At 64.7% G+C, this 57671-nt stretch carries 51 protein-coding genes and 2 pseudogenes (1 of these 53 running past the window's edge); 25 read left to right on the top strand and 28 right to left on the bottom strand.

What is annotated here, in order from left to right; genetic code table 11:
* Positions 1-398: 398 nt before the first annotated feature.
* The 4 genes from queC to J1C48_RS16490 form a co-directional block, all read right to left on the bottom strand.
* Positions 399-1112, bottom strand: a complete 714-nt coding sequence (gene queC, locus J1C48_RS16475; RefSeq protein WP_207259101.1) for a 7-cyano-7-deazaguanine synthase QueC — start codon at positions 1110-1112, stop codon at positions 399-401.
* 3 nt (positions 1113-1115) lie between these two features.
* Positions 1116-1469, bottom strand: coding sequence for a 6-carboxytetrahydropterin synthase QueD (gene queD / locus J1C48_RS16480; protein ID WP_207259102.1), 354 nt, complete (start codon positions 1467-1469; stop codon positions 1116-1118).
* Entirely contained in the window at positions 1466-2101 is a 636-nt protein-coding gene (gene queE, locus J1C48_RS16485) for a 7-carboxy-7-deazaguanine synthase (protein WP_207259103.1), read from the bottom strand. The genes queD and queE overlap by 4 nt, the downstream gene beginning before the upstream one ends.
* Positions 2102-2212: 111 nt before the next feature.
* Positions 2213-2590 carry a YigZ family protein gene (locus J1C48_RS16490; RefSeq protein ID WP_207259104.1) on the bottom strand — a complete coding sequence of 126 codons (378 nt, stop codon included), beginning with the start codon at positions 2588-2590 and terminating at the stop codon, positions 2213-2215.
* Positions 2591-3270: 680 nt separating this feature from the next.
* Here J1C48_RS16490 and polA point away from each other — a divergent pair.
* The 7 genes and pseudogenes from polA (at position 3271) to J1C48_RS19295 (ending at position 11948) form a co-directional block, all read left to right on the top strand.
* Positions 3271-6210 (top strand): DNA polymerase I, encoded by a 2940-nt coding sequence (gene polA, locus J1C48_RS16495; protein ID WP_207259105.1) that lies wholly within the window; start codon positions 3271-3273, stop codon positions 6208-6210.
* 306 nt (positions 6211-6516) lie between these two features.
* Positions 6517-7773, top strand: coding sequence for a PAS domain-containing protein (locus tag J1C48_RS16500; RefSeq protein WP_207259106.1), 1257 nt, complete (start codon positions 6517-6519; stop codon positions 7771-7773).
* Between the two features lie 49 nt (positions 7774-7822).
* Positions 7823-8527, top strand: coding sequence for an orotidine-5'-phosphate decarboxylase (pyrF, locus tag J1C48_RS16505; RefSeq protein ID WP_207259107.1), 705 nt, complete (start codon positions 7823-7825; stop codon positions 8525-8527).
* A 37-nt stretch (positions 8528-8564) separates the two neighbouring features.
* A complete protein-coding gene (locus J1C48_RS16510; protein ID WP_207259108.1) occupies positions 8565-8858 on the top strand; it encodes a DUF1330 domain-containing protein in 294 nt (97 codons plus the stop codon).
* A gap of 190 nt (positions 8859-9048) precedes the next feature.
* A complete protein-coding gene (locus tag J1C48_RS16515) occupies positions 9049-9429 on the top strand; it encodes a hypothetical protein (protein ID WP_207259109.1) in 381 nt (126 codons plus the stop codon).
* 308 nt (positions 9430-9737) lie between these two features.
* Positions 9738-11142 (top strand): annotated as a pseudogene (locus J1C48_RS19190) (polyhydroxyalkanoate depolymerase).
* Positions 11139-11948 carry a hypothetical protein gene (locus J1C48_RS19295; protein ID WP_425523517.1) on the top strand — a complete coding sequence of 270 codons (810 nt, stop codon included), beginning with the start codon at positions 11139-11141 and terminating at the stop codon, positions 11946-11948. The pseudogene J1C48_RS19190 and the gene J1C48_RS19295 overlap by 4 nt, the downstream one beginning before the upstream one ends.
* 98 nt (positions 11949-12046) lie before the next feature.
* Here J1C48_RS19295 and trmD read toward each other — a convergent pair whose 3' ends face one another.
* The 18 genes and pseudogenes from trmD to J1C48_RS16615 form a co-directional block, all read right to left on the bottom strand.
* Positions 12047-12751, bottom strand: a complete 705-nt coding sequence (gene trmD, locus J1C48_RS16525; protein WP_207259111.1) for a tRNA (guanosine(37)-N1)-methyltransferase TrmD — start codon at positions 12749-12751, stop codon at positions 12047-12049.
* A gap of 4 nt (positions 12752-12755) precedes the next feature.
* Positions 12756-13058: a putative quinol monooxygenase gene (locus tag J1C48_RS16530; RefSeq protein WP_207259112.1), complete on the bottom strand. Its 303-nt coding sequence runs from the start codon at positions 13056-13058 to the stop codon at positions 12756-12758.
* On the bottom strand, positions 13058-13657 hold the full coding sequence (rimM, locus tag J1C48_RS16535) for a ribosome maturation factor RimM (RefSeq protein ID WP_207259113.1): 600 nt from the start codon (positions 13655-13657) through the stop codon (positions 13058-13060). Before rimM ends, J1C48_RS16530 begins: the two co-directional genes overlap by 1 nt.
* A 142-nt stretch (positions 13658-13799) precedes the next feature.
* Positions 13800-15251 carry a sensor domain-containing diguanylate cyclase gene (locus J1C48_RS16540; protein ID WP_231081865.1) on the bottom strand — a complete coding sequence of 484 codons (1452 nt, stop codon included), beginning with the start codon at positions 15249-15251 and terminating at the stop codon, positions 13800-13802.
* Positions 15252-15523: 272 nt separating this feature from the next.
* Positions 15524-16834: an esterase-like activity of phytase family protein gene (locus tag J1C48_RS16545; protein WP_207259115.1), complete on the bottom strand. Its 1311-nt coding sequence runs from the start codon at positions 16832-16834 to the stop codon at positions 15524-15526.
* A gap of 181 nt (positions 16835-17015) precedes the next feature.
* Complete coding sequence (gene rpsP / locus J1C48_RS16550) at positions 17016-17429, bottom strand: 30S ribosomal protein S16 (protein WP_207259116.1); 414 nt, start codon at positions 17427-17429, stop codon at positions 17016-17018.
* 20 nt (positions 17430-17449) lie between these two features.
* Positions 17450-17737 carry a chorismate mutase gene (locus J1C48_RS16555; protein WP_207259167.1) on the bottom strand — a complete coding sequence of 96 codons (288 nt, stop codon included), beginning with the start codon at positions 17735-17737 and terminating at the stop codon, positions 17450-17452.
* Between the two features lie 41 nt (positions 17738-17778).
* The gene (ffh, locus tag J1C48_RS16560) at positions 17779-19320 is read right to left on the bottom strand and encodes a signal recognition particle protein (protein WP_207259117.1); all 1542 of its coding nucleotides are present in this window, start codon (positions 19318-19320) and stop codon (positions 17779-17781) included.
* A gap of 392 nt (positions 19321-19712) precedes the next feature.
* A complete protein-coding gene (gene pqqE, locus J1C48_RS16565) occupies positions 19713-20867 on the bottom strand; it encodes a pyrroloquinoline quinone biosynthesis protein PqqE (RefSeq protein ID WP_207259118.1) in 1155 nt (384 codons plus the stop codon).
* A pseudogene (gene pqqC, locus J1C48_RS16575) lies at positions 20864-21918 on the bottom strand (pyrroloquinoline-quinone synthase PqqC). Before pqqC ends, pqqE begins: the two are co-directional and overlap by 4 nt.
* On the bottom strand, positions 21915-22829 hold the full coding sequence (gene pqqB, locus J1C48_RS16580) for a pyrroloquinoline quinone biosynthesis protein PqqB (protein WP_207259168.1): 915 nt from the start codon (positions 22827-22829) through the stop codon (positions 21915-21917). The pseudogene pqqC and the gene pqqB overlap by 4 nt, the downstream one beginning before the upstream one ends.
* Positions 22830-22871: 42 nt before the next feature.
* On the bottom strand, positions 22872-23033 hold the full coding sequence (gene pqqA, locus J1C48_RS19300; RefSeq protein WP_425523518.1) for a pyrroloquinoline quinone precursor peptide PqqA: 162 nt from the start codon (positions 23031-23033) through the stop codon (positions 22872-22874).
* Between the two features lie 318 nt (positions 23034-23351).
* Positions 23352-23942, bottom strand: coding sequence for a MerR family transcriptional regulator (locus tag J1C48_RS16590; protein WP_207259122.1), 591 nt, complete (start codon positions 23940-23942; stop codon positions 23352-23354).
* Between the two features lie 34 nt (positions 23943-23976).
* Positions 23977-24318 (bottom strand): integration host factor subunit alpha, encoded by a 342-nt coding sequence (locus J1C48_RS16595; protein ID WP_207259123.1) that lies wholly within the window; start codon positions 24316-24318, stop codon positions 23977-23979.
* 104 nt (positions 24319-24422) lie between these two features.
* Positions 24423-25406 (bottom strand): beta-ketoacyl-ACP synthase III, encoded by a 984-nt coding sequence (locus J1C48_RS16600; RefSeq protein ID WP_207259124.1) that lies wholly within the window; start codon positions 25404-25406, stop codon positions 24423-24425.
* The gene (gene plsX, locus J1C48_RS16605; RefSeq protein WP_255679444.1) at positions 25403-26476 is read right to left on the bottom strand and encodes a phosphate acyltransferase PlsX; all 1074 of its coding nucleotides are present in this window, start codon (positions 26474-26476) and stop codon (positions 25403-25405) included. Before plsX ends, J1C48_RS16600 begins: the two co-directional genes overlap by 4 nt.
* Positions 26477-26569: 93 nt before the next feature.
* Positions 26570-27133 carry a YceD family protein gene (locus J1C48_RS16610; protein WP_207259126.1) on the bottom strand — a complete coding sequence of 188 codons (564 nt, stop codon included), beginning with the start codon at positions 27131-27133 and terminating at the stop codon, positions 26570-26572.
* Between the two features lie 2 nt (positions 27134-27135).
* Complete coding sequence (locus tag J1C48_RS16615) at positions 27136-27666, bottom strand: ubiquinol-cytochrome C chaperone family protein (protein WP_207259127.1); 531 nt, start codon at positions 27664-27666, stop codon at positions 27136-27138.
* A 161-nt stretch (positions 27667-27827) separates the two neighbouring features.
* Here J1C48_RS16615 and J1C48_RS16620 point away from each other — a divergent pair, with 161 nt between their 5' ends.
* On the top strand, positions 27828-28322 hold the full coding sequence (locus J1C48_RS16620) for an outer membrane protein assembly factor BamE (protein WP_207259128.1): 495 nt from the start codon (positions 27828-27830) through the stop codon (positions 28320-28322).
* A 278-nt stretch (positions 28323-28600) separates the two neighbouring features.
* On the opposite strand, the gene J1C48_RS16625 is transcribed toward J1C48_RS16620, so the two are convergent.
* The 5 genes from J1C48_RS16625 to J1C48_RS16645 are packed head-to-tail and all read right to left on the bottom strand — an operon-like array spanning position 28601 to position 33944.
* Positions 28601-29464 (bottom strand): endonuclease/exonuclease/phosphatase family protein, encoded by an 864-nt coding sequence (locus J1C48_RS16625; RefSeq protein ID WP_207259129.1) that lies wholly within the window; start codon positions 29462-29464, stop codon positions 28601-28603.
* 16 nt (positions 29465-29480) lie between these two features.
* Positions 29481-30548, bottom strand: coding sequence for an ABC transporter ATP-binding protein (locus J1C48_RS16630; RefSeq protein WP_207259130.1), 1068 nt, complete (start codon positions 30546-30548; stop codon positions 29481-29483).
* Position 30549: 1 nt separating this feature from the next.
* The gene (locus J1C48_RS16635; protein WP_207259131.1) at positions 30550-31605 is read right to left on the bottom strand and encodes a carbohydrate ABC transporter permease; all 1056 of its coding nucleotides are present in this window, start codon (positions 31603-31605) and stop codon (positions 30550-30552) included.
* Positions 31605-32522 carry a carbohydrate ABC transporter permease gene (locus tag J1C48_RS16640; protein ID WP_207259132.1) on the bottom strand — a complete coding sequence of 306 codons (918 nt, stop codon included), beginning with the start codon at positions 32520-32522 and terminating at the stop codon, positions 31605-31607. Before J1C48_RS16640 ends, J1C48_RS16635 begins: the two co-directional genes overlap by 1 nt.
* A 57-nt stretch (positions 32523-32579) precedes the next feature.
* A complete protein-coding gene (locus J1C48_RS16645) occupies positions 32580-33944 on the bottom strand; it encodes an ABC transporter substrate-binding protein (RefSeq protein WP_207259133.1) in 1365 nt (454 codons plus the stop codon).
* A gap of 107 nt (positions 33945-34051) precedes the next feature.
* On the opposite strand from J1C48_RS16645, the gene J1C48_RS16650 reads away from it, so the two are divergent.
* Positions 34052-35164: an ROK family transcriptional regulator gene (locus J1C48_RS16650; RefSeq protein ID WP_207259134.1), complete on the top strand. Its 1113-nt coding sequence runs from the start codon at positions 34052-34054 to the stop codon at positions 35162-35164.
* Between the two features lie 384 nt (positions 35165-35548).
* On the opposite strand, the gene J1C48_RS16655 is transcribed toward J1C48_RS16650, so the two are convergent.
* A complete protein-coding gene (locus J1C48_RS16655; RefSeq protein ID WP_207259135.1) occupies positions 35549-36211 on the bottom strand; it encodes a GntR family transcriptional regulator in 663 nt (220 codons plus the stop codon).
* 142 nt (positions 36212-36353) lie between these two features.
* Between J1C48_RS16655 and J1C48_RS16660 the strand changes: the two genes are divergently transcribed.
* The 16 genes from J1C48_RS16660 to J1C48_RS16735 all read left to right on the top strand — a co-directional run.
* Positions 36354-37478 carry a sugar ABC transporter substrate-binding protein gene (locus tag J1C48_RS16660; protein WP_207259136.1) on the top strand — a complete coding sequence of 375 codons (1125 nt, stop codon included), beginning with the start codon at positions 36354-36356 and terminating at the stop codon, positions 37476-37478.
* A 65-nt stretch (positions 37479-37543) separates the two neighbouring features.
* Positions 37544-39100 carry a sugar ABC transporter ATP-binding protein gene (locus J1C48_RS16665; protein ID WP_231081867.1) on the top strand — a complete coding sequence of 519 codons (1557 nt, stop codon included), beginning with the start codon at positions 37544-37546 and terminating at the stop codon, positions 39098-39100.
* The gene (locus J1C48_RS16670; protein WP_207259138.1) at positions 39097-41211 is read left to right on the top strand and encodes an ABC transporter permease; all 2115 of its coding nucleotides are present in this window, start codon (positions 39097-39099) and stop codon (positions 41209-41211) included. Before J1C48_RS16665 ends, J1C48_RS16670 begins: the two co-directional genes overlap by 4 nt.
* A 39-nt stretch (positions 41212-41250) precedes the next feature.
* Positions 41251-42021 (top strand): SDR family oxidoreductase, encoded by a 771-nt coding sequence (locus J1C48_RS16675; protein ID WP_207259169.1) that lies wholly within the window; start codon positions 41251-41253, stop codon positions 42019-42021.
* Entirely contained in the window at positions 42021-42980 is a 960-nt protein-coding gene (locus tag J1C48_RS16680; protein ID WP_207259139.1) for a 3-hydroxyacyl-CoA dehydrogenase, read from the top strand. Before J1C48_RS16675 ends, J1C48_RS16680 begins: the two co-directional genes overlap by 1 nt.
* 21 nt (positions 42981-43001) lie before the next feature.
* Positions 43002-43949 (top strand): 3,5-dioxohexanoate:acetyl-CoA acetone transferase, encoded by a 948-nt coding sequence (gene kce, locus J1C48_RS16685; protein WP_207259140.1) that lies wholly within the window; start codon positions 43002-43004, stop codon positions 43947-43949.
* Positions 43950-44082: 133 nt separating this feature from the next.
* Positions 44083-44961 (top strand): SMP-30/gluconolactonase/LRE family protein, encoded by an 879-nt coding sequence (locus J1C48_RS16690; protein ID WP_207259141.1) that lies wholly within the window; start codon positions 44083-44085, stop codon positions 44959-44961.
* Positions 44962-45453: 492 nt separating this feature from the next.
* Positions 45454-46707, top strand: a complete 1254-nt coding sequence (locus J1C48_RS16695; protein WP_207259142.1) for a sarcosine oxidase subunit beta family protein — start codon at positions 45454-45456, stop codon at positions 46705-46707.
* 34 nt (positions 46708-46741) lie between these two features.
* Entirely contained in the window at positions 46742-47038 is a 297-nt protein-coding gene (locus J1C48_RS16700) for a sarcosine oxidase subunit delta (protein WP_207259143.1), read from the top strand.
* Between the two features lie 11 nt (positions 47039-47049).
* Positions 47050-50055 carry a sarcosine oxidase subunit alpha family protein gene (locus tag J1C48_RS16705; protein WP_207259144.1) on the top strand — a complete coding sequence of 1002 codons (3006 nt, stop codon included), beginning with the start codon at positions 47050-47052 and terminating at the stop codon, positions 50053-50055.
* Positions 50048-50620: a sarcosine oxidase subunit gamma gene (locus tag J1C48_RS16710; protein ID WP_207259145.1), complete on the top strand. Its 573-nt coding sequence runs from the start codon at positions 50048-50050 to the stop codon at positions 50618-50620. The genes J1C48_RS16705 and J1C48_RS16710 overlap by 8 nt, the downstream gene beginning before the upstream one ends.
* Positions 50621-50718: 98 nt before the next feature.
* A complete protein-coding gene (locus J1C48_RS16715) occupies positions 50719-51978 on the top strand; it encodes an aromatic ring-hydroxylating oxygenase subunit alpha (protein WP_425523519.1) in 1260 nt (419 codons plus the stop codon).
* 15 nt (positions 51979-51993) lie between these two features.
* On the top strand, positions 51994-53124 hold the full coding sequence (locus J1C48_RS16720; protein ID WP_207259147.1) for an FAD-binding oxidoreductase: 1131 nt from the start codon (positions 51994-51996) through the stop codon (positions 53122-53124).
* 139 nt (positions 53125-53263) lie between these two features.
* On the top strand, positions 53264-55333 hold the full coding sequence (locus J1C48_RS16725) for an NADH:flavin oxidoreductase (RefSeq protein WP_207259148.1): 2070 nt from the start codon (positions 53264-53266) through the stop codon (positions 55331-55333).
* 55 nt (positions 55334-55388) lie between these two features.
* Complete coding sequence (locus J1C48_RS16730) at positions 55389-57323, top strand: DUF3483 domain-containing protein (RefSeq protein ID WP_207259149.1); 1935 nt, start codon at positions 55389-55391, stop codon at positions 57321-57323.
* Positions 57320-57671, top strand: partial view of an electron transfer flavoprotein subunit alpha/FixB family protein gene (locus J1C48_RS16735; protein ID WP_207259150.1) — the 5' portion only. It continues 773 nt past the right edge of the window; only the first 352 of its 1125 coding nucleotides appear in the window; the start codon lies at positions 57320-57322; its stop codon lies off the right edge, out of view. The genes J1C48_RS16730 and J1C48_RS16735 overlap by 4 nt, the downstream gene beginning before the upstream one ends.

Below are 57671 nucleotides of genomic sequence, written 5' to 3' on the forward strand. Positions count from 1 at the left end.
CCCCTGGATTCAGACTTCACGCCCGATGCTCTAGATCAATCCGGTGCCGTATCTGGTCGAGGCCGCGACGCCGACGCGGGATTATATGGCCAATCGGCGACGACTTCACGCTTTTGCCGCTCCCACCGCGCTTCTGTTTCGATCCTTCCGAGGCATCCCGGGCTGGAGAAGCCGACGTCGCAGGTTTTTGACCACAGCTCCCACAACTTAGCGCACATCACGCCATAACTCGGTGCGCGCCGGATCGTCCGACCGGAGAACGGCATTGAATCCAGCTCCTTAGAAACCGCCTCTCGCAGAACTTGGTGCGCGTCGACACAAGGCCGGCGCGCAATCAAGTGGATCCTCGGCTCTACGGCCGAGGATCCAGGCCAACGCCGGTCACCGGACGCCGTCTCTCAGCCTTCATCCCTTGCCGCAACATAACGATCCCAGCCGGTGGCGCGAAGCTCGCAGGCGGGGCAGCTGCCGCAGCCGTAGCCCCAAGAGTGGCGATGGGTGCGATCGCCGGCGTAGCAGGTGTGGGTGGCCTCGCGGATCAGATCGACCAGCGCGGAGCCGCCGAGGGTGTCGGCGAGCTGCCAGGTGGCGGCCTTGTCGATCCACATCAGCGGCGTGTCGATGACGAAGCGCGATTCCATGCCGAGATTGAGGGCGAGCTGCATCGCCTTGATCGTGTCGTCGCGACAATCGGGATAGCCGGAAAAGTCGGTCTCGCAAACGCCGGTGACGAGGTGCTTCAAGCCACGGCGATAGGCGAGCGCGCCGGCAAAGCCGAGGAACAGAAGATTGCGACCGGGCACGAAGGTGTTGGGCAGGCCATTGTCCTGCATCGCGATGGCGGTCTCGGCGGTCAGCGCCGTGTCGCTGATCTGGCCAAGGACGCGCATGTCGATCAGGTGGTCGGCGCCAAGACGGCCGGCCCATTGCGGAAAGTCGGCACGGATCGTGCCCAGAATCTGCGGCCGGACATCGAGCTCGACCCGATGGCGCTGACCATAGTCGAAGCCGATCGTCTCGACGGTCTCGAACCGCTCGAGCGCAAAGGCCAGGCAGGTGGTGGAATCCTGCCCGCCGGAAAACAGCACCAAGGCGCCCCCCGCTTCCCCCATCGCTCAGCCCTCGTATTCGGCCCAGGACATCGGCGTTTCGAACACCTTCACCGATGCCAGCTGCGGCAGCTTCGGCCGGGTCCGCTCGAAAATCCAGACCGCGATATGCTCCGCCGTCGGATTTTCGAGCCCTTCGATCTCGTTGAGGCAATGATGATCGAGCTGCGCCAGCAGCGGCCCGAAGGCCGCTTCAACGTCGAAGAAGTCGATCACGAAGCCGGTCGCCGAATCGACCTCGCCTTCGAGGGTCAATTCGATCCGATAGGAATGGCCGTGCATGCGAAAACAGCGGTGGGTTTCGGGCACATGCGGCAGACGATGGGCTGCCTCGAAGGTGAAGGCCTGAGTAATCTTCATCGTATTCCCAACATCTTGTGTGTCTGGAGGGTGAGCCGCCAGCGCGGATGGTCAAGACAATAAGCCACCGCCGCCGCGGTGTTCTCTAAGACTGCCGACCCATCCATCGGCTGCAGAAGGAAATGGCGAAAGGCAAGATCGATGAAGCGCTCGGGCTCGGCGCCGGCCTGCGGATAGACCAGCTTCAGCTCGTCGCCGCCGGTCACCGCCAGCGGCGCGCCCGCCTTGGGACTGACACAGAGCCAGTCGATGCCGGCAGGCGGCGCGATCGTACCGTTGGTTTCGACGGCGATTTCAAAGCCTTGAGCGTGCAGCGCCGCAATCAGCGCCGCATCGACCTGCAACAGCGGCTCGCCGCCGGTGAGAACCACCAGCCGCGCGTCTGTCGCGTCGCCGGCAAAGCAATCGGCGATCGCCGCCGCCAAGGCCTCGCCCGTGCCGAACCGGCCGCCGCCGGTGCCGTCCATGCCGACGAAATCGGTATCGCAGAATTGACAAATCGCGCCTGCCCGGTCCCGTTCGCGGCCGGACCACAGATTACACCCGGCAAAGCGGCAGAACACCGCCGCGCGGCCGGCATTCCGCCCCTCGCCCTGCAGCGTGTAGAAGATTTCCTTGACCGCGTAAGACATCGATTCCTGCGGCTTTCCTGCCGTGTTTTGCGGCGGCGCTACGCCAACTGGGCGCCGGGGTCAATCGCAACGCGGGATCGACAACGCGGCGGATGCGCGATCCCGCGCGGCTCAACCGCCCTGCCCGGCTTTCGCCGCCGCGCATTGGTCGAGATAGATCCGCACCGCGTCCTGGACGTGGCGAAAGCGATCGCCGCCGAGAGGCTTGCCGCCGTACCAGCGGGTAACGACGACGAGATGGCCGGTCAGCTGCTCGCGCTCCAGCATGCGCAGGATCACCATGCCGGCGCCACTCTCGCCGTCGTCGTTCTTTACCGGTCCGTCGGCGGTGATCAGCGCCCAGGAGTGATGCGTGGCCTTGGCGAATTTCTTGCGGCTCTTGCGCAGCGCCTCGACCATCGCCTTGGCTTCGGCCTCGCGGTTACACGGGCCACCCGAAACGGCATATTTCGATCCACGATCGGCGATGACGTTGTCGAGAATTTGCATGATCGGGCGGTGAAAACTCTTGTCGTTGCGGGGCCACAAGCCCGGCCGTCGAGGCCGGCCGCAGGAATAGAGCGCCCTGCATCCGATCGGACGCAGAACGGACGCTCTCACTCTTTGAATTGACGCATCGTCCTTTGCCGAAAATCGATTCCGATGTTCGGGTCGATGCTGTAGCGCATCACTTCTCGGATCGAAAGCATCGCGGCAAGACCGCACGCGCGTCGGCAATACCCTCCGGACAAACGAAGAGAGCCGTCACGGCCTGGAGGGGGATACGCCGTGACGACTCTCTTGCACTTCCGATGGCGCCGGTCCTGGAGAGGGGGGAAGAGGATCCAGGCGCCGAATTTCGGCTCTAAAGCGGGGGACGTGCCTTGGCCGAACACGACGCTGTCGTGCGTCGTTGCCAATGATAATGCGACTCGCACCGGCGGAAATCAAGCTTGGCGCAAGGCGGGCACACTCACATCGACGTGAACTGTGGATCAACCCCAAAGTGACCACGGATTGGACTTCGATGCAACGCTGCACCCCCCGGCATTTGCGCAGAAATTTCAGGGCGTGACTTTTTCACAACATTTTCACCGCACCGCAATTCGACCGGATCCTGGCCCGTCCGCCCGACCGCTTCCGGCACAAGGCAATGGACAGCTTGCCGGGGTCGGGATACCACCCTCGTCATGAAACAAGGCGATCACCTCTTCCTCGTCGACGGCTCGGCTTACATCTTCCGGGCCTACCACGCTTTGCCGCCGCTGACGCGCAAGTCAGACGGCCTGCCCGTCGGTGCCGTCTCGGGCTTTTGCAACATGCTGTGGAAGCTCGTCGAGGAATCGCGCGACACCTCCCTCGGCGCGGTGCCGACCCATTTCGCGGTGATCTTCGACCACTCGTCGACGACGTTTCGCAACGAGCTCTATGATCAGTACAAGGCCAACCGGACCGCGCCGCCGGAGGATCTCGTCCCGCAATTTGCCCTGATCCGCGAGGCGGTACGCGCCTTCGACCTGCCCTGCATCGAGAAACAGGGCTACGAGGCGGACGATCTGATCGCGACCTACACCAAAGAGGCCGTCGCAGCCGGTGGCGCGGTCACCATCGTCTCGTCCGACAAGGACCTGATGCAGCTCGTCGGTCCGAACGTCATTCTCTACGATCAGATGAAGGACAAGCGGCTCGGCCCGGAGGAGGTCAAGGAGAAGTTCGGGGTCTATCCGGACAAGATGATCGACCTGCAGGCCTTGGTCGGCGACACGTCGGACAATGTGCCAGGCGTGCCGGGCATCGGCCCCAAAACCGCCGCCCAGTTGCTCGAAGACTATGGCGACCTCGAAACGCTGCTCGAACGCGCCGGCGAGATCAAGCAGGCCAAGCGCAAACAGAATCTCATCGATTTTGCCGACCAAGCCCGCCTGTCGAAAAGGCTGGTGACCCTCGACGAGAACACGCCGCTCGACACGCCGCTCGCCGATCTCTTCCTGCACGAGCCGGACGGCGAAAAGCTGATCGCCTTCTTGAAGGCGATGGAGTTCACCACGCTCACCCGCCGCGTCGCCGCGGCTCTGGACGTCTCGGCGAGCGACGTCGAGACCGCCGCGATTGCGGTCGACGGCCCGGCTCGCGGCCCCGATCTCGATGCCGCCGAAGCGGACCCGGCCACCGCCGAAAGCAGCGGCGATGGCGACGCACGCCTCACCCTCACCCCGCAAAATTTGGTCGACGCGCGGCGCGCCGAGGCGGCGGATGCGATATTCGACCGCTCGGCCTATCTGACCCTCCGCGACGCGGCGGACCTCGAAGCCTTTTTGAAAGAGGCCGAAGAAACCGGCATTCTCGCCTTCGATACCGAGACCGACACACTGTCGGCGATGAACGGCAATCTCGTCGGCGTCTCCTTCGCCACGGCGCCGGGCCGCGCCGCCTACGTGCCGCTCGCCCATATCGCGCCGAGCGGTGAGGCGGATCTTTTGTCGGAAAAATCGCTGGAAGAGGAGATCGGCCCACAGATCCCGCTCGAGGCGGCGCTGAAGATCCTGAAGCCGGTGCTCGAGGATCCGGCGATCCTCAAGGTCGGCCAGAACACCAAATACGACTACCTCGTCATGCTGCGCCACGACATCACCGTCGCGCCCTTCGACGATACGCTTTTGATCTCCTATGCCCTCGACGCCTCCGCCTCGCTCGCCGGACACGGCATGGATGAACTGTCCGAGCGCCATCTCGGCCATAAGCCGATCAGCTTCAAGGAGCTGTGCGGCAGCGGGCGGAATGCCAGGCCGATCGCGGCCTGCGAGATCGCCAAAGTCACCGAATACGCCGCAGAGGATGCCGACGTCACGCTGCGGCTCTGGCGCGTTTTGAAGCCGCGCTTGACCGCCGAGGGCCTTGCCGCAGTCTATGAGCGGCTGGAGCGCCCCCTCGTGCCCGTTCTGGCCCGGATGGAACACCATGGCATCATGGTCGACCGGCAGATCCTGTCGCGCCTGTCCGGCCGCTTTGCACAGAAGCAGGGGGCGATCGAAGCCGAAATTGCCGATCTCGCCGGCGAGGAATTCAATCCCGGCTCCCCCAAGCAGCTCGGCGAAATCCTGTTCGGCAAGCTCGGCCTGCCCGGCGGCAAGAAGACCAAGAGCGGCCAGTGGTCGACCGACGTGAAGGTGCTGGAAGAACTCGCCGCCGAGGGCCACGAACTGCCGGCGAAGATCGTCGACTGGCGCCAGCTGACCAAGCTGAAAGGCACCTATACGGACAGCTTGCCGAACCATATGGACGCGGCAGGCCGGATCCACACCTCCTATTCCATGGCGTCGACCACCACCGGACGGCTGTCGTCTTCGGAGCCCAACCTGCAGAACATCCCGGTGCGCACCGAGGAAGGCCGGGCGATCCGCACCGCCTTCGTCGCGCCAAAGGGCACCAAACTCGTTTCCGCCGATTATAGCCAGATCGAGCTGCGCATCCTCGCCCATATCGCCGATATCGCCCCGCTGAAGCAGGCATTTCAGGACGGCCTCGACATCCACGCCATGACGGCATCGGAAATGTTCGGCCTGCCGGTCAAGGGCATGGACCCGATGGTTCGCCGGCGCGCCAAGGCGATCAATTTCGGCATCATCTACGGCATTTCGGCCTTCGGCCTCGCCAATCAGTTGGCGATCCCGCGCGAAGAGGCCGGCCAGTATATCAAGCGCTATTTCGAGCGCTTCCCGGGCATCCGCGACTACATGGACGCGACCAAGGCGTTTGCCAAGGAACACGGCTATGTCGAAACGCTGTTTGGCCGGCGCGCCCATTATCCAGACATCAGGGCGTCCAATCCCTCCCTCAGAGCCTTCAACGAGCGCGCCGCGATCAATGCCCCGATCCAGGGAACGGCGGCCGACATCATTCGCCGTGCGATGATTCGTATGGAAGAGGCTCTGGCCGAAACCGGACTGTCAGCAAAAATGCTGCTTCAGGTGCATGATGAATTGGTCTTCGAAGTGCCGGATGAGGAAGTCGAAGCGACCCTGCCCCTGGTGCAGCGCGTCATGTCGGACGCCGCCCGGCCCCGCGTCATATTGTCCGTACCACTTGAGGTCGAGGCAAAATCGGCAGACAACTGGGAGGCCGCCCATTGAGGCGAATGACCCGGGCGCCCTCCGCAAGAATCAGTTGTTTCCAGTCATCGGTGGCTGGCAAGACGTTCATCATGGTGCAATGTCATTGGTAAATACATATATTCATGAGCGTTTTGAAAATCGCATTATGACGCATGAGGCTTGAAAACTTCGCGCCTGATCCGATTTGAAAGGCTGGCGCCTCCTGCATTTCCAGCAAGCGAGATGGTTGATCTCGGCAACGAACGGCTCGAAGGCGGGAATCATTCGAATCAGTCAGTGACGGCTCGGCACGGCCAGCGCGCAGAGTCCCTTCAGCGAGGTGATATGGACAAACGCGAGGACGAACGTCCCGAATCGTTCGGCGTCCCGACGAACATCACCACGGCGGCTCTGGCGAAGCTGCCGCTCGCGCTCGTCTTGACGAATCCCCATATCGAAGACAACCCGATCATCTACGCCAACACCGCCTTCGCCGAAATCACCGGCTATGCGCCTGCGGCCACTATCGGGCGGAATTGCAGGTTTTTGCAAGGTGACGAGACCGATCCGGAGCACGCCCGACAAATCGGCGATGCGCTGCGCCAAGAGCGCGACATCTCGATCGACATTCTGAATTATCGCGCCGACGGCACCAAGTTCATCAATCGACTGATGATCACGCCGCTCTACGATGAAAACGACCGCCTGCAGTGCTTCCTCGGCGTCCAACGCGATATGAGCGAGGGCGCTTCGGCCACCAACAGCAGGACCGACGGCCAGGCAGCGCCGATCGACGCCACCCTCGGCGAGATTCAGCACCGGGTGAAGAACCATCTGTCGATGATCGTCGGCATGATCCGCATGCAGGCGCGGGCCGAGACCAGCAAGGAAAGCTTCACGGCTCTGGCGCGCCGGATCGAGAGCCTGCAACTGCTCTATCAGGAGATGACCGAGTCCGGCGTCGGCTCGTCGCGCTCGGAGAATGTGCCGCTCGGCGCCTATGTCAGCCGCATCGCCGCCACCATCGGTCATCTCGACGGACGACGCTCGGTGCGCATCAATGTCGATTGCGATGCGATCGACATGAAGGTCGACCGTGCGGCCCGCATCGGCCTGTTGTTCTCGGAACTTTTGACCAATGCGTTGAAACACGCCTTTGACGGGCGTGAGGCCGGGCTGGTCGAGGCGCGGCTGAAGATGCTCTCCTCAGGTGTCATTCGGCTGACGGTGACCGACGACGGGATCGGCCTGCCGGATGACAGCAACTGGCCCTATAGCGGTCGCCAGCCCGTTCCGCTGGACGAACGCGAGATCCAGCGGATCACACAGGATGCGCAAGTCGCCGAGAGCGCCCCGAACGAAGCCCGGCAGCTCGCCGATTCGATGGGCTTGTCGCGCCACGCAGACGCCGAGGGCGGCGATGCCGGCAGCGAGATCGTCGAGACCGGTGATCAGGCCAAGCGCCGTCAGAAGAGCCGGGAAAGTGAAGGCGGCCTTGGCGGCCGGATCACGGTCTCGCTGGTGCGTGGTCTCGACGCGGAAATCGACGTGAATTCGATGACCACCGGCACCACGGTCACGGTCGACATCCCTCCCGAATGATGCCATCACCGCCCAGTAAATTTGATTGAAGGCGCGTCAGGAGAAGAGCTTGAACCGGGAGGATGCGCGTGAACGCTTGATCGTCGGCCTGGATGTCGGAAGCCGAGACGACGCCATCCGGATCGTCGAGACGTTGGGCGAGACCGTCGGGTTCTACAAGATCGGCTATCAGCTTGCGCTGGCCGGTGGCTTGCCGCTGGTCGGGGATCTGTCCCGAGCCGGCAAGCGGGTGTTTCTCGACCTGAAGCTGCTCGACATTTCGAACACGGTCGAGAAGGGCGTTGAAAGCGCGCTGCAGCTTGGCGCCGCGATGTTGACCATCCACGCCTACCCGCATGCGATGCGAGCCGCGGTCAAAGCCGCCGAGGGCAGCCCCCTCACCCTTCTCGGCGTCACCGTCATGACCTCGCTCGATGCGGCCGATCTCGAAGCCAGCGGCTATCGTCTCTCGGTCGCCGAGCTTGTCGCAATGCGGGTCCGGCAGGCGCGCGATATCGGCATGGGCGGCGTCGTCGCGGCGGCTGCGGAAGCGGCGGCGATTCGCCAAGCCATCGGCCCACAGATGGCGATCGTCACGCCGGGCATCCGCCCCGCCGGCAGTCCCGCCGGCGACCAGAAGCGCGTGGCGACACCGGCCGAAGCGCTCCGCGATGGCGCCTCGCATCTCGTCGTCGCCCGGCCGATCGTCGCAGCCGCCGATCCGGCCGCCGCCGCGGTCGCGATCCTCGACGACATGGCGACGGCGCTGAGCTGAGCTGAGGCTGCACCGGCAAGAGGATGAGGAGACGATCATGGCAAAGGGATATTGGATCGCGCGCGTCGATGTCCGCGACCCAGAGGGCTATAAGGCCTATGTCGCAACCGCAAAGCCGGCATTCGAGGCCCATGGAGCGAAGTTTCTGGTGCGCGGAGGCGAATTGACCTTGCTTGAAGGAGCTGCCCGCGGGCGCAATGTCGTCATCGAATTCGACAGCGTCGAGACCGCCCGCGCCTGCTACGACAGCGTCGATTATCAAAAGGCGAAGGCGATCCGAGAAGAGGTTGCCGAGGCGGATATCATCATCATCGAGGGCTATGCCAGCTGATCGGCCGCCCAAGCCATTGCAGCCCAAGGCTCCGCGCCCGGGCCGCGCGGCATTCAAGGGCATGGCGCCCAAAGGCTACCGCATCCGCATGATGGAACCAGGGGAAGCGGCCGACCTTCTGCGACTTCGCCATCTCGGACGCGGTGCATCCCTCGGCGCCTTGACCGGCACGACCGATCTTGCCGCCTTCGTGCCCTATCTCGTCAGCCACGAGATTTTCGTCGTCGACACCAAGGTCAGCGGCGCGGCCGTCGCCTTCGCCGCCGCCGCGGCGCGGCTCGACATCTATCTTCTGCGCGAAATCCGGGTTGCTCCCGCTCTGAGGCACGACACCGTCGTCGGCGCCGCGCTGCTCAACGCTGTGACGCAAAGAGCACGCTGGTTTCATCATCGTGCATTGGTGGTTGCAGCCGATATCGACTCAAACGCCGCTTCGGCCTTTGATGGGATTCATGGTTTTGTGAAGGTTTCGCGACAGGATAGTCCGGCAGACTTGATCGACACGCTTGGCGGCGAAGCGATCGGCGATGAAGCGCCCATCAGCGAAGAGATTCGCGTGAAGTGGCTTTGACGCCAGAACGGCCAGGTAATCCGGTGGAACCCGGCGATAACATTGAGCGCAGCTTGGGGGAGAGGCCGTCGAGCGCCCGGTCGAAGAGCTGATGCTGCGATGCCCATGGGAGGGAAAGCGCAAGTCGCATCCCGAAAAAGCCACACCGCCTGCGGGCGCGCCATCGGCCGCACCGCAAGCCGCGGCCCATTCTCACGGATGGCTCTTCGCCTCCCGCGGCGCAGGTTCGCGACCGGCGAGGTTTGAGGCCGGAATTTGTGCATTGCAGCAAAGATTGCTATATTCGATACAAACGGAAGGCAAATGCGATGTTGTATCAGCTATATGAGTGGAATCATGCCGCGCTGACGCCGTTCCGCGCCGTGGCTGACGCCACGCGGCTATTCTACCAAAATCCGCTCAATCCGCTCTCGCACACGACGGCCGGCCGCTCCTTCGCGGCTGCAGCAGAATTGTTCGAGCGCACCACCCGGGTCTATGGCAAGCCGGAGTTCGGGCTCCACGAAACCGCCATTCGCGGCCAGCGGGTTCCCGTGGTCGATAAGCCGGTGTGGCGCAAGCCGTTCTGCGATCTTCTGCATTTCGAGCGCGAACTGCCCCGGGGCCACGGCCAGGATCCGCGCATCCTCGTCGTCGCACCGATGTCGGGCCATTATGCGACGCTTCTGCGCGGCACCGTCGAAGCGCTGCTGCCCTATGCCGACGTCTATATCTCCGACTGGAAGGATGCGCGCACGGTGCCGCTGTCGAAGGGCAGCTTCGACCTCGACGATTATGTCGACTACGTCGTCGAGATGCTGCGCTTCCTTGGTCCCGACACCCATGTGATCGGCGTTTGCCAACCGGCGGTGCCCGTGCTGATGGCGACGGCGGTGATGGAAAAGGCCGGCGATCCGTGCGCGCCTGCGACGATGACGTTGATGGGCGGCCCGATCGACACCCGCATCAATCCGACGGCGGTCAACAAGCTCGCCGAAGAGAACGGCATCGAGTGGTTCCGCGAGAATGTCGTGATGGCGGTGCCCTTCCCGCATGCCGGCTTCATGCGCCAAGTCTATCCCGGCTTCCTGCAGCTCACCGGCTTCATGTCGATGAATCTCGACCGGCACTTCATCGCCCACAAGGATTTCTTCTGGCATCTCGTCAAGGATGACGGCGACTCGGCGGAAAAGCACCGTGAATTCTACGATGAATACAACGCCGTGATGGATCTGACCGCTGAGTTTTATCTGCAAACGGTCGAGGAAGTCTTCATCAAGCACTCGCTGCCGAAGGGCGACATTTGCCATCACGGCGAGCGGGTCGACCTCACGGCCATCCGCAACACCGCGTTGCTGACTGTCGAGGGCGAAAACGACGACATTTCCGGCGTCGGCCAAACCGAAGCGGCGCAGGATCTGTGCGTCAACATCCCCGGCGACAAGCGTGTCCACTATGTCCAGCCGAAGGTCGGCCATTACGGCGTCTTCAACGGTTCGCGCTTCCGCGCCGAGATCTGCCCGCGCATCGTCGACTTCGCCCTCACCCACGGCACCACCCATAGCGGCGCCTCGGCCAAGCCACGGGCCGGCGACGAAGTGCGAGAGCCGCGCCGGATCGGCGCCTATGCCGAACGCGCCGCCAAGGCAGGGACGCTCGGCCGATCGCTGTCGACGTCGGGTGAGAGCGGCTTCGGCGCCGCAGCGGGCCTCAAAAGCTTCGACGCGGCGATGAAGGCGATAACCGCGCCGGCCAAGGCGATGATGTCGGGCGCCATGGATGCGGCGAGCTATCCGTTCGGCTCCTTTGCCGGCAGCAACAATGCCGGTTTCTCCTCGCCCCGAATCGCCCCAATGCCGGAGACGGTGCAAGCCAACGGTGCCGCAGATGAGCCGGTGGCAAACCAGCCCGCCGCACCCACCGCCGAGATTTCACCACCGATCGACGAGACGCCGCAGCAAGCCAATGCTCTGACGGCGGCCGCACCGGAGGTGAAGGCCCCGAAGATCGAGGCGCCGCAGGCAAAGACTGCTGTCGCCGAGAAACAGAAGCCGGCCAAGACGGGGGCCACGGCAACAGCGGCTCCGCCCGCCGAACCAAGCGCGGCCAGGCCTGCCCCAACGCCGGCGCCCGCCAAGGCTGCGAAGGCCGCCAAGGCTGACCCGTTCCTGCTCGCGACCAAGGCAACCGCGAAACCGCGACCGACGGCAACGGCCAGCTCTTCCGCCTCTGCCAGGTCCAAACCCCCTGTCAAGAAAACTGCGGCCCCATCAAAGACCGCATCAGCCGCCCCGGCCAAGACCGAGGCCAAGGCTTCGGCGAGGGCGGCCGGTCCGGATGACGACCTTTTCACACAGCGCGATGCCAAGCCGGCGGCAAGCCTGCAACCGGCCAAGGCAGAGGCGGAGGCAGAGGTGAAAACTGCCGCTGATGCGACGCCCACCAAGTCGGCGACCGCCCCCTCTCGGCGCGGGTCGCGCACTCACAGCGCACCGCGCACCAAGAAGACGCCCCCCGCCGGTCGCGGCCGCCGGCGCTGATGGCAGCCGGTCAAAGCAGGAAGACACAACCCGTTACCGGGTTTTTCGACAACCCCCGGTGACGGGTCTTCTCAGCGCCTTTGCGCCTTTGCCGTTGATCAGCGCTCTTTGTCAGTTTCGGGCACGGCCAGAAGATCCGGCCGTCGCTCACGCGTCAGCCGCTCGGCCTCGGCAAGCCGCCAGCGCTCGACGGCGCCATGATCCCCGGAGGTCAGCACCGGCGGAATGCGTCGCCCCTCCCATTCGGCCGGACGGGTGTAATGGGGATGCTCCAACAGCGGTCGTTCAAAACTTTCATGGACGCCGGACTGGTCATTGCCCATGACGCCCGGCAGCAAACGGATCACCGCGTCGAGCAGCACCGTCGCGGCGATCTCGCCGCCGGACAGGACATAGTCCCCGATCGAAATCTCGCACAGGCCCCGCGCCTCGATGATCCGCTCGTCGATCCCCTCGAAACGTCCGCAGACGATCACCGCACCCTCGCCCGCCGCCAGCTCGCGCACGAAGCGCTGCGTCAGCGGTCGCCCGCGCGGGCTCATCAACAGCTTCGGTCGCCTGTCGCCATCGGGCGCCGCCGCGTCGATCGCCGCGGCCAAAACATCGGCACGCAGCACCATGCCCGCCCCACCGCCGGCCGGTGTATCGTCGACGGCGCGATGCTTGCCAATGCCGAAATCACGGATCTGCCGCGTCTCGATCGTCGCGTCACCCCGCTCCAACGCCCGTCCGGAGAGCGAAACACCGAGCGGTCCCGGAAACATCTCCGGATAAAGCGTCAAGATCGTCGCCCGAAAGCTCATCGGATCAAGCGAGCAACTCGGCCCGGCCGGCCTCGGTGATCTTCAGGTCGCGATCAAGGATCGTCACCGCCGACAGCGCGCCATGCCAGTCAGCGATGTGGGCCGAGCGGCCATGGGCTTGGAGCGTCTCGCGGCTCTCCCACTCCTCATAGATGCGCACCAGCCCGGGTTCGAGCAGATCCTCGGCGAAGCTGTAGACGAGGCACCCAGCTTCGGCCCGCGTCGCGGTGAGAACGGCGGTCGCCGCCCCCCGAACCTTGGCGAGGTCTTCAGGACTGAGCCGCAAAATGCCGGATACGATCACCATCAGTCTTTCTCCCGCTCTGGCTGGACGTCGGCCTTGGCCCCGTCGTTGTCTTCGCCCTCATCATCATCTTCATCGCCGTCGCCGTCGCCGTCGATCAATCCCGCCGCCAGCGGTTCGACGATGATGATGCCGGCGTCGAGATCGATGTTGGGAACAGCGGCTTCGGAAAACGGGATCATCACCGTCGCAGCCCCCTCCCGTGCGATCTCCAAGATGTCGCCGGCGCCGAAATTGTGAACGCCGACGATAGAGCCGATCGCGTCGCCGGCGGTCGAACGTGCCTCGAGGCCTTCAAGATCATCGAGATAGAACTCGTCGTCGTCCTCGGTCTGCGGCAACAGCGATCGGTCGACGAACAGCTCGGTGCCGTTCAGCCGTTCGGCATGATTACGGTCCGCGACCTCGGCAAAGCGGACGAGCAGCATGGCTTTTTGTGGCCGGGCAGCCTTCACCGTGTAGCGGTTGCCCTTGGCGTCGAACAACGGGCCGTAGCGTCCGAGGGCTTCGGGATTGTCGGTGAAGGAGCGCACCCGGCATTCGCCGCGAATGCCATGAGCGCCGCCGATGACGGCGAGGAGGACAGGGTTTTTCGGGGTCACGTGGGGCTTCGGCTCTCGATGCGTCAGACGATGGCACGGACCGGCAGTTAGCCGAAGCCGGCCGGTCGCCACAAGAGCCGGACCCGACACGGATTTGCCGCGAGTGGGCCTGAGATGGCGGAACGGCCGCGACGATCCGGTGCTATGCGCCGCGCGGCTCGACTTCTTGCTCTTTCGTCACCCTAGCGCTGCGGTCGCGCTTGTTGCGATACATGTCCTCGTCGGCGCGCATCACCACATCCTCCAGCCGCTCGCCGGGGCTGGAGATCGACAGGCCGAAGGACAGCGCCAAACGCGTCGAGCCGTAGAACTGATTGTTGACCTCGACGAGCTCCTGCAACGTCGCGATCATCTGCCGGCCGTCAGTCAGGCCGCAGGATGGCATCAGCACGGCGAATTCGTCGCCGCCGATGCGCGCGGCGGTCGAAGGCGCCGTCACCGCCTCCTTGAAGATTTCGCCGGCGCGTCGGAGCAGCGCGTCACCCGCCGCATGGCCCATCGAATCATTGGCGAGCTTCAGCCCGTCGAGATCGGCGAGGATCACCGCCACCGGCTCTGGTCCCTTGCGCTCCAGCCGATTCAGCTCATCGACAAAGAACGACCGATTGCAGAGCTTGGTCAGGATGTCGTGCTTGCCGAGGAATTCGAGATAGGCCTCGGCCTTCTTGCGGGCGGTGATGTCGGTCAGCGCCACTTGCACCAGGGACCAGTCGCTCTCGCGCCCGGGGAAGACCGAGAACTGCATATGGACATGCAGCTCCTCCCCCGACAGCGCGTAATTCACCACCTCGCGCTGCTGGAACAGCTTGCCGTCCCACAAATCCACCAACTGCTCGCGAAAATGCTGTCGCATGTTGTCGCGAAAGACCTCACCGAGCCGGCGCAGCAGCATCTCCTTGTCGCGCGCCTCGAACAGATCCAGCGTGTACTGATTGACGTCGATGACGCGGATCTCGCTCATACAGCGCGAGACGAATTCGGGATGAACGTCGGTGAAGGTGCGAAAATCCTCGACGCCGCTGGCGCGAACACCTTCGAGCAGCATCTTGACCGCCGAAAAATCCTCCACCCACAGCGAAATCGGCGAATGCTCGAACAAGCCGCGGGCGAAGTTCTCTTTCTCTACCAGCTGCCGACGCTGCTGCATGAGTTCGGTGATGTTCTCTGTCGAGACGATGACCCGCGACCAATCATGCTCGGCGCCCGGCAAAATCCGCGCCCGAAGCTGCACGTCGAGCCGACGGCCGGTGAGTGTGTAGTTGACCGCCTGGCTTTCGAAGCCGTCACTGCGCTCCCACAGCTGGCACAGCTCGCCAAGATGGGAGGACAGCATATCGCGCGAAAACACCACGTCGAGATTGTCGATCAGATCGGCGGCATCCTTGGCCTCGAACAGCGCGACGGCCCGTTCGTTGACCTTCAGCACCCGGATCGACAGGGCAGCCTCGCGCACGAGCTCCGGATTTTCTTCGAGATGGGCGCGCAGATCGCGCACGCCGTCGGCCCGCCACGCCTCCAGGAGAGCTTTCACGCCGCCAAAATCTTCCAGCCAAAGCGGCAGGGGCGCGAGATCGAAAATAGAATTTTCGGTCACGCCCGCTTTGCCGACGTTATCCATAGGCAAGTCATCCGTGAAAGCACTGTCCATCGCCTGGCCGGTTCGCTCGAAAAACACTTGTTGCCAACGGCCGGAGGCTGGCGCGACGCATTGGCAATTCTCATTCTAAGATTATTTTTTGCAATCCTTACATCAAGGTTTCGATGTTCGATTTACCATTCTTTTTGCCCTGCGACAAAACGGCAAAAGGCGGGCGTCGCCTTTCGGCATCGCCCGCCCGGGATGCGTCGTTTCGAGACCTGATCGGCTCAGTGGGTCGCCGTCAGCGGCTTGTCGAGGGTGATCTTGACGATGTAGCTCGGATCGCCAGCGATGCCGAAATCGTTGTCTGTCGTTAGGATCAGCGTCGTCGGGTTCATCACCGCGATACCCTCGATCTTGGCCGGCATATCCTTGAGATCGTCGCTATCGAGCACCAGCGTCTTCTTCAAGGGTTGCACCTTGGCCGCTTCGATCGCCTCGCCCCTCAGCTGTTCGAGGCTCGGGCTGGTTGCGGGATCGTCGAATGTCGCCGGGATCGTCGCGGCCTTGGAAAGATCCACGCGGTAGAGCTTGGTCGTCTTCGACACCCGCTCCAGAATCAGCAGTTGATCCGGCCCGATCGCGGCCATCTCGGACACCTTGACCGCCGACTGCGCCGGCACCTTCTTGGCGTTGTCGGCCTTGAAGCTCGACGGCTCGTCCAGCTCATAGGCATATTCGCCGACAACGGCCTCGGTCTTCGGATCGAACTTGAACAGCCGGATCAGGCGCGAGGCCTTATAAGCTTTGGAATCCGGATTATCGAGCGGGCTCTGCAGGGCGAAATAGAGCATCGATCCATCCGGCGAAACGCCGATCGATTCGATCCCGCGATTGAGGTGGCGCTTCATCACCAAGGGCGGCAGGACACCTTTGACCGGGAAGGACGCGCTCTTGTAGTCACCCTCCAGACCTTTCGGCACCAGCCGCTCGATCACCGTGCCATCGGCGGCGACATGGGCGATCGAGGCGCCGTATTCCTCGCCGATCCAATAGGTGCCGTCGGCCAGTCGGACGACGCCCTCGGCGTCGAAGCCGTCCGGTGACGGTTTGACCGGCTTGCCCTCGGCCGAATAGGCGCCTTCGCTGGTGGTCTTCGTCAGGGGATTGGACAGGCCGTTGAGACGATGGCCATCCGTTCCCTTCAGCGGCGTGGTCGAAACCACGGAAACTTTGCCGCCTTCGCCTATCTTCATTTCATAGATCGTCGGGGTGAAGTCCGGAACGGGAAAAATCTTCGCCTTGCCATCGCCAGCGCACAGATCGTCCTTGCCAAGACCGATAAGCTTTTCGGCATCCTCGCCGCAGTCGATGTTCGGGCCGCGATCGGTGATCGTATAGAATACATCGGCCGGATCGCTGGCCCGGTGGAACGCACCCGAGCCGAAGCCGACGGTGAGATCCATCACCTTGCCGTTGGGATAGGTGACCGACTTCAGCGGCAGATCCGGCACTGTCAGCGGCGTGACTTCAGCAGCGGAAGCCGCGGTGACCATGGCCGCCAGGCTGACGGCGGCAGAAAGGCTGATGGAGCGCATCGGGACGATCTCTTCTTCATTGATGATGACCGTGTCCCGGTAAACCGCCCGCATGACAGGGCCGCGACAAAGCGGCGTCGCGCCCTTCCCCTTCGGCGGCCCACACATGTCCCGCACCAAGAAAAAAGCGACGTCCGCCGGACGTCGCTCCTTCAAAGCTTTCACGATGTGACGCCGCGCCTTACGCGCTGGCTTCCTCGCTCGCCTCTTCGGCCGGAGCGGCGGCGGCGGCCGCGGCCTCGGCAGCGGCTGCCGCTGCATCCGCTTCCTTCTGCTTGCGCTCGGCTTCGCGCTCCTGGGCCTTCTTGCCCGGCAGCGCCTTCGTCGGATTGCTGCGCTCGGGGCGCTTGGCGATCCCGGCCTGATCGAGGAAGCGCAGCACGCGGTCGGTCGGCTGAGCGCCCTCGCCGAGCCAATGCTTGATACGGTCTTCCTTCAGGGCAACGCGCTCGGCGTCCTTCGGCAGCATCGGATTCCACGAGCCGAGCTGCTCGATGAAGCGGCCGTCGCGGGGCGAACGGGCGTCGGCAACGACGATGTGGTAATAGGGCCGCTTCTTCGAACCGGCACGGGCAAGGCGCATCTTCAGGGGCATGTCTGTCTTCTCCTAGATCATCAGTCGGCGCTGCGCGCGGCAGCAATGGCTTCGTGGTGGCGGATGACTTCCCGGATCACGAAATTGAGGAACGTCTCCGCGAATTCGGGATCGAGTTCGGCGTCGGCAGCCAGCCGGCGCAACCGCTCGATCTGCTGCTTCTCGCGGGCGGGATCCCCCGGAGGCAGGCTATGCTCGGCCTTCAGCGCCCCGACCTTCTTGGTGCAGCGAAAGCGTTCAGCCAGCATATGGATAATCGCCGCGTCGATATTGTCGATCGAGCGACGCAGGTTCAAAAGCTCCGCCATCGGATCGACGGCAGCGGTGGATTGGGTTTCGATGTCGATGGTCATTTCTTCTTTCCCACCAGACCCGGAAGACCGGGCAAACCCGGCATGCCGCTTGGCACGCCCATCCCCGGCGGCAGCCCTTTGGGCAAGCCAGGCATGCCGCCGGCCTGTGCCGCCTTGGCCATCGCTTCGAGGTCTTTCGGATGCATGTTGGACAGATCGGGCATGCCCCCCGGCATCCCGCCGCCGAGGCCCATCTTGCCGGCGAGACCGCCCATCATCTTGCCCATCATCCCGCCCTTGCCCTTGCCCATGGCCTTCATCATGTCGGCCATCTGGCGGTGCATCTTCAACAGCTTGTTGATGTCGGCCGCCGAGGTGCCGGAGCCGGCGGCGATGCGCTTCTTGCGGCTGTGCTTCAGCAGATCGGGATTGGTCCGCTCCTTGGCGGTCATCGACGAGATGATCGCCAGTTGGCGCTTCAACATGGTGTCGTCGAGGCCGGCGGCGGCCATCTGGTTCTTCATCTTGCCCATGCCGGGCATCAGACCCATCATGCCGCCCATGCCGCCCATCTTCTGCATCTGGCGGATCTGATCGGCGAGGTCGTTGAGGTCGAATTTGCCGGCCTGCAGTTTCTTGGCCATCGCCGCGGCCTTTTCCGCGTCGATGGTCTCCGCCGCCTTCTCGACCAGCGAGACGATGTCGCCCATGCCGAGGATGCGGTCGGCGATGCGCGAGGGATGGAAATCCTCCAGCGCATCCATCTTCTCGCCGACGCCGATCAGCTTGATCGGCTTGCCGGTGACCGCGCGCATCGAAAGCGCCGCACCGCCGCGCCCGTCGCCATCGACGCGGGTCAGGACGATACCGGTGATGCCGACCCGCTCGTCGAAGGAGCGAGCCAGATTGACCGCGTCCTGGCCGGTCAGGCTGTCGGCGACGAGCAGGATCTCGTGCGGCTTGGCGCGCGCCTTGATCTCGGCCATCTCGACCATCAAGGGCTCGTCGATATGGGTGCGGCCGGCGGTATCAAGGATCACCACGTCATAGCCGCCGAGACGGGCCGCCTGTTCGGCGCGGCCGGCGATCTCGACCGGTCCCTGGCCGGCAATGATCGGCAGCGTCGCCACGCCCGTCTGTTCGCCGAGAACCTTCAGCTGCTCCTGCGCGGCCGGCCGGCGCGTATCGAGCGAGGCCAACAGCACTTTCTTGCGCTGCTTCTCGGTCAGCCGTTTGGCGATCTTGCCGGTCGTGGTGGTCTTGCCCGAGCCCTGCAGGCCGACCATCATCACGACGACCGGCGCCGGGGCATTCAGATCGAGCGCGACCTGATCTTTGCCGAGCATCTCGATCAGCTCGTCATGGACGATCTTGACGACCATCTGGCCGGGCTTGATCGACTTCAGGATTTCCGCACCGACGGCCTTTTCGCGGACCCGATCGGTAAAGCCACGCACCACTTCCAGCGACACGTCCGCTTCCAGGAGCGCACGGCGCACTTCACGCAGCGCCGCGGAAACATCCTTGTCGGACAGCGCCCCGCGGCCGGTGAGGCCGTTCAGAATGGACCCGAGACGGTCCTGAAGGGAATCGAACATGGCTTTCCTTCCGTCCTTCCGTCGCAACCTCCGAAAGGTGGTGCGACGGTCACCGGCACACAAACCCCATGCACAAAGCATCATTGCATCCGCGGGCGAAACTCGCTGGCGGATGGTGACCTCCGTGCGGCTCTTGCTGTCTCATCAGGATACTCTGAAAAGACGAGGGGCACGGTCGGCGGGTCGCGGACGGGATGTCGCGGATTTTCAGGAGGGGTTGAAGCAGCCCCGCCGGGAAATGTCAAGCGGCAGTCGGAACGCCGGGGCAGCGGCGGAGATGCGAAGGGGACATCCCATCGCCCCGTCCCGATGTCATAACCTGCGCCGCAGCGATGCGACGACCCCCGTTTAACGCGTCATGCATTGTGCATCCTGCCGGATAAACGGCGCTTCTATCGCCGTTCGGTCTCTTGGCCGATGCGAAAGCCGCGGTAGACCGCCGGCCCGGGATCGCAGACCGCAGCTTCCATCGTCGCCAAGGCGCCGAGCTCGGCATGACGCGGGGATTTAATGCAGACCGGGTCGGTCGCGGCCGCATCTCCCGTCAGGGCCAGAGCCTGGCAGCGGCATCCCCCGTAGTCGACCGTCTTGCGCTCGCAGGAGGCGCAGGGCTCCTGCATCCAGCCGGTGCCGCGATAGGCGTTAAAGGCCGGGCCGTCGTACCAGGTTTCAGCCAATGAACGATCACGAACATTCCAGAAATCGAGATGGGTGATGGTCTCTGCGGCGTGACAGGGCAGGATTTTCCCGGACGGGGTGACAGAAAACGTCCGCGTACCCCAGCCGCCGTTGCACAGCTTCGGATAGCGGGCGTAGTAGTCCGGAAACACCGCGTCGATGACCAGCGTGCCCTTCAGCCGCTCCCTCGCGCTTTCCACCTCGTCGATGGTGCGGTCGACATCGGCCCGCGCCGGCATCAGCTGCGCCCTGTTCTTCAAGGCCCAGCCATAATATTGCGTGTGGGCGATCTCCAGCCGCTTGGCGCCGAAGGCCACCGCCTTGTCGATCATCGCCGGCACCTGGTGAATGTTCATTCGGTGGATGACGGCATTGAGCGTCAGCGGTACACCGCGGGCGACGACCGCATCGGCAAAGGCCTGCTTCTTGTCATATCCGCCGCGATAGCCACCGACCGCCTCGGTGATCGCGGCGTCAGCGCCTTGCATCGACAATTGGATGTGGTCGCAGCCGGCCTCGATCAGCGCATCGAGCTGTGCGTCCGAAACCCCGATGCCGGAGGTGATGAGGTTGGTGTAGAGGCCGACCTCGGCCGCATGGCGCATCAGCTCGACGATGTCGCGCCGCGCCGTCGGCTCGCCGCCAGACATATGCAGATGGATCACACCGAGCTCGGCGGCTTCCGAGAATACGCGCTTCCAGGTTTCGGTATCGAGTTCGACGGATTTCGGATCAAGCTGCAGCGGATTGGAGCAGTAGGTGCAGCGCAAGGGGCAACGATGGGTGACCTCGGCGAGCAGCCCGAGCGGCGGCTGCGGTCGCGGCGGAGCGACCCGGTCGGCTTGCAGATCGACATGGCTACCGCTCATAGGCTCACCATCTGCTTGTTCGCGAGATCGGTCAGAAACGCCTCGACATCCGGCCGAATCGTCGCTTCGTCGGCAGTGAAGGTTTGCGTGAGATCGGTGAGGATCGCCTTGAAACTGGCCTTCCCGTCGACCCGTTTCAGGATCTCGGTGGCAATCGCGTCGGCTTCGAAAATCCGCTCCGGGCCGAGCAGCACGAAGCGGCTGCGCGCTTTGTCTTCGCGAAACTTCACGCCGCGCGGCAGCGCCGGCACCGTCTCGTCGGCAATCGCGTTCGGCCGGTCCATCACCGCGTCTCCCCGCCCGCCTCGGCCTCGCCGGGGCGCCAGGCGTCCGGCGGGATGAAGCCCGGCTCGACATAGGCATAATAGAGCGCGTCGAGCTGCGCCCACAGCACCTGGCATTTGAAGCGCAGCGCATCCATCACCGCCGCCTGCTCCTTGGCGGTGGTGGCGTGCTCCAGGCAGTAGTCGAGAGCAAAATCGCTGTCGCGCTTGGCCTGCACCGGCCGCTTGTCGAAATAGGCGAGCGTCTCTTTGGAGATGAAGGTGTAATGGGCGAGCATGCCCCGGGTGCGCACGCCGATGACATTCGGCGAGAACAATTCGGTCAGCGACGAGGCGATGGCCTCGAGCAGCGAACGCTCGCGCACGAAGTGGACATAGGCGTCGACGGCAAAGCGCGTGCCGGCGAGAATGCCGTGACCGGATTCGACAAAGGCGCGGTCGAGGCCGACGCCATCGGTGAGCGCGATCCACTTCTCGATGCCGCCGCGCTCGGTATCGGAGCCGTCATGGTCGAGAATGCGCTGGCGCCATTCGCGGCGCAGCTCCACACCGCCGAGCCGGGCGAGGATATAGGCATCCTTCACCGGAATATTGGCCTGATAGTAATAGCGGTTGAGCGCCCAGGCCTGGACCTGCGCCCGGTTCAGCCGCCCGTCCTGCAACAGCGTCTGAAACGGGTGGAGGTGATGGTAGCGGGTCGCGCCGATCTCGCGCAGCGCCGCCTCCAGCTCCTCCCGGCTCATCAGCCGATCCGCCGTCTCCCTCATAGCGCGATCTCCATCCCGTCATTGGTAACCGTCCAGCCGGCGGCTTCGACGGCCCGTCGTTCCGGCGACCCCGCAATCAGGATCGGATTGGTGTTGTTGATGTGGATGTAGGCCTTCTGGCCGATCGTCAGACCGTCGAACGCCGTCAGACTCCCGCCCTCGCCGGTGATCGGAATATGGCCCATGCGACGGCCGGTCTTTTCGCCGACGCCCGCCCGCTTCATTTCGTCGTCGACGAACACCGTCCCGTCGAAGAGCAGCGCATCGGCGCCGTCGAGCCGCGCTTTCAGCGTCTCAGGAACATGCGCGCAGCCGGGGATGTAGAAGGCCGTGCGGCCATGGGCCGAAAGCCTGACGCCGACGGTCATCTCGCCTTCTTCGCCGATCGCGACCTCGCCCGTTTCCATGAACAGGGGAACTTTCCCCGGCACCGAGAAGATCTCCGCCTCCAGGCCCGGCAGCGGCTCAAAGCGCGTGCCGACGGTGACCGGCCGTTGCTCGACAAAGCCCGGATCGAGCACGGAGAAGACCGGGTTGTCGGCGATCATCGCCAGAACCCCGGCGGTGCCATAAAGCGGAAAGCGCTGCTTTTCGCGCAGCGTCAGCAGGCCGGCAATGTGATCGACATCGCCATTCGTCACCAGAACCGCGCCGATCGGCGTCGCCCGCCGGTCGTCCGCTTCGGCCTTGGCCGCCGGCGCCAAACGCGGCGCGGCAAGGATTTGCCCCCGCAGATCCGGCGAGGCGTTAAGCAGCAGCCAGTTGCGGCCGTCGGCGGAGGCGGCAATCGAAGACTGTCCGCGCGCGTTTACCCGCCCGTCGCCCGCCCAATAGAGCCGGCAGACGTCGCACAGACAATTCCATTGCGGGTAACCGCCACCCGCGGCTGAGCCCAAAACAAAAAGCCGCAGGCGATGATCCCGCCCGCGGCCCGATTCAGCATGCATCATCGATTAGAATTCGACGGGCATATAGCCGTTGATTTCCATCGCCATGCAGATTTCGGTGACGATCGGCTTGTTCCAGGCCATGGTCTCTCTCCCAATTTGCTTGTCATTCGCTTGCTTTGCCGCCACTCGATCCGCAGTCACCTGAAAAAGAGCCGACGCCAACATCTTCAGGTTTATAAAGGCAAAAGTCTCAAGCGTGAAGCAACGTCACGCATCGGCAGGAAAGATCGGGAACACTTCCCAGAAACTCCACGGCAACCAGAGGATGCGCAATCTCCGGAACCGATGCGGTCAATCCGGAAAGTTTGATGCTCGAATTCGGCCGTGCCGGCTGCCGCCCGACAGCATCGGCCCGAAAATCGGAATCAATTTGTAGAATGCGATGAGCCGGAACCGCCGTTCCGCTTCCAGTCCTTGTTTTGCCGCATGATGGGATCCGGAACGTCACGCAACGTTTCGGATCATGCGCCAACGCGCGCCGCGTCAACGAACCTGGTCGAGCAGCCGCTTGCATTCCAGCAGATCGAGCAACACCGCGTCGAGCATCTCGACGCTCTCGCGCGGCAGCCGCGGGCCGTCGCCCGGCTCGCGCTCGCTGCGGCGCAGGAATCCGGTCAAGGCGCGCGGCCGTTGACGCGCGGGCTGCGCCGCCTCCTCGATCTCTTCCTCCCGCGCCACGGAGGCGATGACCTCCGGCTCCGGATGGATCAGGTCGAGATCATCGACATGGGCTTCGTCGTCACCGCCGATCGCCTCGTCGTCACGGCTCCCCGCGGCCAGCGCGTCGAGACCGGCCAGATCGCCCGATCCGATCGCAATGACAAAGCGGCTGCCATTTTCCTTCAGCACCCGCTGCACACCTTTGATGGTGTAGCCTTTGACATAGAGAAGATATCGGATGCCGCGCAGCAGCTCGACATCGTCCGGCCGATAATAGCGCCGGCCACCGCCGCGCTTCAGCGGGCGAATCTGCGCAAAGCGCGATTCCCAGAAGCGCAGGACATGCTGCGGCAAGTCCAATTCCTCGGCGACCTCTGAGATCGTCCGGAACGCATCCTCACCTTTTTCAGACATGATGGCCGCACCAATTCCTCAAACGACGCGGCAGCTATTCGGCTGCGCGCATCATTTCAACGCCGGCATCCGCCCGCTTGCTATGCGCCTCGAGGATGCGATCCTTCAAGACGTTCGACGGCTTGAACACGGCGACGCGACGCGGCGAAATCGGCACTTCTTCGCCGGTCTTGGGATTGCGACCGACCCGCTCGTTCTTGTCGCGAACCAAAAAAGAACCGAAAGAAGAAATCTTCACCGATTCGCCGTTGGCGATCGTTGAGCACACCTCTTCGAGCACCATCTCGACGAGTTGCGCAGATTCGGTCCGGGACAATCCGATCTTTTTGAAAACTGCTTCGGCGAGATCGGCCCTGGTGAGTGTTCGTCCCCCCATCTCTGCCCCCTGATCGACTTGAAAGATCGGCCCGCTCAATGTCTTGCGGCGCCCATTGACGATTTCGTTACTCTACTCAAACCGCCCTGTGAATCAAGCGAGATCTACCATCGAACGAGAACCGCGGCCCAGGTGAAACCACCCCCCATCGCTTCGAGCAGAACGAGGTCGCCGGGCTTGATCCGCCCGTCCCGCACCGCCGTATCGACGGCCAGCGGAATCGAGGCCGCCGAGGTGTTGCCGTGCCGATCGACGGTCACGACCACCTTGTCGGCGTCGATGCCGAGTTTTTTGGCCGAGGCGTCGATGATCCGGCGATTGGCCTGATGCGGCACGAACCAGTCGATCGCCTCCGGACCGATCTTTGCCGACGCAAAACAGGCCTCAATCACGTCGGTGATCATGCCAACGGCGTGTTTGAAGACCTCGCGCCCCTGCATCCGCAGATGGCCGACAGTGCCGGTGCTCGACGGGCCGCCATCGCAATAAAGCTTCGATTGGTGCGCCCCATCCGATCTGAGCTTGGAGACGAGAATGCCCTGTTCTCCGATCGTACCCTCGCCCGCCGCGACGGCCTCCAGAACGACGGCACCGGCGCCATCGCCAAACAGCACACAGGTTGAGCGGTCCTCCCAGTCGAGGATCCGTGAAAAGGTTTCCGCGCCGACGACGAGCGCGCGCTTCGCCTGACCGTTGCGCAGATACATGTCAGCGGTGGTCAAGGCGTAGAGAAAGCCGCTGCAAACCGCATGAACGTCGAAGGCAAAGCCGTGGGTGATGCCGAGTCGGTCCTGCAGCTGGACGGCAGAGGACGGAAAGGTGTTGTCCGGTGTCGCCGTCGCCAGCACGATCAGGTCGATGTCGGCCGGCTGCCACGCGGCAGCGTCGAGGGCCCGCCGTGCTGCCGCTTCGGCGAGCGAGACGGTCGTCTCGCCCTCACCGGCGATGTGGCGCTCCGCGATGCCGGTGCGCTGGCGGATCCATTCGTCGGAGGTTTCGACGATGCCCTCGAAGTCACGATTGCGCATGACGCGCTCGGGCAGGAACGAGCCCGTACCACGAATGACGGACCGAATTTTCTCACTCATAAAAGACTGCCTTCGGGCACACTGGCCGCCTCTTCGGAGATGCGGCGGTGATAATTGGCGAGATCGGCCTCGATCTTCTCGCGAAGTCCGGCGCGGGCCATCGTATGGGCGAGATCGATGGCGGCCGCGATGCCTTCCGCGTCGGTGCCGCCATGGCTCTTGATCACGATCCCGTTGAGGCCGAGAAACACGCCGCCATTGACCTTGCGCGGATCCATCTTGTCGCGCAACCGATCGAAGGCGCTCTTGGCGAGAACATAGCCGGCCCGAGCCAGAAACGTGCGCGACATGGCGGCCCTGAGATAGGCGGCGATCTGCTTGGCCGTGCCCTCGGCGGTCTTCAACGCGATATTGCCGGTAAAGCCCTCGGTGACGACGACGTCGACCGTGCCCTGGCCAAGATCGTCGCCCTCGACGAAGCCGCGATAGTCGATGCGCGGCAGCGGCGTTTCCTTGAGCAGCCGGCCCGCCTCGCGAATCTCATCCTGCCCCTTCACTTCCTCGACGCCGATATTGAGCAGGCCGACGGTCGGGCGTTCCAAGCCGAACAGCGTGCGGGCCATGGCGCCGCCCATCATCGAGAAATCGATCAGCTGCTGGGCATCGGCGCCGATGGTGGCCCCGACGTCGAGCACGATGCTGTCGCCGCGCAGTGTCGGCCAGATCGCGGCGATCGCCGGCCGCTCGATATTGGCCATGGTGCGCAGGCAGAATTTCGCCATCGCCATCAGCGCGCCGGTGTTGCCGGCCGAGACCGCGACATCGGCCTCGCCGGTCTTCACCGCGTCGATGGCGCGCCACATCGACGACTTGTAGCGGCCCTGGCGCAGCGCCTGTGAGGGCTTGTCGTCCATGCGGACCGAAATCTCGCAATGGTGAAATGTCGACGCCGATTCGAGCTTGGCGTAGCGGGAAAGGACGGGCCGCACGGCCGCCTCCTCACCGAACAGCACGAAGCGGGTGTCGGGGCGCCGATCGAGCGCAATGGCAGCCCCCGCCAGAACCACCTCGGGCCCGTGATCGCCGCCCATGGCGTCCAGCGAAATCGTAATGCCGGCGTTTGAGGTCAACTCGTTCTCGCTTCCATCCGTCGATTCCCCAGAGCCTGCCGGCGCGGCGCGAAAATATCCAATTTGCCGACACATACAACCATCTGCATGAGGTCAATCGCCCTCACCGCCGCGATCGGTCGGCAATGTCGCCAGGACGGCGAATGGCGACGGCGCCTCGTCGGCCTCATCGTCAGCCGGCGCGGCGCTGGCAAAACTCTCGCCCTTGCGGCGCGGATAAGGATCAACGGCCAGCGCCAAGGCCTCGAATACCCGCTCACCGAGGTCGATGGTGTCGCCGGCAAAGCTTTCCGGTGGATCCTCGCCCTCCGGATCGATCATGATTTCCCCCACCGGATCGTCCGTTCGCCGCCGTGTCTGCGGACTTTCGCGCAGATAGGTCGCTTCGAAGCTTTCATCGATTACCTGCTCGACCGGCTCCAGCGTCACCACGCTGTTCTGCACCACTTTCGCCCACAGCCGGCCGTTGACCCGTGCCCCGTCCTTGCGGAATGGGCGGGCGGTCATCTCGGCGCGAAAGGCACTCACCTCGACCACATCGAGGGCGGTGGCAAGACGCGCGCGATCCGCCGCCTCGGCGACGAATGTCACACCACGGCCGTCGCGCGGCAATGTGGTCGCCTGGAGTGGAATATGAATCGGTGAGGCGGCGGTCATGGTCACTCCGTAAGCTCGAGCCGACCGGCGAGAATGGCTTTGCTGGCGATGGCGCCGAAACGCCGATCGGTCTCGATCATGTAGGTTGCCAGCGCCGCCGCCGCATCCCGTGGCGCGGCGGCATCCAACTCGATCGCCCGGCTGAGCAAAGCTTCGGCCAACGCCGGCTGCGGCTCGGCGGCGTCGAAGGCCGCATGATAGACCCGGACGCGCTCGTAAAAGACGCCGGTCAGCTTGCGCATCCGTTTCGGCACCGACTGATCGCCGATCCCGAGTTCGCGGATCGTATAGTCGACATCGGCGACGAAGCGATCGACCAGATCTTGGGCGAGCGCCTCGAGCCCCGTCTCGCTGCGGCAACGGCGCAAAAACAGGAACACATGGAGGCTCAGCGCCTCGAACCTTCCGGAAAACGTATCGGCCACGCCCAGATCCGCGTAGAGCCGCGGCTGACGCGTCAGGGCGACGATCGCCTGAAAGATGTCCTCGACGATCGCCCGGTTGCGGCGCGCGATCCTCCAACGTTCCATCATGCTCTTTCCACGGTTTGCCGCCGTTCTCTGGCGGTGCCACAGCTTCGGCGCGATTGCAACGAAGCGTCAGGTGGATTACCACGCCAGCATATAGTGTTTCGGCGCGATTGCCTCGATATGGCCGTTAAGTGCGGCCAACGCATCAGCAGATTGCATCGGGCATGTTGCAGGGGAGACGAAATAGCGTGCGTAGAAAACAGCGTCTGACGTTGCCGGTCGTCATCGGCACCGCGGCCCTCTGCCTCTCGACACTTTCGGCGTGCTCGACCACCGAGGTGCTGAACCAGGGTTACATCGTCGATCCGAAGGCGCTCGAACTGGTGCCGGTCGGTTCCTCGAAGGAACAGGTGCTTCTGGCACTCGGCTCGCCATCCACCAAGGCGACCTTCGACAACGACGTGTTCTACTACATCTCGCAAAAGCGCGTCCGGCCGGTGGCCTTCCTGCAGCCTCGCCTTGTCGATCAGCGCATCCTTGCCGTCTATTTCGACAAGAACGACCGGGTCGAGCGCATCGCCAATTACGGCCTGAAGGATGGCAAGGTGTTCGACTTCATCACCCGCACCACGCCGACCGGCGGCAAGGATGCGAGCTTCCTCGGCCAGGTGCTGAGCGACACCGTCTCCGATTCGGGCGGCCCGACCAGCCTGCTCTAAGCGGGACCACGATTTGCCCGACACGAAAAAGCCGGCTCGATCAGGGCCGGCTTTTTCGTGTCGCTCGCGGCGCCCGATGACCTTCATCTCGTCGACCGACGGGGGCTTCCAAGCCGCAGTCATCATGTGGTGAATGCCGGCGTTTTGCAGCCAACTCGCCCAGCGTCAGATCGCCCAGGATCGCCGTAGCCGCAATCCTCCCGCCCTTCATCAGATCTCGCGTCGCATCCAGGTCGACAAAGGATCGCCGGGAAGGCCCGGTGGGCCCCAAACCGCCATCATGCCGAGATCTCGAGGAAGATTGGAAAGTGATCGGAGCCTTGCGCCGATGTATCGACCCGCATCTCCCGGACTCCCGAGGACAGCGAGGCGCTGATAAAGCAGTGGTCGATGCGGCCGGCATTGGCGTGGGTCGCCCCCTCGCCTTCCCCGTGGCCCGCGGCGACCCAGGCGTCGACCAGCCCTTCCGGGTTCGCGAGCCGGCCGTGTTTGCCTGCCATCGGCCCGACCAGCTGCGCATATTCGGCACTGACGGCGGTGAAGTTCATGTCGCCCATCAGAATCATCTCGCGCGGCATCGGCGGGACGGCGCCCTCGGTCCAGCCCGCGGCAGGGTTGGGATGACCGCCGCACCAAGCCCCCCCTTCGGCCGGGGCGCGCGCGAAGATGTCCAGCATCGCCTCGATCTGGGGCAGGCGCGTCTCGGGGCAGAGGTGGCTCAGATGGGCGCAATAGACCCGCAGCGGGCCGCGCTCAGTTGCGATCACCGCCTCCAGCAGCCCCTGCTGAATCGAATGCTGGGTCAGCGTCCCGCGCTTGGGCAACGGAAAATTGCGGCTCGACAGGATCGGAGCCCGCGACAGTATCATGCAGCCGAACTGGCGCCGCCGGTTGATCAGCCGGCCAGCGTCGTTGCGATAGCTCGCATCCATGTCGAGGTTGGGGGCGTAGACCCAGTGATGCTCAGGCAGCGCGTCAGCGATCACGGCGGGTCCATCCACCATTCCCGAGCGTTGCCAAAACCGGTCGACCTCCTGCAGCGCGATGACATCGGCGCCGGCGACGGCGGCGGCGATGCGCTCAAGGTCGTAGCGACCATCCTGGCCAAGGCCGTACTGGATATTGTAGCTGGCAAAGATCATCTTGGCTCCCATTGGCTCACGGCCGAATGTTCAGATTGGGAATTCTGCGCCCGCCCGCGTCGAAGAGGAGCGAATGGGCAGCGTCGATCTGCACCGCGGCCGGCTCGCCCGCCGGCGGAACAGCGTCGCCCGCCATGGCCAGGACGTGGAGCCGGCCGATTGCGGTCTCGACGCCGTAGAGCACCTCGCGACCAAGCGGCTCGACCGTCACGACGCGGGCCGGAAGGCCGCCCTGGCCCGGGGCGCCGAGACGAAGATCCTCGGGGCGCAGACCGAGCGTGATCCGACCTGCGGTGGAGGCGGTTAGCGTCATGGCGCCGGTGCCGATATGCAGCGTCTCGCCCTTCGCGTCGCCCTCCAGAAGCGTGATGGGCGGCGAGCCGATGAAGCCGGCGACGAAGGTGTCGGCGGGGCGGCGGTAAAGTTCGTCCGGCGTGCCGATCTGCGCGACCGCACCGCGCGACATGCAGATGATCCGGTCGGCCATGGTCATCGCTTCGATCTGGTCGTGGGTGACGATCAGCGTGGTCATGCCGAGCCGGCGCTGGATCGCTCGGATCTCGGCCCGCATCGACATGCGCAGCGTGGCATCGAGGTTGGACAGCGGCTCATCGAGCAGCAGAATGTTGGGCTGCTTGACCAGGGCGCGGGCCAGCGCCACGCGCTGCTGCTGTCCCCCTGAAAGCTCGGCGGGCTTGCGGTCGAGGAACTCGTCAATCTGCACCAGGTTTGCCGCTTCGACCACGCGGCGAGACAGATCGTCCTTATCGACCTTCTGGAACCGGAGAGGAAAGCCGATATTCGCGCGCACCGTCATGTGGGGGTAGAGCGCGTAAGATTGGAAGACGATGCCAACGTTGCGGTCGCGCGCGTCGACGCCGTTCACGACATGCCCGTCGAACAGAACCTTCCCCGAGGTTGGTGCGTAGAGGCCCGCGAGCAGGAACAGCGTCGTCGATTTGCCACATCCCGAGGGGCCGAGGATGGCAACGCATTCGCCATTGGCGATGCTGAGATCCATGGGCCGCAGGACCTCAGTCTCTCCCCAGCTTTTGGAGACCTGTTCGAATGCGATCTGCGCCATGCTAGCCTTTGATGCCCCCAAAGCTGATCTGCGTCAGATATTTCTGCGCGAAGACATAGAGTGCGACGACGGGCAGCAGATAGATCACACCGGTCGCCGCAATGAGGTTCGGGTCCGCGCCCATCGCGTCCTGTGAGACCCAGAACAAGTAAAGGCTCATGACCATGTGCGAATTGTCGATCAGCAGGGTCGTGACGTAGACGTATTCCTCCCACCCGCGCAGGAAGGTGAAGGTGCCGACCGCGATCAGCCCGCCTGAGACCTGCGGCAGGACGACGAGGCGAAAGGCCTGCCAGCGCGAGGCGCCGTCGGTCACCGCGCTCATCTCGATATCCCAGGGCACGGCATCGAAGAAGGTCTTCAGGATCAGGATCGCGAAGGGGAGTTCCAGCGTGGTGAGCACGAGCACGACGCCCAGGATCGAGTTCAGCAGGCCCATCCAGTAGGACTGGATGAAGATCGCCACCGTCAGCGCCATGACAGGGAAGGCATGCAGCAGCAAGATGCCGCGCGACAGCGTCTCACGGCCGCGAAAGGCGAGGCGCGAGAGCGCATAGGCGGCCGGGGTGGCGGTGATCAGGATCAGCGCGGTCTGGGTGCCGGCCAAGGCGAACGAATTGCCCATCGCCGACCAAATCGACGGCAGTTCGCCGATGGTCGAGCTGCGCCCCTGCTGGGCCGCCATTACGTCGGGATTCCACAGGAAGCGGAAGTTGTTGAGCGTGGTCAGCGGCAGGATAAACAGTGTGGTCAGGATGACGGCCGCGGCCGCGGCCATCGCCGGCACCCATGTGCGGAACCGTTCAGGCATCAGCGGGGGCAGCACGATCAGCGCAAGGTAGAGCACCGCGACCAACCCCGCCGCGCGCCAGAAGACCTGCATCACCGCAGCACTGCCGAGCGTTGTCACCGACATGGTGAGAAGCCAGAGATAGGGCATGACGACGGGCAGCGAGACCAGCGTCAGGAAGACGGTGATCGTGCCCAGGAAGATCATCCGGTGCCGCCGCCCGCGCCGGGCAAGCGCCATCCAATCCGGGGAACTCTGTTCGGCCATCACAGCACCTCGATCCGCGGCCTTGTCCGGTTCATGCCGTCGCCGAAGAGCCGCCACTGCAGCAGGGTGAAGCAAACCCCGAACAGCATCAGCGCGATCGCCAACGCTGCGCCATAGGCATAGTGCCCGCCCTCGAAGGCGCGGCGGTAGACGTAGAGCGCATAGGTCGTGCTGTCGTAGACCGGGCCACCATTGGTGATCAGCAGGATGTATTCGAATGTCACCAGCAGCGAGAGCGCCTGATAGATGGTGATGAACCAGACCGGCCCCTTCAGCGACGGTAGCACCACGAAGCGCAGCACCGACCATTCGCTCGCCCCGTCGACGCGGGCAGCGTGGAACAGATGTTCGGGGATCGAGCGGATGGTGGAGGTGAGCACCACCATTGCGAAGGATGCGCCGACGAAGCCGTTGGCGAGGATGATGACAAGGAGCGGATGGTCGTTGCGCAGGTTCAGCGGGGCCAGGCCGAAGATGCCGGTGACGACCTGGTTCAGGAGGCCCTGCGGGCTCGAATCAACGACCCAGATCCAAAGCAGCGCATAGATCACCGCCGGGCTCATCCGCGGCAAGATCCAGATGCCGCGAAAGAGTGCGCCGAGACGATCGGACACTGCGGTGGTGGTGATGGCAAGCACCACGCCGAGGCCCACATTGAAAAAGAAGAGCGTCGCGGTGACATAGAGAAAGGTCGTCAGCAGGATCAGCGGAATCATCCGGTCGGCGCCGAGGATCCGGTCGAAGTTCTTCAGCGTCCAGGCGGTGACCTTGAGGCTTTCACCCATGTTGGTGAAGGCGATGCCCACGTCGATGACGATCGGCGCAAGGAAGAATAACAGCAACAGCGAGGCCGCGGGCGCCAGGAACAGTGCCGGGCGCGCGCGGCGGCAGCGAACGGGGACAAAGGCCTGACTCATCGGCGGTCTCGTCGGCTTGCGAGGCGGCGGGGCTGGCGGACCAGCCCCGCCGGAGGATCACTCGGCTGCGCTGTCGTGGATCTCGACGGCGTCGCCGAGCTGCAGGTCGAGTTCGTCGGCGATGAAGCCGACCGCCTGGGCCGCCGTCATCTTGCCGGTCTCGACCGCTTGCAAGCCGGTGAAAAGCACCTTGTTATAGTCGCTGAACTGGGGATTGTTGGGCACAAAATCTGCGCCTTCCATCATCGGCGAGGCCAGCGACACCACCCAGTTCGCCTTATAGGCCGGCAGCGCCGTCTCGGCATGGGTAATGGCGGTGTGGTTCGAGATGACCGCGTGGCGGACGTTGAAATAAGGCGTGGTCGCGATCGCCACCAGATCGGCGGCGACATCGGGATACTTGGTCCCGGGGTTGATCGCATAGATGATCGGATGCGACAGGTTCGCGGGCTTGCCGCCCTTCACCGCCGCCGGCGCCGGCAGCCAGCCGATCTTGTGGGTATAGCCCGCCTCGTCTTTCGGCCAGCTCACACCCAAGGCGTCGCCGGTCTGCCAAGCCACCGCCCAGACGCCCTGATGGAAAATAAACGCCTTTTCCTGCTTAAAGGCGGTCTTGATCGCATCCCAGCTCATCGCCGTATTGTCGATCGGGGTCACACCCTCTTTGGCGTTCGTCTCGTACCAAGCGAGCGCGTTCTGCATCTCCTTCTTGGGCAGCATCAACTTGCCGGTCTTGGGGTCGACGAATTTCACGCCGAACGACTTGAACACCATCAAGTAGTCGATCCCGACATTGGGGCGATGCAGCATGCCGTATTCCGCCGCCCCCTTGTCCTTCACCTCCTTGGCCAGCGCCGTCAGATCGTCGAGGGTGAAATCGCCCCGCTCGACGGCAGCGGGCAGGCCATCGATAAAGGCCTCGTCCTTGCCGATCTTGCGCAGCATATCCTTGTTGTAGAAAAACATCCGGATCTCGGCGTCCTGCGGCACGCCATGGATCTTGCCGTCCGAAGCCCTCACCGACTCCCACAGGTTGGGCAACACATCGTTGAACGCCCAGGGTCGGGCAGCGATGGCCGCCTCCATGTTCATCGCATAGCCGTTTTCGGCGAACTTGCCGATCCATTCATGCGGCAGCGTGTAGATGTCGGGCCCCTGCTTGACCGCAAAGGCCTTGAGCATATCGAGTGCGTAGGCGTCCCACCCCTTCTGATTGCCCCGATTGACGTCGATCACGATGGTCTTGTCGATTCCGGCGGCCTTATATTCCGCGTTTAGCACTTTGGCGGCATCGACGATGTTCTGTTCTCGGTATGGCGTGTCGCGGTCGACCAAGGTCCACATTTTCAGGTGAATCTCTTCGGCCGACGCCGGCAGCGCAGTCAGCAGCGCCGTGGCGAGAATGGCGATTTTTCTGAACATCTGCGGGTTTCCCCTTCAGGCAGCGGGTGAATTGATGGCATTTAAATAACTTGGTTATATAAATTAAAAATGACACTGATCCGAGAGCAGCAGGACGAGAGGTGGTTATGAACGCTCCGGGCTCTCGCCTGTCTCTCTCGCGCGGGCAGCGTCGCCTCGTCGCGCTCCTGCGGCGTCACCCGATACAGTCGCGCGCCTTTCTGGCAGAACAGCTGGAGGTTAGCCAGCCGGCGATCAGCAAGCAGGTGCAGGAGCTGATGACACTGGGGCTGGTGGTCGAGGCCGCCCGCCGAACCGGCCGCAGGGGGCCGCCGCAAATCGACCTGAAGTTAAACGCGGATGCGATCTTCGCCCTCGGCATCCACGCCGACTCCGAATCGGTGCACGTCGTCCTGCTCGATTTCTGCGGCGCGGTCCGGGGCGAGTTCGGGCTGCGGAACGCCTTCTCTGATTTCGAGGACGCGCAATCGGCCATCGTGATCGGGGCGCGGCAGTTACTGGCTGAAGCCGGCCGGGATCTCGGCGCGCTGGCGGGCGCCTGCATCGCTTTGCCGGCCCGTTTCGTGAGCAGCGAGGGCGCGCTCAACCTTGCGGACGCCGTTGGCACATGGCGGGGAGTCGACATCGCAGATCGGCTGTCGACGAGGCTCGGCTGTGACGTCACCGTCGAAAATGACGCGAACGCCGCCGCGCTGAGCGAAGTCGCGATCGGCAATCCAGACGGCTATGCCAGCTTCTTCTACATCTATATCGCGGATGGGCTGGGGGGCGCCCTGGTGCTCGACCACCAGCTTTATCGCGGAGCGCATGGAAACGCGGGCGAGATCGGGGCGCTGCGTCCGCGCTCTACCAGGCGGCCGTCACTCGGCGACCTCGCCCGCAACCTCGGGAAGGACGCGCCCCCGCCGTCGGCCACGCCCGAAGTCTGGAACAATCATTTTGCCGCCCGTCCGGACCTCTACGCGCCCTGGCTGGACCGCGCGGCGGCAGAGTTGCACGAGCTTCTGTTCGTCGTGCGGACACTGTTCGACCCCGAAGCGATATTCGTCGGCGGAACCATGGCGATGGCCCTGCGGGAGGCGCTGATTAAACGCGCCCGAGAGCTCCGCCCTCCCCATCATTTCGTGGCCATGCCCCCGATCGTCGCGTCGCAGCTCGGCGGGCTCGCCTCCGCGGCTCAGGGCGCTGCGGTATCGGTCTTCCTGGAAGGCGCTGCCTAAAGCATCGGCCCGAAAATCGGAATCGATTTTCGGCAAAGCACGATGCGTCGATTCAAAGGCTTAGAGCGACCTTTCTGCGTCCGATCGGACGCAGGGCGCTAGCGGAATGCGATGAACGGGAAACATCCTTGCGCTCCCCGTCCTTGTTTCGCCGCATGATGTGAGCCGAAACGTCATGCAACGTTTCGGCATCATGCGCGAGTGGTCCGATTCCGGCATTTGATCCCGTGCTGTGGAGACCGCTCAGCACATGTCGGAATCGAAAAGGCCACGGGCCAAGGTTATGATCCTCTTGGACTTTTCGAATTTGACATTGGATTCAACGGACGCCCCCAACGGGGATGCAAATGTCAAATTCAATCCACGAGCAGAGAGTCGACGATATCAGATCAGCCGGACCAAAACGTCGTAGGCGCCGTCGATGTCGGCGGCAAGCGCCGTCACCACGTCGTCCGGCATACACGACGCGACACCTTGGTAGATGAGTTCGTGTTGGCGGTTGGACATGCGAAAATTTCCGCTTTCGCGTAAGAGGTGGAAATAGGGGCTGATCTGAAGCCAGAGGTTCTCGATAATGCCGAGGAGAATCGGCGAGCCGGCTTGGCGGTAGAGCGCGAAGTGGAAGTCGTAATTGGCGGCGACGTAGGACTTCGGATCGGCGCTGCGTTCGGCTGCGTCCAGCTGCTCAAGAACCGCCGAGAGCTGCGTGACGAACGCCGCGTCGGCGCGCTCGGCCGCCCAGCGCGCCGATGTCGTCTCGACCTCGACACGAACCCGGCGCAGATCCTCCAGCCGTTCGCGCGACAGCTTCGGAACGCCGATCGTGCGCCCCGAAACTACCGTCAGCACCCCCATCGACGTCAACCGCGCCAGCGCCTCGCGGACCGGCATCGGGCTGACGTCGAAGGCTTCGGCCAGGCTCGCGACGGTCACCGACTGTCCCGGCACCATCCCCCCCTCCAGGATGAGTTCGCAGAGACGGCGAAACACGCCGTCTTGGAGGGTCTCCCTGCGGAGAGGCGTGATGCGCTGACTGAAGACCGACATGAAGGCACTCCGATAAAAATTCGGCTTCACGATAAACTTTTCCTGTCCCCGCTTGAAGTCATTTCGATTTTAGATCAAAAATCAAAAATGCACGGACAAGGGCGCTTGGGAGATGCGCCGCCGATGCATCAGGGAGGTCAGGATGACACGTGCTACCACAAAATGGGCCGGAGCCCTCGCTCTCGCTCTCTCGACGGCGTTGGTGCCGCCCGCGTTCGCGAAGGAAAAGTACAAGGTCTATCTGTCGATGAGTTATATCGGCAACGACTGGCAGGCTGAGGCCGCGAACATGGTCAAGGCCATGGCCGCGTCGAAAACCATGGCCGATAAGGTCACGCTCAAGGTTCAGGTCGCCGGCCCCAATGCCCAACGCCAGATCCAGCAGATCAACGCGATGGTCCAGGCCGGTGCGAACGCCATCGTTGTCTATCCGATCTCGCCGACGGCCCTCAATCAGGTGGTCAAAAATGCCTGCGCCAAGGGCGTGACGATCATCGCCTATGATGGCGAGATCACCGAGCCCTGCGCCTACAACGTGACGATCGATCAGACCGAAGCCGGGACCAAGACCGCCGAATGGCTGGTCGACAAGCTCGGCGGCAAGGGCCGAGTCGTGATGGTGACGGGCGTCCCCGGGACCTCCGTGGATACCGCGCGCACGGCCGCCGCGAAAGCGGTCTTCGCCAAGCACTCCGGGATCCAGGTCGTCGGCGAATTGGTCGGCATGTGGAGCCAGGCTGTCGCTCGCACCGAACTCTCGAAGCTGCTCGCGACCCGCGGCTGGGACGACATCGACGGTCTGTGGATGCAGGTCGGTTGCTACACCGCAGATGCGATGCAACTGGAGGCAGGGCGCACCGCCAAGCAACTCAAACCTTGCGCTGGCGAGGGATCGAATGGCGGGCGCATCCAGATGCTGCCGGCCGGAACCAAGGTTGATGGGGCCAATGGTTCCTATGCACCGATGGACGCGCCGCGCATTTCCTACGCCTCGCCGCCTTATTCCGGCGCCTACGCGCTGAAGCTCGCGGTGTCCATCCTCGACGGCAAAAAGGACGTGCCGCATCATACGACCTTGCCGTTGCCACTGGTCACCAACGACACGATCAAGCTCTGCGAAACCGGCAGCTGGGACGAGATGAAGAACGGCTGCAACGTCTTCAAACCGTCGGTCATCAAGAATCCGGGATGGTTCGCCTCGATCTTTTCCGAAAAGACGCCGGAGGTCGGCCTGAACGCCGCGCTCAACGGCCAGCCGGAAGACTGATCCTCATGACCCCGCCGGTGCCTCGCTCGGGGCGCCGGATCGTCCTGGTCAGAAAGGCAGATCACGTGACCCTTCGCGAAGCCCCCTCGGCCGTCTCTCTGGATGCCGTGTCGAAATCGTTCGGCGCGACGAAGGCCGTCTCGGACGTGACCTTCTCCGTCGCGCCCGGCACGGTCCATGCGCTGCTCGGCGAGAACGGCGCCGGCAAATCGACGACGATGAAGCTCCTCTCCGGCCTGATCGCGCCGGATACTGGACGCCTTCTCGTCGACGGCGCGCCGGTCCAGTTCCACTCCCCGCGTGATGCTCATCGTGTCGGGATCCAGACGGCGTTCCAGGAACTGACCCTCGTGCGGGACCTCAGCGTGCTCGACAACATGCTGCTGCCGAAAGCCCCGGCCGGGCTTCTCGGGCTGTTGAAGCGCCGCGCCATGGCGGAAAGAGTGGCGGACCATTTCGATCGCCTGGGTCTTCAGACCGACCTTTACGCAGAGACCGGGCGCCTTGATCTTGCCGAGCGCCAGAAAATCGAGATCGCCCGCGCGCTGTTCCGCGAGCCGCGCGTCCTGCTCCTCGACGAGCCGACCTCGGCGCTCGCCGGCAGCGACGTCAAATGGCTCGGCGAGATCATCGCCGAGGCCCGCGCGCGCGGCGTCACCGTCCTGTTCATTTCGCATCGCATGCCGGAGGTGCGGGACTTCTGCGAGACGATGACGATCCTGCGCAACGGCCGGCACATCGCCACGGGCCGGGTCGGCGACTTCACCGACGAGGCCGTCGTCGAAATGATCATCGGACGCTCGCTCGACCAGACCTTTCCGGCCCGGCCACAACGAAGCCTGCGCGAACCCCCGGCACCGGTCCTGGAAACCCGCGATCTTGCGGCCGGACCGAAGCTCAAGGCAGCAAATATCGCGCTTCGGCCCGGCGAGATCCTCGGCGTTGCCGGACTGCAGGGCATGGGACAGCGCGAGCTGTTTTCGGCCTGCTTCGGCGCGATTCCCGTCGACGCCGGCGAGATCCGCGTCGACGGGCGCGCCGTTCACCTGTCGTCGCCGGCCGACGCTCTTCATCCCTCGCTGCGGATCGGGCTGCTGCCCGAGGAGCGCAAGACCGAGGGGTTGTTCCTGAAGCTCGACGGCACCACCAATGCCAGCCTGCCGGTGATCGAGCGCTTCACCCGCCACGGCCTCATCGACGGGGCCGCCGAGCAGGCCGCGGCGCAGAAGGTCTTCGCCACCGTCGACGTCTCGCCCGTCGCCGCCTTCACCGAGGCCGGCGCCTTCTCGGGCGGCAATCAGCAGAAGATCGCGATTGCCAAATGGCTGGTCGCCGAAAGCCGTATTCTTTTGCTCTTCGATCCGACGCGAGGCATCGACGTCGGGACCAAGCACCAGCTTTACGGACTGATGCGCGCCTTCGCCGACGCCGGTGGCGCGGTGCTGTTCCACTCGACCGAGATCCCCGAACTCGTCAACCTCTCGGACCGCGTGATCGTCCTCTATGAGGGGGCCATCGTCGCGCAACTGGAGACCGACGAGATCGACGAGCTTACCATCATGAACGCCGCGCTGGGTTCGGCTCATCAGCCGGACGCGGCAAGGACAAGGGCTTCCGCATGACCGGCTCCGCAACGACTCTTTCCGCCGGCAGGGCGCAGCTACCAGTTCGGAGATCCGCCAGCCGCGGTCCCGTCCAGCGTTGGTTGGCCCGCAACCGCGCACCGCTCGTCGCCGCCCTCGTCTTCGCCGCCCTGTTCGGCTTCGTCGACTGGATCACGCCGGGCGCGCTCACCTATTTCGATGTTGCCTTCCAGGCGAGCGGCGGCACGCCGCTGGCGCTGGCGGCCATGGGCCAGACCCTCGTCGTCATTTCCGGCGGCTTCGACCTCTCCGCCGGCGCCGTGATCTCGCTGGTCAACGCCGTGCTCGCGGCGAATATGGACCCGGCGCAGATGCAAGCCTCGCCGCTTCTGTGGACCCTCGTCGGGATCGGCACCGGCATGGCGGTCGGCGCCTTCAACGGTATTTTTGTCGCCTTCCTGCGCCTCCAGCCGATCGTCGTCACCCTGTCCACCATGTTCATCGTGCAGGGCCTGACACTTTTGATCCTGCCGCAGCCGGGGGGCTTCATTTCGCCGTCGCTCGGCTCGTTCTATATGGGCGACGCGATCAGCGGGCTTGTCCCCGCCTCGCTCGTGCTGCTCGGGCTCGTCGCGCTGTTCTGGCTCTGGCTGAAGAACACCGGCTTCGGCGTCGCACTCTACGCCGTCGGCAGCGATCCGGCGACGGCCACCTCGACCGGTGTGCGCACGACCCTGGTGCGCTTCGGCAGCTATGTGATTGCCGGCGGTTTTTACGGCCTCGCCGGAACCTTCGTCAGCGCCCAGACCGGATCGGGCGATCCGCTCGTCGGCAATTCCCTGCTTCTGCAGATGTTTGCGGCGGTCGTGATCGGCGGAACGCGGCTCGGCGGCGGCAAGGGCGGTCTCGTCGGCACGGTCTTCGGCGCCTTCGTCCTGATGAGTGTCGTCAATATCCTGCTCGCCCTCAACGTCTCGGCCTATTTCTCTACGATCGCGGAAGGGGCGGTGCTTCTGGCGGCTGTGCTCGTCGGCTCGCTCAGCAAGGATTCGGTCCTGAGCGAGCAGCTCGCCGGGCTTCGGGGCAGCCTCAAAGCCCGACGCGCCGGCACCCACGTCTCCCAGCGCCCAAAGACCGACCGCAAACTCGCTTTCGTTGATGCGCACGGGCGCGGGCGTCCGGCTGGCGACAACGTCGTCGCGCCAGGGTTCTTCACCCGGAACGGTCAGACGCTACGCTACGCCCTGCCGGCCTGGATCGGCCTCGTCCTTGTTCTCATCGCCACCCAGGTCGTCCTCGGCAGTTCGCTCGGCAGCTGGAGCTTCTGGAACTCGCTGCTGGTGCTCTCGACCTTTCTCACCATTCTGGCGCTGGGCCAAGGCTCGGTCATCCTAACGGGCGGCCTCGACCTGTCCGTGCCTTGGACCATCGGCCTGTCCGGAATTCTCCTCGCGGGCATCGTCCAGGGCTCGGATGCGGCGTTGCTCTATGCCGTTCCCGCGGTTCTCGGCCTTGCAGCGCTGATCGGTCTCTTCAATGGCCTCGGCGTGGTCGCCCTCGGCCTCTCGCCCATCGTGGTGACCCTTGCGGCCAACGGCATCCTTCAGGGAGCAGCGCTGCTGTATTCCGGCGGCACCCCGGCCGGCTTCGCCTCGCCGCTTCTGCGCTGGATGATGACAGGCCATATCGGCGGCGTCACGCCGGTGCTGCTCTTCCTGGCAATCGTCATCGTTGCCGGCACGCTCCTGCTCGGCCGCACAGCCTTCGGACGGCGGGTCTACGCGGTCGGAAACAGTCTGGATGCGGCGCGCCTCTCAGGTATTCAGACCGGATCGGTGATCGTCGGCGTCTATGTCGTCTCGGCGATCTGCGCAGCACTCGTCGGCATCCTTTTGACCGGCTTCTCGGGTCAAGCCAGCCTCGGCATGGGCGATGACTATCTGCTGCCCTCGATCGCCGTCGTCGTGGTGGGCGGTGCGCTGATCACCGGCGGGCGCGGCCACTTCCTCGGCATGGTCGGCGGCGCGCTGCTTCTCACCGCGCTGCAGACGCTGCTTGCCGGCACCACGCTTCCCTATGCCTTCCGTGCCATCTTCTTCGGCTGCGTCGTCCTCGCCGCCGTTCTTGCCCTGCGCGATAAGAGGAACTGAACCGTGTCAGCCACATCCCCCCATCCGAAACCAGACATCATGGCCGGGCTTTCTGGACAGCGCATCGTCGTCACCGCCGGTGCCGGCGGAATCGGCCTCGCCATCGCGCAGCTGCTGCACGCCTATGGCTGCCGGATCGCCTTCTGCGACGTCTCCGACGAGGCTCTCGCGACGGCCTCCGCCGAACTGCCAGGCGCCTTCGCGATGCGGGCCGACGTCTCGTCGGAGACGGAGATGGAGTGCTTCTTCACGGCCGCACTGGATAAGCTTGGCGGGCTCGACGCCCTCATCAACAATGCCGGCATCGCCGGTCCGACCGGGGGCGTCGAGGCCATCTCCCCGTCCGACTGGCGCCGCTGCATCGACATCAATCTGACCGGCCAGTTCCTTTGCGCCCATCTCGCCGTCCCGCATCTGAAGGCTGCCGGCGGCGGCTCGATCGTCAACATGTCCTCCTCCGCCGGCCGCCACGGCTATGCCTTCCGCACCCCGTATTCGGCGGCAAAGTTCGGCATCATCGGCTTCACTCAGAGCCTCGCCAAGGAACTCGGGCCCGACAATATCCGCGTCAACGCCATCCTGCCCGGCATCGTCGCGGGGCCACGCATGGAGGGGGTGATCCGCGCCCGTGCCGATCAGGTCGGCGTCTCCTTCGAGGAGATGGAGGCGCGCTACCTCCAGACCATCTCACTGCGGCGGATGGTGACGCCACAGGATGTCGCCGCATCGGTCGCCTTCCTCCTGTCTGACGCCGGCCGCAACCTGTCGGCCATGTCGTTCAATGTCGACGGCAACGTGGAGACACTGTGATGGCTACCTCAGGAACCACCGTCGCGGTCGTCGGAGCGGGCCTGATCGGCCGCGCCTGGGCGATCACCTTCGCGCGCGCCGGCTGCATCGTACGCCTCTGGGATCCGGATCCCCAGGCTGCGCCTCGCGCAGGCGACTTTGTCCGCACCGTCGCCGAGGATCTCGCGGCCAGCGATCTGCTCGGCGGCTTGAGTGTCGACGCCGTGCTCGCCGCCTTGCGGCCGGTCCAGACCTTGGAAGAGGCGCTCGATAGTGTCGCCTGGGTTCAGGAATGCGGGCCGGAAAAGATCGCGGTGAAGCGCGAAACCTTCGCCCGCCTCGACGCCCTGGCAGCGCCGGAGGCGATCCTGGCCTCGTCGTCCTCCGCACTCTTGCCCTCGGCGATCGCCGGTGGTCTCGCCGGGGCCCACCGATGCGTCGTCGCCCATCCGATCAACCCGCCCTATCTGGTGCCCGCCGTCGAACTCGTTCCGTCGGCCGCAACCTCGCTCGACACAATGCGGCGCGGCGAAGCCTTCCTCAAGGCGATCGGCCAGGTGCCGCTGGTGATGGCCCGCGAGATCGATGGTTTCATCATGAACCGCCTGCAAGGGGCACTTCTCGAGGAGGCGTTCCGCCTTGTCGCCGGTGGCTATGCCAGCCCGCAGGACGTTGATCGCGGCATCGCGGACGGCCTCGCCTTGCGCTGGAGCTTCATCGGGCCCTTCGAGACCATCGATCTCAATGCACCCGGCGGCGTCGCCGACTATGTCGCTCGCTACCAGCCGCTCTATGCGGGCCTGTTCGAACAGATGCGCGAGCGGGTCGACTGGGCGGGTCCCGTGCTGGACACCGTCGTTTCGGCCCGGCGCGCAGCGCTCGCCGAGAGCGAGCTTGCCGAGCGGCAGGTCTGGCGCGACCGCCGGCTGATGGCGCTGCGGGCTCACAAACGCAACGCCGACGAAGACATCGGCCGCTGAGGCGGCAAGGAGGAGAACCCCATGGCCACGACCAGTCATCTGCCGCAGGGCAAGGTCATCATCACCTGCGCCGTCACCGGCGCGATCCACACGCCCACCATGTCGCCGCATCTGCCGATCACCCCGGACGAGATCGCGGCGGATGCGATCGGCGCAGCGGATGCGGGCGCGGCGATCCTGCACCTTCACGCCCGCAATCCCGAGAACGGCCGGCCCGACCAGACGCCGGAGGCCTTCGCGCGCTTCCTGCCACGGGTGAAGCAGGGCACCAAGGCGGCGATCAACATCACCACCGGCGGCAGCCCCTATATGAAGGTCGAGGAGCGCGTCCTGCCGGCGGCGACCTTCAAGCCGGAGGTCGCCTCGCTCAACATGGGCTCGATCAATTTCGGCCTCTATCACCTCGCGCCGAAATACGAGACCTTCAAATTCGACTGGGAGAAGCCGCATCTGGAGGCGACGCGCGATCTGGTCTTCCGCAATTCCTTCAAGGATATCGAGTACATCCTCGAAACCTGCTACGGCAACGGCACGCGCTTCGAGTTCGAGTGCTACGATATCGCCCATCTCTACAATCTCGCCCATTTCGCCGATCGCGGCCTGGTCAAGGCACCGTTCTTCGTCCAGTCGGTCTTCGGCCTGCTCGGCGGCATCGGCACCCATCCGGAAGACGTCATCCACATGAAGCGGACAGCCGATCGACTGTTCGGCGATCAGTTCCGCTGGTCGGTGCTGGGAGCCGGATCCTCGCAACTGCGGATCGCGGCGCAGGCCGCTGCCATGGGCGGCAATGTCCGGGTTGGCCTCGAGGATTCGCTCTGGGCCGGCAAGGGCAAGCTCGCGACCTCCAGCGCCGAGCAGGTGCGAATGGTGCGCCAGATTATCGAAGGCCTCGGCCTGTCGATCGCGACGCCCGACGAGGCGCGCAGCATTTTGGAGCTGAAGGGCGGCGACCGGGTCGGCTTCTAGAGCATGATGTTGCGACGTCGCATGACGTCTCGGATCACATCATGCGGCAAAACAATGGCTTGGAGCGGAATGACGATTCCGGTTCATCGCATCCCGCTTTAAAGAAGCAGGACCGCTTACGGGAGGAACGACAATGCGCATCGACGTGCTTTTGGACGTCAAGACGACGCTCGGCGAAGGCCCGCTTTGGGATGCCGAACAGGAGCGGCTCTATTTCATCGACAGCTTCGATGGCCGGGTCTTTCGCACCACCGTCGACGGCCGCGAAATCCGCGCCTGGGACGTGCCGGCCAAGATCGGTTCCATGGCGCTGAGAAAGGACGGCAACGGCGCCGTGGTGTCGCTGCAGACGGGCTTTCACGCCCTCGACTTTGCGACCGGCGACTGCGACCTGATCCATGATCCCGAGCCCGACCGCCCGAACAACCGCATCAATGACGGCAAGGTCGACCGGCACGGCCGGTTCTTCTCCGGCTCGATGGATACGATGGAGGAAGGCCCCTTCGGTGCCCTCTATCGCCTCGACCCCGACTTTTCCGTTACGACAATCGACACGGGCATTATCTGCTCCAACGGGCCCTGCTTTGCGCCCGACGATCGCACCTTCTACTTCAACGACACCTGGGGCGGTGAGATCTGGTCCTATGACTATGATATCGAGACCGGCGCGGCGACGAACCGGCGGGCCTTCGCCAAGGTCGACATGAGCGGCGGCGGCGCGGCCGACGGCTCGACGGTGGATGCCGAGGGCTACCTGTGGAACGCGCTCGTCTACGACGGCAAGCTCGTGCGTTACACGCCCGACGGCAGCGTCGATCGGGTGATCGAGATGCCCGTGAAGAAGGTGACGAGCGTCATGTTCGGCGGTCCGAATCTCGACATCCTCTTCGTCACCTCGATGGCCAAGCCGCCCTTGCCGCGCTTTCCGGATGACGGCGTTTTGAGGGGCAGCCTCTTCGCCATTCACGACCTCGGCATCAAGGGGCTGCCGGAGCCACGCTTCGGCGCCTGAACCGGACGGCAACAGGCCCGGCGAGGCGAAAAGGGCGCCATCGTCGATGACGATGCGGCGGGACGACGGATGCAGCCGCCGACGGCGCTCTGAGCGCCCGCGCCGGAACGGGCCGCGTCCCTGCGAGGGGCCGGCCCGTCGCACGTGACAGCACAACGACGACCCGACGCAAAATGGTGCCGGAGATGCGGGCGTCAGCGATCGCGCGCAACCGCAACCGACAGGACGAAGTGACCGGCCGGTTGCTTTCCGCTCGCCGCGAATTCGATCTCTGATCGGGCTGACGGGCTCTTTACGAGAGCGACGCCGTCATGCGCGCGCTGGGACAAGCCGCTCGAAAATATCGATCATTTCCCGCCCTTGCCGCATTTCAGCGCAGGCCCGAAAAAACGTCATCGATGTCGCTTTTGAAATGTTCTATTTCGCATTTACGTTAGTCAAAAAACTGTCACTCTGCGCATTGTTCGCCATGGTTAGCGAAGGTCGAATGCCATGCGCCGGTTCTCACTCACGTCGCTTCTGAAGGAAGCCGCCTCGGGACATCAGGGCTGGAAGCGCCAATGGCGCGCGCCGGAGCCGAAAAAAGAATACGACGTCGTCATCGTCGGTGGTGGCGGCCATGGCCTGGCGACGGCCTATTACCTCGCCACCGTTCATGGCGTGACCAAAGTCGCGGTGCTGGAAAAGGGCTGGATCGGTGGCGGCAACACCGGCCGCAACACCACCATCGTGCGCTCGAACTATCTGTTCGACGAGTCGGCCGCACTTTACGAACATGCGATGAAGCTCTGGGAGGGCCTGTCCCAGGAGCTGAACTACAATGTGATGTTCTCCCAGCGCGGCGTCTTGATGCTGGTGCACAACCACCACGACGTCATTTCCTTCAAGCGCCACGTCTATGCCAACCGGCTGAATGGCATCGACAACGAGTGGCTGACGCCGGAGGAATGCAAGGAATTCTGCCCGCCGCTGTCGATTTCTCCGGATCTCCGCTATCCGGTGCTTGGCGGCGCGCTGCAGAGGCGCGGCGGCACTGCGCGCCACGACGCCGTCGCCTGGGGCTATGCCCGCGGGGCCGACGCGCGCGGCGTCGACATCATCCAGAACTGCGAAGTGCTCGGGCTGCGGCGCACGTCGGACGGCGCCGTTGCCGGCGTCGAGACCAGCCGCGGCTTCATCGGCGCCAAGCGCGTCGGCGTCGTCGCCGCCGGCCACACCGGCGTGGTGATGAGCCGCTTCGGCTTGAAAATGCCGGTCGAGAGCGTGCCGCTGCAGGCGCTGGTCTCCGAGCCGGTCAAGCCGGTGTTTCCCTGCGTCGTCATGTCCAACGCCGTCCACGCCTACATCTCCCAGTCGGACAAGGGCGAGTTGGTGATCGGCGCCGGCACCGATCAATATGTCTCCTATTCTCAGCAAGGCGGCATCCAGATCGTCAGTCACACCCTCGACGCGATCTGCGAACTGTTCCCGCAATTTACCCGGATGCGCATGCTGCGCTCCTGGGGCGGCATCGTCGACGTCACCCCCGATCGCTCGCCGATCCTCGGCAAGACGCCGATCCCCGGGCTGTTCGTCAATTGCGGCTGGGGCACCGGCGGCTTCAAGGCGACGCCCGGCTCGGGTCATGTCTTCGCCCACACGCTGGCGACCGGCGAGCCGCATCCGATCAACGCGCCGTTCAGCCTCGATCGCTTCCGCACCGGCCGATTGATCGACGAGGCCGCCGCCGCGGCCGTCGCGCACTGACAGCCTCTTTTTCGTTTCGTCGGAGTTAACAACGATGCTCCTGATCCGATGCCCTTATTGCGGCGAACGCCCCGAGACCGAGTTCCACTGCGGCGGCGAAGCGCATATCGCCCGGCCCGACACCCCGGCCGATATCAGCGATGCTGATTGGGGTTCCTTCCTCTATACCCGCACCAATCCCAAGGGCCTGCATGCCGAGCGCTGGCTGCACGCCCATGGCTGCGGCCGCTGGTTCAACGCGTTGCGCGACACCGTCAGCGATGCCTTCGTGACCACCTACGAAATGGGCACCCCACGCCCCGATCCCATTTCTGAAACCGCCAAGGCCTGAGGCACGCGACCATGAGCCAGCCCTTTCGCCGCGCCTCCGGCGGCCGGATCGACCGCAACCGCCCCTTGACGGTGAGCTTCAACGGCAAGACCCTCGAAGGCTTTGCCGGCGACACTGTCGCCTCGATGCTCCTGGCATCGGGTCAACATCTGGCCGGCCGCTCGTTCAAATATCACCGTCCGCGCGGCATTCTTTCCCACGGCTCGGACGAGCCAAGCGCGCTCCTTTCGGTTGACTGGCGCCACGATCGCGGCCCCGGCTACCGTGACCCGAACAACCGGGCGAGCGTCGTCGAGGCGCGCGACGGGCTGGTGGTAAAGACCCAGAACCATTGGCCTTCGCTTGCGCTCGATATCGGTGCGGTCAACGACCTGTTGTCGCCGATCTTCGTCGCCGGCTTCTACTACAAGACCTTCATGTGGCCGAAGCGGTTCTGGGACAAGGTCTATGAGCCGATCATCCGCAAGGCGGCGGGCCTTGGCGAGGCGCCGGAATATCCCGACCCCGACCATTATGCCAACCGCCACGCCCATGCCGACGTGCTGATCGTCGGCGCCGGGCCGGCCGGCCTTGCCGCCGCCCTCACCGCCTCGGCCGACGCGTCGAAGCGGGTGATCCTCGCTGATGAGGGCGCCGAGCCCGGCGGCGCGCTGTTGAACGACCTCACCTCGACCATCGACGGCCAGCCGGCGATGGATTGGGTTGAAGACGCTGTGGCGACGCTCGACGGGCGCGAAAACGTCATCCTGCTGCCGCGCACGACGGGATTCGGCTACTACAATCACAACCATGTCTGCCTGGTCGAGCGGGTCAGCGACCACCGCGCCGACGCGCCCGAGGGGCTTGCCCGCGAGCGGCTGTGGCAGGTGCGGGCGCGGCAGGTGGTACTGGCGACCGGCAGCCATGAGCGGCCGCTGGTCTTCGAGAACAACGACAAGCCCGGCGTCATGCTCGCCGAGAGCCTGCGCGCCTACGTCAATCGCTGGGCGGTCCTTCCCGGCGACGCGCTGATCGTCGTCACCGCCGCAGCCTCGGCCTATCGGACCGCCCTCGACGCCAAAGCGGCCGGCATGCGGGTGGAGATCGTCGACATCCGGCTGGGAGCCGATTGCGGACCAGAACTCGCTGCCGCAAGGGACGCCGGCATCACAGTGCGCACCGGCCATACGGTGATCCGGGCGCTCGGCGGCAACCGCGTCGGCGCCCTGGTCGTCGCGCCGATCGGCACCGACGGGTCGATCGGGCCGAAGCTCACCCTCGACTGCGACTGTGTCGCCATGTCCGGCGGCTGGACGCCGTCGGTGCATCTCTTCTCCCAGTCGCGCGGCAAGCTCGCCTTCGACACCGAGATCGACGCTTTCGTGCCGGACAAGTCGGTCCAGGCCGAACGCTCGGCCGGCGCCTGCCGCGGCCTTTACGATCTTGGCGCTGTCCTCGCCGACGGCTTTGCGGCCGGCAGCGACGCGATCGGCGGGGCCGCTTCGCCACAGCCGGTCGAGGCCAGCGCCGCCTTCACCGGCTTCCAGCCGGTGCGGGTGCTGCCGAGCGATGCCGACCCGTCGCGCATCAAGGCCTTCGTCGATTTCCAGAACGACGTGACGGTCAAGGACATCAAGCTCGCCGTGCGCGAGGGCTTTGAGTCGATCGAGCACGTCAAGCGCTACACCACCACCGGCATGGCGACGGACCAGGGCAAGACCTCGAACATGAACGCCCTCGGCCTCGTCGCCGGCATCTTGAACCGGCCGATCCCGGCGGTCGGCACCACCACCTTCCGGCCGCCCTATACGCCGGTGAGCTTCGGCGCCCTGATCGGGCCGGCGCGGAACGAGCTGTTCGACCCGGTGCGCAAGACGCCGATCGACGGCTGGGCGGCGCAAAACGGCGCGGTGTTCGAGCCGGTCGGCCTGTGGCGGCGCGCCCGCTATTTCCCGCAGGCCGGCGAGGATATGCAGGCGGCGCTCGCCCGCGAAACCAAGGCGGTGCGCAGCACGGTCGGCATCTTCGACGCCTCCACCCTCGGCAAGATCGAGGTCGTCGGCCCGGATGCCGCCGAATTCATGAACCGCATCTACACCAACGCCTGGAACAAGCTGAAGACCGGCGGCTGCCGCTACGGGCTGATGCTGCGCGAGGACGGATTCGTCTATGACGACGGCGTCGTCGCGCGTCTGGCCGAGAATCGCTTCCACGTGACCACCACCACCGGCGGCGCGCCACGGGTGCTGCGCCACATGGAGGACTATCTCCAGACCGAATGGCCGGATCTCGACGTCTTTTTGACCTCGATCACCGAGCAATGGGCGGTGATCGCCCTGCAGGGGCCGAAGGCGCGCGACGTCCTTGAGCCCTTCGTCAGCGAGATCGAGCTGTCGGAGACCGCCTTCCCGCATATGACGGTCAAGACCGGCTCTGTCTGCGGCGTGCCCTGCCGGCTGTTCCGCGTCTCCTTTACCGGCGAGCTCGGCTATGAGGTCAACGTTCCGGCCGACTACGGCGAGGCGGTCTGGACGACGCTGTTCAACGCCGGCCAGAAGCATGGCATCACCCCCTATGGCACCGAGGCGATGCATGTTTTGCGGGCCGAGGTCGGCTATATCGTCGTCGGCCAGGAGACCGACGGCACCGCGACGCCCGACGATGTCGGCCTCTCCGGCCTCGTCTCCAAGGTGAAGCCGGACTTCGTCGGCAAGCGCTCGCTGTCGCGGCCGGACATGGTGGCCGCCGGGCGCCGCCAACTCGTCGGCCTGTTGACCAAGGATCCGAACGAGGTGCTCGACGAGGGCGCGCAGGTGGTCAAAGATCCGGGCCAGCCGATCCCGATGAAGATGATCGGCCACGTCACCTCCAGCTACCGATCGGAAAATTGCGGCCGCTCGATCGCCATGGCGATGATCGACGACGGTCGCGCGCGGATCGGCGAAACCGTCTTCGCGACGACGCCGACGGGCTTCACCGAGGCGGTGATCGCGCCTGCAGTATTCTACGAGGTGAAGGGAGAAACCGCCGATGCTTGACGTCAATCTCGCCAGCCGCGCGCCGGCGCTTGCGCCGCGATCGAGCGACGCCGGCGTGACCGTTGCCCCGCTTGGGCCGCAAGGCCGCCTGTCGCTGCGGATAAAGCCGGCCGCGCTTGGCGACGACACCGCCATCGACGGCTTCGACCTGTCTGGGCCAATCAATTCGCGGCGCAGCGCCGGCGATGGCGCCGCCACGCGCACCGCCCTTCGTCTCGGCCCGGACGAGTGGATGCTGCTCTGCCCCGCCGACGACGTCGAGGAGCGCAGCGAAGCCCTCGCAGCGGCGCTCAATGACACAGCGCATTCGCTGGTCGACGTGTCCCATCGCGACGTCAGCTTCGTCGTCGCGGGAGCCGAGGCCGATAGCGTCATCAATGCCGGCTGCCCGATCGACCTTGCGCTCGCCGCCTTTCCGGTCGGCGCGGCGACGCGCACCCTTCTCGGCAAGGCCGAGATCGTCCTGACGCGGCTCGCCGAGGATCGCTTCACGGTCACCAGCTGGCGGTCCTTCGCGCCTTACGTTCAGGGCTTCCTGGTCGAGGCCGCCCGCCACCAACTGTAAGACAGCGGCCCGTTTGCGGGCCGGCATCAACAACGTTCCGATCAACAGGGGCGCGGCCGGCGCCGGCATCTCCCGGCCCTTGAAAAGGGTGCAGCATGATGAACGACCTCGTCGCCCGCCTGACCCATCGCAAGAAGGGCTATACGCTCGACACGCCCTTCTATACGGATCCGGAGATCTTCGACGTCGACATGGACGTGATCTTCTCCCGCCACTGGCTGTTCGTCGGCGTCGAGCCGGACGTGCCGGAGCCGGGCGACGTCATGGTCGTCGACATCGGCAAGAACTCGGTTGCCATCCTGCGCGACGACGACGGCGAAGTCCGCGCCTTCCACAATGTCTGCCGCCATCGCGGCGCGCGGCTCGTTCATGACGAGAAGACCACCGTCGGCAATCTCGTCTGCCGCTATCACTCCTGGGTCTACGGCACGACCGGCAAGCTCATCCACGCCGAGCATATGGGCGAGGATTTCGACAAATCCTGCCACGGCCTGAAACCGGTCCATATCCGCTCGCTGGAGGGCCTGCTCTTTATCTGCCTTGCCGACACCCCGCCGCAGGATTTCGACGAGCTGGAGCGGGTCATGGCGCCCTATCTCGCCCCGCACAATCTGCGCGAGACCAAGGTGGCCTATCAGCACGATCTGATCGAGCCGGGCAACTGGAAGCTGACGATGGAGAACAACCGCGAGTGCTATCACTGCGGCGCGAACCATCCCGAACTGACCATCCCGCTGTTCGCCTACGGCTTCGGCTTTGCGCCCGAGGAACTCGACGAGAGCGAGCGCGAACATGCGGCGCAATATGCCTGCATGCTGAAGAACAATCATGCCGGCTGGGAGGCGAGCGGCCTGCCCTCGCGCGAGGTCGACCGGCTCGACGACATGGTCACCGGCTTTCGCACCGAGCGCCTGCCGCTCGCCGGTGACGGTGAGAGCCACACCATGGACACCAAGCGCGCCTGCAAGAAATTGATGGGCGACCTCACCAATGCCAAGGCCGGCGCTCTGCATTTCTGGACCCAGCCGAATTCCTGGCACCATTTCATGGGTGACCACGCGGTGGTGTTCTCGGTGCTGCCGCTCGATGCCGAACGCTCGCTGCTGCGCACCAAATGGCTGGTCCACAAGGACGCGGTCGAAGGCGTCGACTACGATCTCGACAATCTGATCGGCGTCTGGATGGCGACCAACCAGCAGGACTCTGATCTCGTCGGCTATTGCCAGCAAGGCGTCCAGTCCGACGGCTATGTGCCGGGGCCCTATTCGCCCCACACCGAGATGCTCGTCGAAAAATTCGTCAACTGGTATGTCGGCCGGATGCTGTCGCATCTCGCCGAGACCCGGGCCGCGGCCTGAGAGGGGCCGATTGCGATGGATGCTCCCGCCCCGAACGCCGCCAATGCGAAGGCTCAGACCGTCGGCCCCGTGCCCACCGGCTATTATCGCTGGGAGCCGGAAGAGGACGACGTCCTCATCTGCCGCGCCGTGCGCGAGGAGACCCATGACGTCAAGACCTTCGTCTTCGCGCCGCGTCACAAGCGCCAATTCGAATTCGTCTCGGGTCAGTTCCTGACCTTCGAATTCGAGATCGACGGCGCCACCATCCATCGCTGCTACACCATCTCCTCGCCGCCGACCCGGCCCGACACCGTCTCGATCACCGTCAAGCGGGTGCCGAACGGGCCGGTGTCGAACTGGCTGCATGACGCCTTCCAGCCGGGCATGATGCTGAAAGCCACGGTGCCGATGGGCGAGTTCTCCTGGTCGGGCATGCAGGCGACCCAATATCTCTTCATCTCAGGCGGCTCGGGCATCACCCCGATGATGTCGATGACGCGCTCGGCCTTCGACCTCGCGCTGATTTCCGACATCGCCTTCGTCCACGCCGCCCGCTCGCCGGCCGACATCATCTTTCGCGACGAGCTCGACTTCATGAGCCGCCGCAACCGCTCGATCCGGCCGACCTTCATCGTCGAGAAGGACGGCCCGCGCGACGCCTGGAGCGGTTATCGCGGCCGCTTCGACGACTCCAAACTGGCGATGATCTGCCCGGATTTTCGCGACCGCGTGGTGTTCGTCTGCGGCCCCGCGCCGTTCATGCGGGCGGTCAAGACAACGCTGAAGGAAGCCGGCTTCGACATGAGCCGCTACCACCAGGAAAGCTTCAACTTCGACGATTTCACCGAGGAGGCGCAGGAGCAGATCGCCGATGCGGCGGAGGAGATCGATTCCGGCGTCAAGGTCTTCCAGCTCGAATTCACCAAGACCGGCCGCACCATCGAATGTCCGGAAGGCCTGACGGTGATGGAAGCGGCCCGGCGCGCCGGCATGCGCCTGCCTTCCTCCTGCTCCAAGGGCCTGTGCGGCACCTGCAAGTCGAAGCTCGTCTCCGGCGCGGTCGACATGAAGCATGGCGGCGGCATCCGCCAGCGCGAGATCGACGCCGGCATGGCGCTTCTGTGCTGCTCCAAGCCCAAGACCGACCTCGTCATCGAGCGGTGAGCGACATGGCGCGGCTGACGGCTTCCTTATCCCGCGCCGCCGCGACGCTTGCCGTCGACACCGCCTCTCGGCCAATCGCCGCACACCGGCCGAACCGTCTCGCCACCGCCAGCACCCCATCCCGGGAGGGCCCACAGCCATGATCGCCAATGCCGACGCTCTCCTGAAGCCGCTGACCATCAAGGGGCTGACGATCCGCAATCGGGTGATGTCGACCAGCCATGCGCCGTCCTACGGCAAGGACGGCAAGCCGCAGGAGCGCTATCAGCTTTATCACGAGGAAAAGGCCAAGGGCGGCATCGGCCTGACGATGTTCGGCGGCTCGTCCTCGGTGTCGGTCGACAGTCCGGCAGCGCCTTGGAACCAGATCTCGGTTGCCGACGATTCCGTCGTGCCGTTCTTTCGGGAATTTTCCGGGCGCATCCACCGCCACGGCGCCAAGCTGATGATCCAGCTCACCCATATGGGCCGGCGCACCAAGTGGGATACCGAGCACTGGTTACCGGTGAAATCGCCCTCAGTGACCCGTGAGCCGGCCTCGCGGGCGATGGCCAAAGCGCTGGAGCAGGAGGAAATCGACCGCATCGTCGCCGATTTCGCGGCCGCCGCGAAGCGGTGCCAAGAGGGGGGCCTCGACGGCTGCGAGATTTCCGCCGCCCATGGCCATCTGGTCGATCAGTTCTGGTCGCCGCATTCCAACAAACGCAGCGACAAATATGGCGGCAGCCTCGACAACCGCATGCGCTTCGGCATCGAGGTGCTGACCGCGATGCGCGCGGCCGTCGGCGACGACTTCGTCATCGGCATCCGCATGTCCGGCGACGAGATGCTGAAGGGCGGGCTGTCCCACGAAGACTGCGTGGCGATCGCCGCGGACTATGCCGGGCGCGGCCTCGTCGACTTCCTGAACATCATGGGCGGCCAGGCCCGCGATCACATCGCCCATGCCGTGTCGCTGCCGAACATGTCGTTCCCGGTCGCGCCCTTCCTCGCTTTGCCTTCGGCGATCAAGCGCGAGGTCGACGTGCCGATCTTCCACGCTCAGCGGGTGACGGATCTCGCCACCGGTGCGCGGGCCGTCGCCGAGGGCCATGTCGACATGATCGCCATGACCCGGGCCCACATCGCCGATCCGCATCTCGTCAAGAAGCTGTCGGAGGGCCGCGCCGACGATATCCGCCAATGCGTCGGCGCCGGCTACTGCATCGACCGCATCTATGTCGGCGGCGATGCCTTGTGCATCCAGAATGCCGCCACCGGCCGCGAAGCGACCATGCCGCATGTCATCAAAAAGGCGGCGGCGACAAAGACCGCCGTGGTGATCGGCGGCGGCGTCGGCGGGTTGGAGGCGGCGCGGGTGCTCGCCGAGCGCGGCCATCAGGTGACGCTGTTCGAAAAGTCCGACCGCCTCGGTGGCCAGGTGAACCTCGCTTCGAAGGCCACTTGGCGCGAAGCGTTGTCGGGCATTCCGCGCTGGCTTACCGGCCAAGTGCAAAAGCTCGGCGTCGACATCCGCCTGAATACCGAGGCAAACGAGGCCGAGATCGCCGCGCTGGCCCCCGACATCGTCATCGTCGCGACCGGCGGCCTGCCGCAAAAGGGCGAGGCCAGCGGCTTCGACCATGCGGTCACCACCTGGGATGTCCTCGAAGGCCGCTCCGAGCCGTCGGGCAGCGTGCTGCTTTACGACGAGATCGGCGGCCACAACGCCGCCTCCACCGCCGAGCACCTCGCCAAGAAGGGCTGCCTCGTCGAGATCGTCACCCACGACCGGATGATCGGCGAGGAGATCGGCCCGACCAATCAGCCGGTCCATCTGCGCGAACTCTACAAGCTCGGCGTGCTGATGACGCCGAATGCCGAGCTGATCGAGATCTATCCGGAAGGCAATCGGCTGATCGCGGCTTTGCGCAACACCATGACCGACGCAGAGGAAGAACGGGTGGTCGATTCGGTGGTCGTCGACTACGGCACGCAGCCGGTCGACGGGCTGCATTTTAAGCTGAAGGACAAGGCCAAGAACAAGGGCCTCACCGATCTCAAGGCCCTGATCGACGGCCGACCACAGCCCTTCGAGACCAATGGCGCCGCGCCCCGGGGCGAAGGGAGGGCCGGCGGCTACACGCTCTATCGCATCGGCGATGCCGTCGCCGGCCGCAACATCCACGCCGCGATCTACGACGCGCTGCGCCTGTGCAAGGATCTGTGACGATGGCGCGGGCAGAACGCCGCGTGTCGCATCGGTGGGACGGGAGCCGTCGCCGATGACCGCCACCTTCCTGCCCTGGATCGTGGTGCTGATGATCGCCGTCGCCGGCGTACAGATCGGCCGGCGACTGAGGCTGTGGCGGCGCGGCCAGCCGGCGCCGGTCGATTGGCTTGGCGGGCTGAGGGCGCTGCCGAAGCGCTATCTCGTCGACGTCCACCATGTCGTCGAGCGCGATCGCGCCGCCGCCAAGATGCATGTGCCACTCGCCGGCGGCTTGGTTGCCGCCTGCGGCTTCCTGCTCATCGGCCTCGTAACCGGGCTCACCGCCTGGCGCTTCTTCTGGGCGCTCGTGACCCTCGCCTTTCTGGCGATGACCGCCGGCGCGCTCCTTGAAATCCGCCGGCGCTATCCGCGCCGACTCGCCCGGCTGTCCGGTGGATCGTGGCAGACGTTCCCCTTCGCCCTGATCGCCTTCGCGATCGCCAGCGGGCTGAGTGCGCTGTTCGCGACCTTTGGTAACGCGCTGCCGGCGTTGGAGCTGTTGACGCTGATCTTAGCCGCCGTCGGCGGTGTCGCGCTTGCCGCGACCGCGGCTGAAGGCCCGATGCGCCATGCCCTTGCCGGCGCGACCCATCTCGTCGTCCATCCGCGGCCTCAGCGTTTCGGCGGCGGGCGTTCCACGGAGCTGAAGCCGCTCGATCTCGATGCCGAAAAGCTTGGCACGGAAACACCGGCGGATTTTGCCTGGAACCGGCTCGTCGCCTTCGACGCCTGCGTCCAATGCGGGCGCTGTGAAGCCGCCTGCCCGGCCTTTGCCGCCGGCCAGCCCTTGAGCCCAAAACATCTGATCGCCGATCTCGCAGCGGCCAGCGCCGGCGGCGAGCGGCCGCCCTATCACGGCAATCCCTATCCGAACGCCCGCCCGGTCGGCGGCAGAATCGGGCTCCATGCGCCGATCGTTTCGGCCGAGGGCGTGATCCATCCCGACACGCTGTGGTCCTGCACCACCTGCCGGGCCTGCGTCGAGGAATGCCCGATGATGATCGAGCATGTCGATACGATCATCGATCTTCGGCGCTTCCAGACGCAGGAACGCGGCGCCATCCCGCTGAAGGCCGAGGAGCCGCTGGCCAATTTTCGCGGCTGCGACGAGCCGAACGGCCGAGTGCTCGCCGAGCGCACGGATTTTGCCGCCGGGCTCAAGCTTCCTGTCATCGCCGCGGGCGGACAGACCGACGTCTTGCTCTGGCTCGGCCAGGCCGCCTTCGATCTGCGTGGCCAGCGCACGCTGACGGCGCTGATCCGGATCCTCACCGCAGCGAAGGTGGATATCGCGGTGCTGGGCGCCGACGAACGCGATTGCGGCGATCTCGCCCGCCGGCTCGGCGATGAAGCAACCTTCCAGCGGCTGGCCAGCGCCAATGTCGCGGCGCTCGCCTCGGTTCGTTTCAGGCGCATCCTGACCGCCGACCCGCATGCCTTGCATGTCCTTCGCAACGAATATCCGGCCTTCGGCGGCACCTATGAGGTGGTGCATCACACCGCCTTTCTCGCCGAGCTCGCAGCGGCGGGGCGGATCCCCCTTTCTCCTCTTGCCGGCCGCTCGATCACCTATCACGATCCCTGCTATCTCGGCCGCTACAACGGCGAGGTCGAGGCGCCGCGCAGGCTGCTCGACGCATTGGGTCTGGAGCGCCACGAGATGGCCCGTTCCGGCAAACGCGCGATGTGCTGCGGCGGTGGTGGCGGCGCGCCGGTGGCCGACATTCCCGGCGACACCCGCATTCCCGATCTGCGCATGGCCCAGGCGGCAGAGACCGGGGCAAAAACCGTCGCTGTCGCCTGCCCGCAATGCGCGGCTATGCTGGAGGGTGTGACCGGCGAGCGACCGGTGGTGAAGGACGTCGCCGAACTTTTCCTGGAGGCGATCGAGGCGGCCGCCATGCGCCCCGCTGAAGCGGTCCGGGCCCTTGAGGTTGAACCCGCATGAGCCGGCCACGCAGAGATCCACGTGCCGAGCGCCAGAGCCACGATGTCGGCGCCACCGGATCGCGCCCGCGCTACGATCGCTCGCAGCCGCTGCCAGGTCGGGCCGGAGTGCCCCCCATCGTCGCTCCTGCTCGCAGCGGCATGACCACGCAGCCGCAGCCGGCCAAACCCGAACTTCGCATCGTCGACGAACCAGCCTTTTTGGTCTTCGCCGTCGTCGAGGCGCCGGGCGGCCGACTGAGCCGCTTCGACCGCCAGGTGCTCGGCGCCGCCCGGCTCCTTGCCGATGCCGGCGATGGCGGCGCCGGTGTCGTCGCCATCGCATCGCATTCGGTCGAAGGGCTCGGCG

It is taken from the genome of Jiella flava (genome assembly GCF_017349315.1).
Taxonomy (GTDB): Bacteria; Pseudomonadota; Alphaproteobacteria; order Rhizobiales; family Rhizobiaceae; genus Jiella; species Jiella flava.

Excerpts from the sequence above, each read along its gene's own strand:
- queC (WP_207259101.1), bottom strand. The coding sequence starts at position 1,112 with ATGGGGGAAGCGGGGGGCGCCTTGGTGCTGTTTTCCGGCGGGCAGGAT.
- queD (WP_207259102.1), bottom strand. The coding sequence starts at position 1,469 with ATGAAGATTACTCAGGCCTTCACCTTCGAGGCAGCCCATCGTCTGCCG.
- queE (WP_207259103.1), bottom strand. The coding sequence starts at position 2,101 with ATGTCTTACGCGGTCAAGGAAATCTTCTACACGCTGCAGGGCGAGGGG.
- J1C48_RS16490 (WP_207259104.1), bottom strand. The coding sequence starts at position 2,590 with ATGCAAATTCTCGACAACGTCATCGCCGATCGTGGATCGAAATATGCC.
- polA (WP_207259105.1), top strand. The coding sequence starts at position 3,271 with ATGAAACAAGGCGATCACCTCTTCCTCGTCGACGGCTCGGCTTACATC.
- J1C48_RS16500 (WP_207259106.1), top strand. The coding sequence starts at position 6,517 with ATGGACAAACGCGAGGACGAACGTCCCGAATCGTTCGGCGTCCCGACG.
- J1C48_RS16510 (WP_207259108.1), top strand. The coding sequence starts at position 8,565 with ATGGCAAAGGGATATTGGATCGCGCGCGTCGATGTCCGCGACCCAGAG.
- J1C48_RS19295 (WP_425523517.1), top strand. The coding sequence starts at position 11,139 with ATGAAGGCGATAACCGCGCCGGCCAAGGCGATGATGTCGGGCGCCATG.
- trmD (WP_207259111.1), bottom strand. The coding sequence starts at position 12,751 with ATGAGCTTTCGGGCGACGATCTTGACGCTTTATCCGGAGATGTTTCCG.
- J1C48_RS16530 (WP_207259112.1), bottom strand. The coding sequence starts at position 13,058 with ATGGTGATCGTATCCGGCATTTTGCGGCTCAGTCCTGAAGACCTCGCC.
- J1C48_RS16545 (WP_207259115.1), bottom strand. The coding sequence starts at position 16,834 with ATGCGCTCCATCAGCCTTTCTGCCGCCGTCAGCCTGGCGGCCATGGTC.
- rpsP (WP_207259116.1), bottom strand. The coding sequence starts at position 17,429 with ATGCCCCTGAAGATGCGCCTTGCCCGTGCCGGTTCGAAGAAGCGGCCC.
- J1C48_RS16555 (WP_207259167.1), bottom strand. The coding sequence starts at position 17,737 with ATGGCGGAGCTTTTGAACCTGCGTCGCTCGATCGACAATATCGACGCG.
- ffh (WP_207259117.1), bottom strand. The coding sequence starts at position 19,320 with ATGTTCGATTCCCTTCAGGACCGTCTCGGGTCCATTCTGAACGGCCTC.
- pqqE (WP_207259118.1), bottom strand. The coding sequence starts at position 20,867 with ATGAGCGGTAGCCATGTCGATCTGCAAGCCGACCGGGTCGCTCCGCCG.
- pqqA (WP_425523518.1), bottom strand. The coding sequence starts at position 23,033 with ATGTTGGCGTCGGCTCTTTTTCAGGTGACTGCGGATCGAGTGGCGGCA.
- J1C48_RS16590 (WP_207259122.1), bottom strand. The coding sequence starts at position 23,942 with ATGTCTGAAAAAGGTGAGGATGCGTTCCGGACGATCTCAGAGGTCGCC.
- J1C48_RS16595 (WP_207259123.1), bottom strand. The coding sequence starts at position 24,318 with ATGGGGGGACGAACACTCACCAGGGCCGATCTCGCCGAAGCAGTTTTC.
- J1C48_RS16600 (WP_207259124.1), bottom strand. The coding sequence starts at position 25,406 with ATGAGTGAGAAAATTCGGTCCGTCATTCGTGGTACGGGCTCGTTCCTG.
- J1C48_RS16610 (WP_207259126.1), bottom strand. The coding sequence starts at position 27,133 with ATGACCGCCGCCTCACCGATTCATATTCCACTCCAGGCGACCACATTG.
- J1C48_RS16615 (WP_207259127.1), bottom strand. The coding sequence starts at position 27,666 with ATGATGGAACGTTGGAGGATCGCGCGCCGCAACCGGGCGATCGTCGAG.
- J1C48_RS16620 (WP_207259128.1), top strand. The coding sequence starts at position 27,828 with ATGTTGCAGGGGAGACGAAATAGCGTGCGTAGAAAACAGCGTCTGACG.
- J1C48_RS16625 (WP_207259129.1), bottom strand. The coding sequence starts at position 29,464 with ATGATCTTTGCCAGCTACAATATCCAGTACGGCCTTGGCCAGGATGGT.
- J1C48_RS16630 (WP_207259130.1), bottom strand. The coding sequence starts at position 30,548 with ATGGCGCAGATCGCATTCGAACAGGTCTCCAAAAGCTGGGGAGAGACT.
- J1C48_RS16635 (WP_207259131.1), bottom strand. The coding sequence starts at position 31,605 with ATGGCCGAACAGAGTTCCCCGGATTGGATGGCGCTTGCCCGGCGCGGG.
- J1C48_RS16640 (WP_207259132.1), bottom strand. The coding sequence starts at position 32,522 with ATGAGTCAGGCCTTTGTCCCCGTTCGCTGCCGCCGCGCGCGCCCGGCA.
- J1C48_RS16645 (WP_207259133.1), bottom strand. The coding sequence starts at position 33,944 with ATGTTCAGAAAAATCGCCATTCTCGCCACGGCGCTGCTGACTGCGCTG.
- J1C48_RS16650 (WP_207259134.1), top strand. The coding sequence starts at position 34,052 with ATGAACGCTCCGGGCTCTCGCCTGTCTCTCTCGCGCGGGCAGCGTCGC.
- J1C48_RS16655 (WP_207259135.1), bottom strand. The coding sequence starts at position 36,211 with ATGTCGGTCTTCAGTCAGCGCATCACGCCTCTCCGCAGGGAGACCCTC.
- J1C48_RS16660 (WP_207259136.1), top strand. The coding sequence starts at position 36,354 with ATGACACGTGCTACCACAAAATGGGCCGGAGCCCTCGCTCTCGCTCTC.
- J1C48_RS16670 (WP_207259138.1), top strand. The coding sequence starts at position 39,097 with ATGACCGGCTCCGCAACGACTCTTTCCGCCGGCAGGGCGCAGCTACCA.
- J1C48_RS16675 (WP_207259169.1), top strand. The coding sequence starts at position 41,251 with ATGGCCGGGCTTTCTGGACAGCGCATCGTCGTCACCGCCGGTGCCGGC.
- J1C48_RS16680 (WP_207259139.1), top strand. The coding sequence starts at position 42,021 with ATGGCTACCTCAGGAACCACCGTCGCGGTCGTCGGAGCGGGCCTGATC.
- kce (WP_207259140.1), top strand. The coding sequence starts at position 43,002 with ATGGCCACGACCAGTCATCTGCCGCAGGGCAAGGTCATCATCACCTGC.
- J1C48_RS16690 (WP_207259141.1), top strand. The coding sequence starts at position 44,083 with ATGCGCATCGACGTGCTTTTGGACGTCAAGACGACGCTCGGCGAAGGC.
- J1C48_RS16695 (WP_207259142.1), top strand. The coding sequence starts at position 45,454 with ATGCGCCGGTTCTCACTCACGTCGCTTCTGAAGGAAGCCGCCTCGGGA.
- J1C48_RS16700 (WP_207259143.1), top strand. The coding sequence starts at position 46,742 with ATGCTCCTGATCCGATGCCCTTATTGCGGCGAACGCCCCGAGACCGAG.
- J1C48_RS16705 (WP_207259144.1), top strand. The coding sequence starts at position 47,050 with ATGAGCCAGCCCTTTCGCCGCGCCTCCGGCGGCCGGATCGACCGCAAC.
- J1C48_RS16710 (WP_207259145.1), top strand. The coding sequence starts at position 50,048 with ATGCTTGACGTCAATCTCGCCAGCCGCGCGCCGGCGCTTGCGCCGCGA.
- J1C48_RS16715 (WP_425523519.1), top strand. The coding sequence starts at position 50,719 with ATGAACGACCTCGTCGCCCGCCTGACCCATCGCAAGAAGGGCTATACG.
- J1C48_RS16720 (WP_207259147.1), top strand. The coding sequence starts at position 51,994 with ATGGATGCTCCCGCCCCGAACGCCGCCAATGCGAAGGCTCAGACCGTC.
- J1C48_RS16725 (WP_207259148.1), top strand. The coding sequence starts at position 53,264 with ATGATCGCCAATGCCGACGCTCTCCTGAAGCCGCTGACCATCAAGGGG.
- J1C48_RS16730 (WP_207259149.1), top strand. The coding sequence starts at position 55,389 with ATGACCGCCACCTTCCTGCCCTGGATCGTGGTGCTGATGATCGCCGTC.